Raw genomic sequence first — 56,253 nt, 5'->3', positions numbered from 1 at the left:
GGTGAGCCCGGCCCAGCTCTGCAGGTCCTTCACGGAGGCGGGGCCGAAGGCCGCGAGGTAGCGCAGCACCAGGGTGTCGGGGTCCGGCGCGGCCCGCTCGGAGCGGCCGAGCCAGTGCTCCAGCGTGGTGAGCGTGACCTGCCCGCTCCGCCCCCAGAGGCCCCGGGGCGTGGTCTGCGCCAGCGGGAGCGCGCAGCGGGCCGCCACGGTGAGGGCGAGCGGGTCGGCGTCCGGCCATTCGGCGAGGAGCGCGGTGCGCAACTCCTTGACCGTGCGGGGCCGTTCCTCGACGAGTGCCCGGCTGATCTCCTTGAGCCGGTCGAGGTCCACCCCGGTGAGCCGCTGCCGGAAGAGCCTCAGCTCGCGGTCGCGGGCCGGCTGGACGAGCGGCCGGACGGTGAGGGCGTCGTCGGCGGTGTGGGTGTGGATGGTCGAGCGCAGGGTGACGATCCGTACGACCTCACGCGACTCCATCAGCGCGGAGAGGCCGGCGGGGGCGAAGCCGGCGAGGCGCGAGAAGAGCTGGAAGTAGGGCGGCCGGGTGTTCTGCGCCTGGAGTCCGACGAGGTGGGCGACGGCGTCCTTCGGGAGCATCTCCGAGCGTTCGAGCAGGAGTTGACGGTGGAGCGTGGCCCGGTTCAGTGCCCGGGCGGAGAGCACGGCCGGGCGCACCGGCCCGGGGGTCGGGCGGGGTCCGGGAGGGTTCTTCTGGGCGGCCATGTCCGGCACGGTACGCGGACTCGCGGACGGTTCCGGTCCGCGAGGAGGGTCAACGGCCCGGTGTTCCGCCCGGCGGCCGGAGGAGGGGCGGCTTCGGACCGCCGACGCACTCGGACGGTTCTGGACCGCCGACACACTCGGGTGGCCCGTGTGACCGGGGCGGAAGCGCTCCCGCCCGCATGATGGACCGGTGATCAGCGTCCTGTTCGCCGTCCTGACCGCGCTCAGCAACGGCGCCGCCTCGGTTCTCCAGCGGCGGGCGGCCGTCAACGTGCCGGACTCCGCGGCGATGCGGCTCTCCCTGTTTCGCCATCTGCTGCGCCAGAAGGTGTGGCTCGGCGGGATCGCGCTGGTGATCGTCGCCGCCGTCTGCCAGGCCGTGGCGCTCGCGACCGGGCCGATCGCGGTGGTGCAGCCGATCTTCGTGATCGAGCTCCCCTCCACCCTGCTGCTGGCCGGGTTCGTGATGCGCGTCCAGGTCCCGCGCCAGGTCTGGTACGGCGTCGCGGCCGTGACGACCGGTCTGGCCCTCGGCATGGCGTCGGCGGCTCCGGGCGGGGGCCACGACACCGTCCGGGGCACCGCCTGGGTGGTGGCGCTCCTGGTCACCGGGATCTTCGAGGCGGCCCTGATCGTGGCGGCCCTGGTCTCCCGGCGCAACGTCCGTGCGGCGCTCCTCGGGCTCGCCGCCGCCTGCGGCTACGCGCTGACGGCGGCTCTGATGAAGGACGCCATGGGCCGCCTGGACGGCTCCGGCGGGGTGACCCGACTGCTCGCCGCGTGGCAGCTCTACGCCACGGCGGCGGCCGGGGTCGGAGCGCTGTACCTGCTCCAGAACGCCCTTCAGGCGGGCACGCTGGTGGCGGTCCAGCCGATGCTGACGCTCGGCGACGCGCTGATCAGCATCCTGTACGGGGTGACGCTCTTCGGCGAGACGCTGCGCACCGGATGGTGGCTGCTGCCGGAGCTGGTGGCGGTCGTCCTGATCGGCGCGGGCTGCCTGGAGCTCTCCCGGTCGCCGCTCGCCTCCGGGAACCCGCTGCCCCCGCCCCGCGTGAAGTAGCGGTTCCCGGGCGGGCGGCGGACACCCGCCGGTCGTGCCGCGCCCGCCGCGCCCCGTCCGTCACACCCGCCCGTCGTGCCGCGCCTGCCGTGCCCGTCCGTCACGCCCCTCCGGTCGCCCCCGCCCCCGTGCCCGTACGCCTGCCGTGACGGCGTCCGGCCACCACGTCGGCGATCGCGGCGAGGAGTCCGGCGCAGACGAAGGCGACCGAGACGATGAGGCCGTGGTCGTACGCCGTGGCCCATCCGTCGCCGGTGACCTGGGCGAAGAAGACGGACCCGACCGCGGCGATGCCGATCGCGGAGCCGACGCGCTGGCCGGTCTGCAGCGTCCCGCCCGCGCTGCCCGCGTGGGCCACCGGTACGTCGGAGAGGGTGAGCGTCTGGTTGGGGGCGATGACCAGCCCGCTGCCGATGCCGCCGAACAGCAGGGGAGCGGCCATCGCCCAGCCCGCGTTGTGCCCCGGCACCTGGTGCACGGCGAGGGCCGTTCCGGCGAGACCGATCGCCACCATGCCCAGTCCCACGACGACCAGCGGGCGCCCGAACCGGCCCACCAGCCGGCCGCCGATCATGGCCGAGAGGCCCGAGCCGACCGCGAACGGGGAGATGGACAGGCCCGCCTGGAGGGCGCTGTAGCCCAGCCCGGCCTGGAGGTAGAGCGTGGTGACGAAGAAGATCGAGGTGAACCCGGCGAAGTACAGCAGGATCAGCAGACAGCCCAGCCAGTACGAGCGCAGCCGGAAGAGCGACAGGTCCAGCACCGGCTGCGTACCTCCGCCCGCGCAACGCGCCTCCCAGGCGACGAAGGCGGCGAGCAGCGCCGCGGCGCCGAGGAGCAGCAGCCATTTCCCGTCGCCGTGCCACTGCTGGGCCTGGACGAAGGGCAGCAGCAGGCAGAGCACGCCCGCGCCGAGCAGCAGCACACCGAACGGGTCCAGGTCGCGGGCGCGCACCTTGCCGGCCGACGGGGTGTCCGGCAGGAGCTTGCGGGCCAGCAGCAGGCAGACCACGCCGAGCGGAAGGTTGACGTAGAAGACCCAGCGCCAGCCCTCCTCCGCTCCGGCCAACTGGATCAGCAGCCCGCCGAGCAGCGGTCCCACGGCGGTGGAGATGCCGACGACCGTGCCGAACATCCCGAAGGCCCGGCCGCGTTCGCGCCCGGAGAACATCTGCTGGATCAGGGCGGAGATCTGGGGCGAGAGCAGGCCGCCCGCGAGCCCCTGGACCAGCCGGGCGACCACCAGCCAGAGGCTGGACTGGGCGGCCCCGCAGGCGGCGGAGGAGAGCGTGAAGAGGGCGAGCCCGAGCATGAACACCGGGCGCCGCCCCCGCGCGTCGCCGAGCCGCCCGGCCGGGATCAGGAAGAGCCCGAAGGCGAGGGCGTAGCCGGAGAGCACCCACTGGAGGTCCGATTCGGGTGTGTGCAGCCCTTCCTTGATGGAGGGCAGCGCCACGTTGACGATCGACACGTCCAGCAGGGTCATGAACCCGGCCACCAGGCAGACCGCGAGGGCCCGCCACCGGTGGGGGTCGGGTTCCCCCTGCCCGGAGCCGCGGGAGCCGGAGGGGGAACCGGGAGGCGTACCGCGCCCCTGCGGACCGGGACGCGCCGCGCTCGGAGTCATGCTCCGGACCCTACGGGGTGTCCCGCCGTCCTCGGCGGATCAGCGCGCGGCGTCGGACGCGGTTGGTCACCCGGTCCCGGCCGTGCCGTCCGTGCCCGTCGGGTGTCCCCCGCCGTCCGCTCCTTCGCGCTCGCACACATCACCGACCGGTACCCGCCGCACCGGCAACTCACCCACACGATGCGGGGAATTAACCTCTGATGCCTTGTCATGCATGTTCTACGCGCATAGCTTTCTGCTCTCACTACACACTTTGGGGGCAGTACCCGTGCAGATATCCAGAGCCCGTTCGGCCGCGCTGGCCGGTGTCGTCGCCGTCGCGCTGTCGGTGACGGCCCTGCCCGCCGCCTTCGCCGCCCCGTCCGCGAGCGCCGTGATCTCGGAGGTCTACGGCGGCGGGGGCAACTCGGGCGCCACGCTCACCCGTGACTTCATCGAGCTGGGCAACGCGGGCGGCGCGGCGTTCGACCTCTCGGGTTACAGCGTCCAGTACCTGCCCGGGACCCCGTCCGCCGGCTCGCTCTGGCAGGTGTCCCCCCTCACCGGTTCTGTCGCTCCCGGCGGTCGCTACCTGGTGGCCGAGTCCGCCGGTACGGGCGGCACAGTCGCCCTGCCCACCCCGGACGCCACCGGCACCGTCGCGATGGCCGCGGGCAGCGGCACCGTCGCCCTGGTCTCCGGCACCACCCCGCTCACCTGCAAGACCGCGGCCGACTGCGCCATCGACACCCGGATCGTCGACCTCGTCGGGTACGGCTCCGCCGTCGTCCGCGAGACGGGCCCCGCCCCCGCCCCGTCCGCCACCTCCTCCGTGGCCCGCGCCGCCTCGCTCGCCGACACCGACGACAACTCCGCCGACTTCGCCGCGGGCACCCCGACCCCGGTCAACACGGCGGACCAGACCTCCGGCGGCGGCTCCACCGACCCCGGGGAGCCGAGCGAGCCCACCGAGCCGGGCACCGTCCGGGTCCACGACATCCAGGGCACCACCCGCCTCTCGCCGCTCGACGGCCGGACCGTCACGGCGGTGCCGGGCGTCGTCACCGCCGTCCGTACGAGCGGCTCGCGCGGCTACTGGCTCCAGGACACCGCCCCGGACGCGGACGCCCGCACCAGCGAGGCGGTCTTCGTCTACACCGGCTCCGCCGCTCCCGGTGTCGTCGCCGGTGACTCGGTCCTGGTCGGCGGCACGGTGGACGAGTACTACCCGGGCACCGGCACCCAGTCCGTCACCGAGATCACCGCCCCGAAGACCACGGTGCTCTCGCACGGCAACGCGCTGCCCGCACCGGTCGTGCTCGACGCCTCCGCGGTGCCCGCCGCGTACACGCCCACCGCGGGCGGCGGCTCGATCGAGGCGCTCCCCCTCCAGCCGGACACCTACGCCCTCGACCTGTACGAGTCCCTCGAAGGCGTCCGTGTGCGGATCGCCGACACCCGGGTCGTCGGCGCGACGAACTCGTACGGCGAGATGTGGGTCACGGTCAAGCCGGACGAGAACCCGAGCGCGCGCGGCGGCACGCTCTACACCTCGTACACCGGCCAGAACACCGGGCGCATCGAAGTGATGTCCCTGGACGCCTCCGCGCCGGTGCCCACCGCGAACGTGGGCGACGTGCTCTCCGGTACGACGACGGGCGTCCTCGACTACGTCTCCTTCGGCGGCTACGCCCTCCAGGCCACCGAGGTCGGCACGCGGACCGACAACGGGCTGAAGCGCGAGGTCACCCGCAAGCAGAAGAAGAAGGAACTCGCGGTCGCCACGTACAACGTGGAGAACCTCGACGCCCTGGACGACCAGGCGAAGTTCGACACCCTCGCCTCGGGCGTCGCCGTCAACCTCTCCTCGCCGGACGTGGTCTCCCTGGAGGAGATCCAGGACGACAACGGCGCCACCAGCGACGGCACGGTCGGCTCCGAGGCGACCCTGAAGCGGTTCACCGACGCGATCGTCGCCGCCGGGGGACCCCGCTACTCCTGGCGCTACATCGCCCCCGAGGACGGCGAGGACGGCGGCGAGCCGGGCGGGAACATCCGCAACGTCTTCCTCTTCAACCCGAAGCGGGTGTCCTTCGTGGACCGCCCGGGTGGCACCGCGGCGACCGCCGTCACCGCGGTGGACACCCGCAAGGGCGTCGAGCTCTCCGCCTCGCCCGGCCGGATCAACCCGACGAGCGCCGCGTGGGCGGACAGCCGCAAGCCGCTGGTGGGCGAGTTCCGCTTCGACGGCGAGACCGTGTTCGTCATCGGCAACCACTTCGCCTCCAAGGGCGGCGACCTTCCCCTGCACGGCAAGAACCAGGAGCCGGAGCGCAGTTCGGAGGTCAAGCGCGTCCAGCAGGCGGCCGAGGTCAACATCTTCGTCAAGTCACTGCTGGCGGCGGACAAGTCGGCCAAGGTCATCACGCTCGGCGACCTCAACGACTTCGCGTTCTCCCCGGCCGTGACCCGGCTGACCGACGGCAAGGTCCTCAAGCCGCTGATCACGACGCTGCCCGCGGACGAGCAGTACAGCTACGTCTACGAGGGCAACTCCCAGACGCTGGACCACATCCTGACGAGCCCCGGCGTCCGCCACCTCGACTACGACGTGGTGCACATCAACGCGGAGTTCGCCGACCAGGCGAGCGACCACGACCCGCAGATCGTCCGCGTGAAGATCGGCGGCGGCTCGGCCAAGGACGACAAGGACCACGGCAAGGGCAAGGGCAAGAACGACGGCAAGGGCCACGCGCAGGGGCACTGACCCCCGCCACCGCCCCGTACCGGTGATCCACGAGGGCCGTCCGTTCGCGGGCGGCCCTCCGCCGTGCGCGGCACGCGGGCCGTACTCCACCGTGCGCGCCACGCGACGGGTGGGTACGAATTCCCGCCCGGGTGCAACCGAACGGCTCTCCCCGCGCATTCAGTAGATGACGGGCGGCGATCGGCCGCTCCCGTCCACGAGTGCAACCACGGGGGAATCCATGATCGGCACGACGCGAGCAGGCAGACGCACCGCGGGGGTCGTACGGCGTTACACCCGGGGCGGGCCGGCGGTGCTCGGCATCGGCATCGCCCTGGTCCTGGCCACCGCGGGGTGCGAGAGTTCCGGGAGCGAATCCACGCCCGCGGCACCGTCGGCCACCGCACCGGCTCCCGCCGGGTCGACCCCGGCCGCCGCGACACCGACCGGGACGGCCGGCGCCTCGCCGTCCTCAGGGCAGTGCCCCGGAACGGCCGACGAGACCCTGCGTCTGTCCGGCCACCGGATCGAGCACGACATCATCTACCTCGCCACCGAGGAAGGCGGGTGGGACTGTTCTCAGGCCGCGACGCCGAGGTGGAAGGGGACCGGCGCGAAGCGCGACATCCGGATCGCGGAGACGGCCGAAATCACCGTCGGACGGCCCTTCACCTCCTCGGCCGCCCATCAGCCGATCGAGTTGTCCCGCTTCCTGGAGCAGATCGACACCCTGGCCCGGAACTCGGCCGATCCGCTGGTGTTCAGCTACTCCACCGACCCGGCGAGCGGCCTGCTGGTCCAGCTGACCCAGGAACAGGCACCCGGCCCGACGGGCTGACGGCCGGCAGCCCGCCGGCCCGACGGCACCTCAGGCGCCCCTCCCGCCCGGCGCGGCGTACTCCCGCCGGGTCTCCGGGCCGGACCTCCGGTCGGCGGGGAGCGGGCGGTCCGTGAAGAAGCGGGCCGCCAACTCGGCCACGTCGTCCGAGCGTTCCAGGACCACCCAGTGGTCGGCGTCGGCGAGCGTGAGGAACCTGCTGCCCTCGACGGTCGCGGCGAACTCCCGTTGCCGCTCGGGGGAGGTGACCGTGTCGTGCTCTCCGGCGAAGACCAGCGCCGGCACCCCGGTGAGCCCGCCGGAGAAGTCGGGCCGGTCCCCCAGAGCGCGCACCAGCGAGTCCGCGGCGTGCGGCGAGGTGCGCAGCGCGTGCAGGAAGGACCGCCGCACATAGCGCTGGGCCAGCGCACCGCGGTGGACGTACCGTTCGGGGTCCAAGCACATCAGGGCCTCGGCCGCGAGGGTGGCGAGGCCTTCCGGGTCGCCCGCGGTCATCCGCTCCACCGCCCGCTGCCAGTGGTCGCGCTGGGCCGGGGAGATGTGCGCGGGGACCCCGCCGAGGGCGATCCGGGCGACCCGGCCGGGGTGGTGGCGGGCCCAGTCGAAGGCGATCGCGGTGCCGTACGAGAAGCCGAAGAGGTTGACGCGCGGGGCGCCGAGGTCGTCGACGATCCGGGTGACCGCCTCACGGAGCAGTACGGCGCTCGGTCCGGGCGGCAGCGCACCGGCGCTTCCCATGCCGGGGAGGTCGGCGGTCACCACGTCGGCGAGCGGGCCGAGGTGGTCGTCCATCTGGGGCCACCCGTACATGCCCTGGAGCGCGCCGCCGAGCACCACCACGGGCTCGGTCACGGGGCCGGGGGGCGGCGTGACGGCGTCCGCGTCTCCCGGCACCCGAGCCGCGTCCGGTCCGGCGCCCGGTCCCGGAACCCGCGCGTCGTCCGGTCCGGCCCCCGGTCCCGCCGGTCCCGGAACCCGCACACCGTCCGGTCCGGCGCCCGGTCCGGGTACGGGCGCCCGCTCCGGCCCCTCGGGTCCGCGCTTCAGCTGGCGGTAGGCGAAGGGAACCCCCTCCACCGACAGCGACCGGATGATCTCCTTGCCCATGGTCCGTCCTCCTCCCGCCTCAGGCCCGGCTCAGGATCAGGGCGGCGTTGTGGCCGCCGAAGCCCAGCGAGGTCTTCGCCGCGTGGTCGAAGGTGTGCCGCCTGGCCTCCTTGCTCACCACCTCGACCGGGATCTCCGGGTCCGGCGCGTCGAGATTGACGGTGGGCGGGACCAGCTGGTGCTGGAGCGCGAGGACGGTGAGGGCCGTCTCGATGCCTCCGGCGGCCCCGAGGGTGTGACCGGTCATCGCCTTCGTCGAGGTGACGAGGGCCTGGTCGCCGAGGACCCGGTGGAGCATGGTCGCCTCGATCAGGTCGTTGGCGACGGTCGAGGTGCCGTGCGCGTTGACGTGGCCGATGTCCGCGCCGGTGAGTCCCGCGTCCGCGAGGGCGGTGCGCAGCGCGCGTTCGACGCCGAGACCGTCGGGCTCGGGCGCGACGGTGGAGAAGGCGTCGCTGGCGGCGCCGTAGCCGCTGACGTGGGCCCGCACGGTGGCGCCCCGGGCGCGGGCGTGGCCGGGGTGCTCCATGACCAGCAGTCCGGCGCCCTCGCCGACGACGAAGCCGTCCCGGTGGATGTCGAAGGGGCGGCAGGCGGACCGTGGGTCGTCCCGCCGGGTGGAGACCGCCTTCATCTGGCAGGCGCTGGCGATCAGGAGCCGGGAGCAGACCGACTCGGCGCCGCCCGCGATCACGATGTCGCAGGCGCCGGTGCGCAGGAGCTGGTGCGCCGTGCCGATGGCGACGGTGCCGGAGGAGCAGGCGGTGGAGACGGCGAGGCTGGGTCCGTGGACGGTGAGGTCCAGGGTGACGCTGCTGGCCGCGCCGTTGACGACGACGAGGGGGGCGAGCTTCGGCGAGACCCGGCGTGCGCCACGCTCGCCGAGGGCGGTGTGCTGCTCGTCGTAGAACGGAAGCCCGCCGTGCGCCGAGCCGATCACGACGCCGACCCGGGAGCTGTCCCAGACCGAGGGGTCGAGTCCCGCGTCGGACACCGCCTCGCGGGCCGCGATGACGGCGAGTTGGGAGAAGCGGTCCATCAACCGCTGTGCCGCGATACCGAGTTCGGCCCGGGTGTCGAGTCCGGTGACGGTGTAGAAGAAGTCGCAGGGCAGGCCTTCGAGTTCGCCTCGGTGCACCACCGAGGGTTCGTCGCCCTCGCCGCAGACCCCGCGCCACGAGGCGTCGGTGCCCACTCCGGCGGCGGTGATCAGTCCGACGCCGGTCACGGCGGCGTGGAACGGCTCCGGACGGGGGCGCGGCCAGGGCCCGGGAACCGGCCGGCCCGTCACGCGGTGACCTTGTCGTGCACGGCGGAGACGAGCCGGCCGACGGTGTCGCGCGAGGTGATCTCGACGTCCTCCAGATCGACGCAGAGCCGGTCCTCGATGAGCAGTCTCAGCTCTTCCAGGGCGAGGGAGTCCAGACGGAGTCGACGGAGCGGCACATCGTCCCCGATCACCTCGGGGTCGGTACCGAAGTTCGACACCAGCAGGTCGGTGATGTGTTCCGAGGTGCTCATGGGGCGCTCCTCCGCTCGGTGACGCGGTGACGCCTGCCGCGTGGGGATGAGGTGGGCCATCGGGGGACGCCGGCTGCTCCGAAGGGCCCTTTATACGCCCTCGCGGAGCATGATCGGCCCCGCGTTCCCCCGTGCGGAGGGGGTCTGCGCAGGTGTACGAATCCGTGGCCGCCGCCCGGGTGAACGCCGCCACCGCACCGCCTCGCACCCCGGGCCGGTCGGGCATGCCCAACACCCCTGCCGGGGTCGCGCCTTGGGCCCGTACACTCCGCGACCATGACAACGGAAACACTGAGCACGGACGCCTCCGCGGCCGAGGACCCCGCCCTCTTCGCCACCATGTCCACCATGCGCGCCATGCGCCGCCTCTCGCCGGATCCGGTGCCGTACGAGACGGTGGAGCGGCTGGTCCAGGCGGCGGTCTGGGGCCCGAGCGGCGGCAACATGCAGGCCTACGAATACGTCGTGGTGACCGACCGCCAGGTGATGGCGGAGCTCGCGCCGCTGTGGAAGCGGTGCGTGGACGCCTATCTGGCGACGACGGGGAAGTACGCGCCGAAAGGCATGGACGAGGCGGCGTACGGCCGGATGGTCGCGGCGATCGAGTACCAGCGCGACCACTTCGCCGACACGCCCGCGCTCGTCGTGCCGTGCTACCGGTTCCCCGAGCCCCGCCTGGACGAGGAGGGCCTGATCGCCTCCGCCGTGGCGCTGGGGCCCGCGGCGACCGAGCGCCTGATGACCACGCAGGACCGGTTCCAGGCCCTGGCGGAGGGCTCCTGCGTCTACCCGGGGGTACAGAACCTCCTTCTGGCGGCACGCGCGCTGGGTCTGGCCGCCAACGTCACCATCTGGCACCTGATGCTGGAGCAGGAGTGGAAGGAGGCGCTGGGCATCCCCGAGGAGATGCGGACCTTCGCCGCGATTCCGATCGGGTGGCCGATGGGGAACTTCGGCCCCGTCCGCCGCCGCCCGGTCTCCGAGGTCGTGCACCGCGACCGCTGGTAGCCCTCGCATCACCGTCCCGGGTCGGCTCCGCGGTGGAGCCCCCGGCTTCCGGGCCCGGCATGACCTCCCCCCGTGACCCGTGATCCGGGAGGACGTCGCCGGGCCCGGAGGCGCTGAGCGACCGCTGCTCGGGGCGCCTGTCGGGTCGTGACCGATGCGGGGGCTTCCCCCGGGCGGAATCCCCCGAGTGGTCAAACCCGCAGCTGTTGGGCCGCCCGGTGGTCGTGCGTCGGGACGATCGTGACGCGGTCCTTGACGGCGTGCAGGCGGTGCAGTGTCCGGAAGGTCTCGTGCCGGTCTTCGTCGGCGAGCTTGCCCGGGTAGCCGGCCTTCTGCCGGATCAGGTCGATCTGGTCGGTGTGCCAGGCAGCGTCTCCGGCGAGCAGCACCCAGCCCGCTGCCGTGTGCGCCAGAACTCCAACGCTGCCGGGGGTGTGTCCCGCGAGGTCGACGAGCACGACGGAGCCGTCGCCGAAGAGGTCGTGGCCGGCGGTGAAAGTGAGGACCGGCGGGCCGTCCAGTTCGTACCTGACGATGTCCCGGCCGCGCAGGGCCTCGCGGACGCCACCCACGGGCGCGATCGAGCCTCGCGCGACCCAGTCGTGTTCGCGTCGGTGCAGATGTACCGGCAGTTCGGGAAGATCGAGGAGTCCGCATACGTGGTCCCAATGCGCGTGCGTCGGCAGCGCGAAATCCAGACCGGCACGCGGCAGCTCACGCAGCGCGGTAACGGTGGCGACGGTGTCCGCCGGGGGACGCACCGCGACCCGCAGGAACGGCGGCAATGTCGCGACGGCGCGGCTGTCGACGTCCAGGCAGACACCCGGATCCACGACGAACGTCGCTTCCGGGTGGGTGATCACGAACGACAGCAGCGAATTCGCGACGCGCCGCGGTTGCCGCAGCCCCTCCACGATCAGTGCGGTGGGCACGGACCGTGGCACCTGTCTCAGTGCGGACACGGTGACCGACACCGAAGTGTCCGGTAGCCCCGCGTCGGTCAAGCCGCGCAGAAAACGCTGGTCGGGTCGTCGGGGACGCACAAACCCCGTGGCCAGGCTGGCGACCGCGCCACAGCATGCGGCCAGCGTCGGTGATCTCACAGCGTCGGACATGGCAGCCCTGTCCCTCTCGCGATCGGGTGGTGGGTTCGATGACGGGACGGTATAACTTCAGGTCGACCTGAAGTAAAGGAGCGTGATGTCCGCGGTGGAGTTGAAGATCGGCGGCGCGGCTGCCCTGCTCGGGGTGGCCACCCATGTCCTCCGGCACTGGGAGGACATGGGACTGCTCACCCCGCGCCGGCTGCCCTCCGGGCATCGCGCCTACGACGACCGGACCGTCGGCCGGGCCCGCCTCATCCAGATCGGCCGGCGGGCCGGACTGTCACTCGCCGAAATCGGCGAACTCGCCGCGGGGGAACGGGCCGACCGCATCGGCCTGGTCAACGCGAAGCGCGCCCGGATCGCCGAACACATCACGAACCTCGAACTGGCCGACCGGTTCCTGGCCCACCTGGTGCACTGCGTACACCCGGTCGTCTCCGATTGCCCGGAGTGTTCGGCCCTGGCCGAGCGGGGCGCGCGGTCGGCCATCACCCCGTGATCCAGCATCAGAAAGCGTGCAGCGCCGCCGCAGTGAGCCTTCGGCCGCGTGTCGGTGCCGGAGACCGCGAGCCCGTCCGGCAGCCGCCCTCCCGGCGGACACCCCGCGCTTCCTCGGGGAACACGTCGTCGGCCGTCCACCCGCCGTCCGCGCCCCGGAGGTAGAGGGGTAACCCCCTGCCCGGCCCCCCCGTTCGGGAGGCGGACTCCGACTTTTTCCGACGTACCGTCAGATGCGTTGCGCCGATGGGGTGTTGACTCGGCGCGCCGCGCCCGGACGTCATTGTCATGCATTCTTCAGATGGATAGCCTGTGCCCGCTCTGCAGCCCTCCGCCCACCCCACCGGACCGAGGGCTCCCTCTCCCCCACACACGCAGGAGCAGACATGCCCAGACGCCCCGCGGCCCCCGCGCGCCGTCGTACCTCCGCAGCCGCCCTGGCGGCCCTCACCGTCGCGGCCGTCGTGGCGGCGGGACAGCCGGCCCTGGCCTCGGCCGCGCCGGACCCGACCGCCCACTTGCTGAACCGGGCCTTCGCCCGCGCCGCCACCGAGTACGGCGTGCCCCGCGACCTGCTCGCGGCCGTCGGCTACGGCGAGTCGCACTTCGACGGGCACCAGGGACTCCCCAGCCAGGACAACGGCTACGGCGTCATGCACCTGGTGAGCAACCCGACCAACCGGTCCCTGGAGAAGGCCGCCGCCCTCACCGGAGCCTCCGCCGCCCAGCTGCGCGAGAACACCGCGACGAACGTCCTCGGCGGCGCGGCCGTGCTCCGCTCGTACGCCGACGCCCTCGGGCTCGACCAGGACGAGCGGCTCGACGTGGACTCCTGGTACCCGGCCGTCGCCCGGTACGGCGGCGCCGAAGGGCCCGCGGCGGCCCTCTACGCGGACACGGTCTTCTCCTTCCTGGCCGGCGGCCTGCGCGCCAAGACCCCGGAGGGCGAGGAGATCACCGTCACCTCGCGCCCGGTATCCCCGGAGAAGGGCGACCTCGCCCCGAGCGCCGTGAGCACCCGGTCGGCGGACTACCCCTCGGCGCTCTGGGTTCCCGCCAGCACCACCAATTACAAGTCGGGCCGGACGGCGGACATCGACAAGGTCGTCATCCACGTCACCCAGGGCTCGTACGCGGGCTCCATCAGCTGGTTCCAGGACCCCGCGGCCGTGGTCAGCGCGCACTACGTGATCCGCTCCTCGGACGGCCAGATCACCCAGATGGTGCGCGACAGCGACACCGCCTACCACGCGAAGAGCGCCAACGCCTCGTCCCTGGGCATCGAGCACGAGGGCTGGATCGACGATCCGAGCTGGTTCACCGACGCGATGTACCGCTCCTCGGCGGCGCTCACCCGCTACCTCTGCGACCGGCACGGCATCGTGAAGGACCGGGCGCACATCATCGGGCACAGCGAGGCGCCCGGCAACGACCACACGGACCCGGGCCCCTACTGGGACTGGACCTACTACATGCAGCTGGTCGACGGTTCCGCCGGCGGGACCACGGACGCGCTGAGCTTCCCCTCCTACACGACCCAGCAGTCGGGCTCCAGCGGCGCCCAGGTGAAGGCCGTGCAGCAGCTCCTCAACACCCAGGGCTACGAGGCGGGTTCGGTGGACGGGGTGTTCGGCTCCGCGACCACGTCGGCGGTGCAGGCCTTCCAGCGGGCCCGCGGGCTGAGCGCGGACGGCATCGTGGGCGCGAAGACCTGGACGGCGCTGCTGTCGGCCGGTACCACCCCCGAGCTGCGTCAGGGCAGCACCGGTGAGGACGTCAAACGCCTCCAGCGCTCGCTGACGGCGGCCCTCGGCACGACCGTCTCCGTCGACGGGGAGTTCGGATCGGGCACCGCCACCGCGGTGCGCACCTTCCAGACCGGCCACGGGCTGTCGGTGGACGGCATCGTCGGTGCGGCGACCTGGGCGGCCCTCCAGTCGGGCAGCTGACCCCACCCGCCCGGCCACGGCCCTTGGCAGCGCACGGAGAGGTGGCTCCGCACCCCCGCGAAGGGGTGCGGAGCCACCGGCGTTTCCCGGTTCCGGGGCCACCGGCGGTCTTCGGCGTCCGGAGCCACGCGCCGCTGAGGGTGATCAGCGGCGGGGGGTCACTTCAGGCCGAAGGCCCGGATGATCTCCTGGTCCACCGCGAGGCCGTCCGGGCCCTCGGCGTGCGCCCTGAGGGAGACCGAGGAGGCCCCCTTCTTCGGCGGGGTGAACGCCGCGGCCCACTGGCCGGACCCGGTCCTGCGCAGCTTGACGGTGCTCCACCGGGCGCCGTCGTCGTAACTGACCTGCAACGAGGCGGAGGTTGCCTTCACCGCGCCGTCCAGCCAGGCCTGCGTCCCGGCGCCGAGGCCGAGTCCGACCTCCTTGCCCGCCTTCACGTCACCGGCGAGGTCGGTGTCGACGTCGAAGTCCAGCTGGATCAGCGGGATGTCGCTCTGCGCGTAGCCGGTCTCGCCCGCGTCGAGCTGCCCCGAGAGGAACGACCACTCGCTGTGCGTGCGGGTGGAGGACTTCCAGGTGCCGGCGTCGCGGCGGGAGTCGAGGACCAGTCGGTACGGCAGTCTCTCGGGCGAGAGCTCCCACGCGTAACCGGCCCGGCCCGCACCCTCCTTGATCAGGGTGTCCCCCTGGTAGAAGGCGTAGCTCGTGGTGTCGTACTCGTCCGCGGGCATCGACCCCGAGTGGCCCTCGCCCGAGTCGGTCCAGGCGGTGATGTTGAACTGCATGTCGTTGTACGAGGTACGGAACGGGCCCCAGTAACCGGTGCCGAGGCGGGGGCTCGTCACGGGGGCGAACCACTCGTCCTTGTAGGTGCGGCCTGCCGTGTAGTCGAGTTCGGCGCTGCGCATCTCGGCTGCGGTGTCGGTGGCGTCGGCGTTGAGGACGGAGTGGTCCTCGTACCAGAAGGAGTCGCCCGGGAGCGGGGTGACCCACTCCTCGCGGACGCCCGGGTACTGCTCGTACTCCGCGAAGCCGACGCCCGGTCCGTACTCCGGGATGTCGTAGCGGTAGCCGGCGCCGAGCGTCTTCCTGGCGCCGTAGAAGGTGTTCTCCACCTTGGCCAGCTGGCGGACCGCCGGGGCGAACGCGAGGGAGCGGTCCGGGATGGTGCCGTCGTGCCGGTCGACGAGGTCGTAGACGTAGTCGGCGAACTTCTTCTGGTCGACGCCGATCTTCTTGCCGCGCTGGGCCGCCTTGATCAGGGCCTGGCCGGCGAGCGTCTGGGCGGAGACCACCGGGATGGTGCTCTCGGTGCCCCAGTCGGTGTAGGTCTCCAGGGCGACCCCCCGGCCGTCGTTGACGACGAAGAGTGCCGAGGCTCCCGCCGCGACCGCGTTGGCGAGCCGGTCGGCAGGGGCGACGGCGTCGCTGCGGTCGATGACCACGGCCTTGCCCTTGGCGCGAAGCCCCTTGTAGGCGGCGGCATTTCCGTCGCCCGCGTAGACGGCGTCCAGCTTCTGCTCGCGGTCCTCGGCGACGGCGGAGCCGCCCTGCACGGTCACCGGGACGTCGGTCCCGTCGGCGGTGACGTCGACCAGTTCCTCGCCCAGGCGCCAGCGGGTCAGGAAGCTGAAGGTGCCCTGGGTGACCTTCTTGGTGGGCGCTGCCCACAACTCGTCGTAGGTCAGGGGGATCTGGTAGAGATCGCGTTGGACCAGGCCGCTGGGGGCCGTCCTGGCCATGTCGTAGCGGAGTTGGCGGGTCTCGGACTCCTGCGGGGCCCGGGCGCTGATCCTGCGGGCCTTCGACGCGTCGAGGGTGATGGTCCGCGGGCCGTCCGTGAGGATGGTCTCGGGTGCGGCGAGGAAGGCGAGCGCCTTCGAGTCGGTGCGGTCGCCGTCGATGTCGAGGACGGTCCAGGCGGTGTAGTTGCCCGGCGGGAGCCGCAGGGTGGTGGAGCCCTGAACGTCGACGACGTTCAGGTTCGGGTCTTCGAGCGCGGCGAACACGACCCGGCCGTCGGCCGGTTCGCCCGCGCGGTCGCGGAGCTGGATGGTGAGGTCGTAGCGCTCCTCCTCCTTGCTGACGGCGAAGCCCGTGTGGGCGACGGTCGCGCCGGTCGCGTCGGTGGCGACGACCTGGCCCGAGAAGAGGGTGCCCGCGTCGACCTCGGACGGGTCGATCGAGAGCACGGCCTCGGCGGTGGACCCGGCCGGGACGGTCAGCTCCGGGGTGGAGAGGGTGTACGCCGCGGAGTCCGCGTCGGTGGCGAGGTGCAGGGTGACGTCCTGCTTGCCGGTGTTGGTGTACGTGAGGGTCCGCCGGGCCACCTCGTCGGAGGCGTCGTGCGGCCAGGCGTAGTCGGCGACCTCGACGGAGCCGGTGGCCACGATCGTGGTGTCGACCGCCGCCCCGACGTCGACGCGGCCGGTGCCCTGCTCGTACGGGGTGTACGCGGGGAGCTGCTTGGACGAGCTCATCAGCGCGTCCTTGAGCCGGCTGCCGGACCAGTCGGGGTGGCGCTGCTTGAGGATGGCGGCGGCTCCGGCGACGTGCGGGGTGGCCATCGACGTACCGTCCATCGACTGGTACATGCCCTCGATGCCGGGGACCGACTGGGAGGCCGCCGCGTTGATGCCGACGCCCGGGGCGGACAGGTCCGGCTTCAGTCCGTGGGTGTTGATCAGCGGGCCCATGGAGGAGAAGTCCGCGCGGTTGTCCTGCTTGTCGACGGCGGCGACGGTGAGCGCCGTGGCCGCCGAGCCGGGCGCGCTGATGGTTCCCGCGCCGTAGGAGTTGCCGGCCGCGATGACGAAGAGCGGTCCGCCGTCGGCGGAGAGCGCGTCGACCGCCTGGGCCATCGGGTCGGTGCCGTCGTCCGGCACCGGGGCGCCGAGGCTCATGGAGACGACGTCGGCCCCTTCCGCCTTCGCCCACTCCATCGCCTCGATGATGCCGGAGTCGGCACCCTCGCCGCTGTCCGCGAGCACCTTGCCGATCAGCAGGCCCGCGCCCGGGGCGACGCCCTTGTTCAGCCCGTCGGACGCCGCGCCGGAACCGGCCACGGTCGAAGCCACGTGTGTGCCGTGGCCGTTCTTGTCGTCCACGTCCTCGCCGGGGACGAAGCTCTTCGACTCCAGGATGCGGTCCTTGACGTCCGGGTGGTCGGCGTCGATGCCGGTGTCCAGGACCGCGACCTTGATGCCCGTTCCGTCGTATCCCTGGGCCCAGGCGGCGGGTGCGTCGATCTGCGGCACGGACTCCGAGAGCTGTGCCGTCGAACGGCCGTCGAGCCAGAGCTTGGAGATGCCCGCGTCCAGCGAACGGGCTTGCTGGGTACCGGAGATGTCGTTCCAGAAGGTGCGGGCGTCGGCCTTGTCGGCGGTGAGCGCCGCTCCGTGGATCGACTCCAGGGTGCGCACCTTCCTGGCGCCGTCCGGTGCGGCGGGCAGCGAACGCGCCACGGTCGGCGGGTAGGTGGCGATCAGCGGGATGCCGCCGGTGCGCTCGTCGTCGTATCCCATCCCGGTCAGTGCGGTGATGTCGAAGAGCCTGCGGTCGAGCCTCCCGGCAGCGAGGAGGGAGGTGGCCTCGTCGGGCAGGACGTAGAGGTGGTCGCCGGCCTGCTGCACGTGGACGCCGCCGGTCGCGCCGTCCGGGCGGTCGACGGTCACGGTGCCGTGGTCGCCGGCTCGGGCGCCCTCGACGTAGTGCACCACGTCACCGGTGACGAGGGTGATGTCGTGGCTCTGCGGTTCGGCCACCTGCCGGGTGTGGGCGGCCGGAGCCTGGGGGGTCGCCGCGTGGGGGGACGCGGAAGCGGAACCGGCGCCGGGGAGCATGACACCGCTCACGAGTGCGACGGACGTCGCTATGAGGAGGAGCGTGCGTCCCTGACGAGCGGGTCTCGCCCGGCGGGAAACGAGGGGGGCTGAAAATGTCATGGTGCTGATCTACCGGCAAAGGGCGCGCGTCCAAGCGCTTTCCCGGTGGCAGGAAGCCGCCGTGGCGGCTAACCGCCCGGCACCGAGAGGACGTTGATGGCGGTGATGTCCAGGGATGCGACGTCTGCGGGGGCGGTGCCCGCCAGGGCCGCGCCCGGCGACGGGGCCGGTCCGTGATGGATCGGGGTGGGGGCGCCGGTGAGACGTGCGCCGGTGCCGCCGTGCCGCTCGGCGACGATCTCCGCCATGATCGAGAGGGCGGTCTCCTCGGGCGTACGCGCTCCGAGGTCCAGCCCGATCGGCGAGTGCAGACGGCCGAGTTCGCGTGCGGTGACGCCTTCCTCCCGCAGCGCCGCCTCCCGGTCCCGGTGGGTACGCCGCGACCCCATGGCACCGACGTAGCCGACCGGCAGCCGCAGTGCGGTCTTCAGCAGGGGCACGTCGAACTTCGGGTCGTGGGTGAGGACGCAGAGGACGGTACGCGCGTCGACCTCGGCCGTGGCGAGGTACCGGTGCGGCCAGTCGACGACGATCTCGTCGGCCTCGGGGAAACGGGCGGCCGTCGCGAAGACCGGTCGGGCGTCGCAGACGGTGACCCGGTAGCCGAGGAACGCAGCCGCGCGGGTCAGGGCGGAGGCGAAGTCGACGGCCCCGAAGACGATCATGCGGGGCGGCGGCACGCTCGACTCCACGAACAGGGTGACGGGCCGGCCGCACCGCGAGCCGTCCGCGCCCACGACGACCGTGCCGGTACGCCCCGCGGCCAGCATCGCCCGCACCTCCGCGACAGCGGACCGCTCGAAGCCCTGAAACGACGTGACGTCAATTTCGTTGCCGAGCATGCCAGGTGAGGCATCCTCACCCACCATCACGGCCCGGCCGACGAACTCGTCCGGCCCGTGGACGACCCGGGCGAGAGCGGCCGGCCGGCCGGAGGCCGCCGCCGCGAGCGCCGCCGCCACGACCGGACGGACGGCGTCGTGGGCCCGGACCGGGGTGACCAGCACCTCGATGGTTCCACCGCAGGTGAGACCGGTCGCGAAGGCGTCCTCGTCGCTGTGGCCGAACCGCTCGCGGACGGTGGTCCCGTCGTCCAGGGCCTGGCGGCACAGCTCGTACACCGCCCCCTCGACGCAGCCGCCGGAGACCGATCCGACCGCCTCCCCGGCCCGGTCGACGGCGAGGGCGGCGCCCGGCTGCCGGGGTGCGCTTCCGGTGACCCGGACGACCGTGGCGACGGCGAAGTCCCTTCCCTCCAGGGCCCATCGGTTCAGCTCAGCGGCGATGTCCAGCACGGGTTGCTCCTCTCGGCGGTGCTGCTCCCGGCGGTAGCGGCTTTCGGGTGGCGTCGGCGCGCGTACGGCGGTTTCGCCGCGCCGCGCGCCGTGATCAGGTGCCGGTGAGGTGCTCCGGGCGCACCGGGGTCCGGTTGAGTTCCAGGCCCGTCGCCGCCCGGATGGCGGCGAGGACCGCGGGGGTCGACGAGAGGGTGGGCGCCTCGCCGACGCCCCGCAGCCCGTACGGGGCGTTCTGGTCGGCGAGTTCGAGCACGTCGAGGGGGATGGGCGGGGTGTCGAGGATGGTCGGGATCAGGTAGTCGGTGAACGACGGGTTGCGGACCCTGGCGGTCACCGGATCGACGAGGATCTCCTCCATCACGGCGATGCCCAGCCCCTGGGTGGAGCCGCCCTGGATCTGCCCGGCGACGGCGAGCGGGTTGAGTGCCTTGCCGACGTCCTGGGCGCAGGCGAGTTCGACCACCTTCACCAGCCCCAGTTCGGTGTCGACCTCCACGACGGCCCGGTGGGCGGCGAAGGAGTACTGCACGTGGCCGTTGCCCTGGCCGGTGCGGAGGTCGAAGGGCTGGGTGGGGCGGTGGTGCCACTCCAGCTCGACCTCGATCACTTCGTCCCCCAGGACCTCGGCCAGAGGGGCGAGGACCTCGCCTCCGTCGGTGACGACCTTGCCGTTCTCCAGAAGCAGTTCGGCGGTGGCCCAAGCGGGGTGGTACGTACCGAACTTGCGGCGTCCCAGTTCCAGCACCCGCTCCCGGACGGCCTCGCAGCTGTTCTTGATCGCGCCGCCGGTGACGTACGTCTGGCGGGAGGCGGAGGTGGATCCGGCCGAACCGACCCGGGTGTCGGCGGGCTGGATGGTGACCTGGCCCACGCCGAGTTCGGTACGCGCGATCTGGGCGTGCACGGTGACGCCGCCCTGTCCGACCTCGGCCATCGCCGTGTGCACGGTCGCGACCGCCTCGCCGTTGATGACCTCCATCCTGACCCGGGCGGTGGAGTAGTCGTCGAAGCCCTCGGAGAAGCCGACGTTCTTCAGCCCGACCGCGTACCCCACACCCCGTACGACGCCCTCGCCGTGCGTGGTGTTGGAGAGCCCGCCCGGCAGCGCGCGGACGTCGACCGACCCGGCGCCGCCCGCCGAGTCGGCTGCCAGCCACTGCCGTTCGGGGGGCAGCGGGCGGGACTTGACGCGGCGGAGGAGCTCGGCGACCGGCGCGGGCGAGTCGCAGGGCTGGCCGGTGGGCAGCAGGGTGCCCTGCTCCATCGCGTTCATCCGGCGGAACTCGACCGGGTGGAGGCCGAGTTCGGCGGCGAGTTTGTCCATCTGCGCCTCGTACGCGAAGCAGGCCTGGACGGCTCCGAAGCCGCGCATCGCCCCGCAGGGAGGGTTGTTGGTGTAGAGGGCGAGCGCCTCGATGTCGACGTCGTCCACGGCGTACGGTCCCACCGAGAGCGAGGCGGCGTTGCCGACGACGGCCGGGGAGGACGAGGCGTAGGCGCCGCCGTCCAGCACGATGCGGCACTTCACGTGGGTGAGCTTGCCGTCTCGGGTGGCGCCGTGCTCGTAGGTGAGCCGGGCGGGGTGGCGGTGGACGTGCCCGAAGAAGGACTCGAAGCGGTTGTACACCATCTTGACGGGCTTGCCGGTGCGCAGCGCGAGCAGGCAGGCGTGGATCTGCATGGACAGGTCCTCGCGTCCTCCGAAGGCGCCGCCGACGCCGGAGAGCGTCATCCGGATCTTCTCCTCGGGGAGGCCGAGGACGGGCGCCATCTGCGCCCGGTCGTTGTGCAGCCACTGGGTGGCGACGTAGAGGTCCACGCCGCCGTCCTCGGCGGGGACGGCGAGCCCGGACTCGGGGCCGAGGAAGGCCTGGTCCTGCATGCCGAAGACGTACTCGCCGCGCACGATCACGTCCGCGCGGGCCGCCGCGGCCACCGCGTCGCCGCGCACGATCGGCTGGCGGTGCACGATGTTGGGGTGCGGGACGTGGTGGCTGTGGTGGTCGTCGCGGCCCTCGTGGAGCAGGGGCGCGCCGGGTGCGGTGGCGGACGCCTCGTCGGTGACGACGGGGAGCGCGGCGTAGTCGACGCGGATCTTCGCGGCGGCGCGGCGGGCGGTCTCGGGGTGGTCGGCGGCGACCAGGGCGACCGGTTCGCCGTGGTGGCGGACCCGGCCGTGGGCGAGGGCGGGGGTGTCCTTGATCTCCAGGCCGTAGTTCTTCACGGCGGCCGGCAGGTCGTCGTGGGTGAGGACCGCGTACACGCCGGGGGTGGCGAGCGCCTCGGCGGTGTCGATGGACCGGATCTCGGCGTGGGCGGTGGTGGAGCGCAGGGTGTGGCCCCAGAGCATGTCCTCGTGCCACATGTCGGAGGAGTAGGCGAACTCCCCCGTGACCTTGAGGGTTCCGTCGGGGCGGAGAGTGGACTCGCCGATCCCGCCGCGGGTGGGTGAACCCTGGGTGAGGCCGACCGGGGTGCCGGTGGTCGCCATGGTCAGGCCTCCTGTCCGGAGCGGGCGGCGGCGAGGCGGACGGCGTCGAGGATCTTCTCGTAGCCGGTGCAGCGGCAGAGGTTGCCGGAGAGCGCCTCGCGGATGTCCTGGTCGGACGGGGAGGGGTGCTGTTCGAGGAGTTCGTCGGCGGCGACCAGCAGTCCGGGGGTGCAGAAACCGCACTGCACGGCTCCGGCGTCGACGAAGGCCTGCTGGACCGGGGAGAGCGGCGGGCCGTCCGGTCCGGGGGCGGCCTGCCAGGCACGGGCCTCGTCGAGGCTGGTGCCGCAGCTGCCGGCCGGGCAGCCGCTGCCGGGGTGGGCGTCGGCGCGGTGGCGTGCGTAGTCGGCGAGCCCTTCGACGGTGACGACCTCGCGGCCCTCGGCCTGTCCGGCGGCGACCAAGCACGCGCAGACGGGCACCCCGTCGAGGCGGACGGTGCAGGAGCCGCACTCGCCCTGCTCGCAGGCGTTCTTGGAGCCGGGCAGGCCCATGCGTTCCCGCAGGACGTAGAGGAGGGACTCGCCCTCCCAGACGTCGTCCGCCTGCTGCGGCCGGCCGTTGACGGTGAAGTGGACGCGCATGGTCAGCGGGCTCCTTCGAGGGTGCGGCCGGTGCGGTACTGCTCCCAGGTCCAGCCGAGGGTGCGGCGGGCCAGTACGCCGACCGCGTGCCGGCGGTAGCGGGCGGTGCCGCGGACGTCGTCGATCGGGTTGCAGGCGCCCGCGGCGAGGGTGGCGAACTCCCGGGCGAGGGAGGGGGTGAGGGTGGCGCCGCTCTCCCAGAAGCCGCCCTCGTCGAGCGCGGCGTTCAGGAACTCCTCGGCGGCGGTGGCGCGGACCGGGGTGGGCGCGGCGGAACCGATGCCGGTGCGCACCGTACGGGCTCCGGGGTGCAGGGCGACGGAGAAGGCGCAGACGGCGATGACCATGGCGTTGCGGGTGCCGACCTTGGAGAACTGCTGCGGGCCGTCCGCCCTGGCGATGTGCACGGCGCGGATGAGTTCGTCGGGGGCGAGCGCGTTCCGTTTGACGCCGGTGTAGAAGGCGTCGATCGGGATCATGCGGGTGCCGCGTACGGAGACCGCTTCCACCTCCGCGCCCGCGGCGAGCAGGGCCGGGTGCGCGTCCCCGGCCGGGGACGCGGTGCCGAGGTTGCCGCCGACCCCGCCCCGGTTGCGGATCTGCGGGGAGGCGACGGTGTGCGCGGCGAGGGCCAGTCCGGGGAGCTCGGCCCTGAGGTGCTCCATGATCGCGCTGTACGGCACCGAGGCGCCGAGGCGGACCGTCCGCTCGCCGACCTCCCAGTCGGAGAGTTCACCGATCCGGCTCAGGTCGAGGAGGTGGTCCGGGCGGCGGTGGTCGAAGTTGATCTCGACCATCACGTCCGTGCCGCCCGCGAGCGGGACGGCCGCCGGGTGCTCGGCCTTGGCGGCGAGCGCGTCCTCCCAGGCGGCGGGGCGAAGGAAGTCCATGGGTGGCTCTCTTCTCGATGGGCTGCGCAGGGTGGAGGGGACCTTTCGCGGAGCCGGGGCGGTCCGCGCGGGGCGGACGCGGTCCGCGTGGGCAAGGGTCCGGGTGGGCCGGGAGCGGTCGCCCTTCATCAGTTGTTGACGCAGGGTGGCCTCCAGTACACAAGCCGTGCTCCAACCGGTGCAGTCACCGAAACAATGAAGGAGTTGGCTGGTCTCCTCGCTCGTCTTGTAGATTCGAACGAATGGTGAGGGTCAGAAACCTCGCCGCAATTCACAGGACTCCTGGAACCTACGAAAAACAGATCGGCGGCAATGAGATGCGGCTGCGCGCACTGCTGGACACCGACGCGCTGGGGCTGCGGCTGCTCGGCGGCGAGGACGAGCTGGACCGTCCGGTCCGGGGCGTCATGACGACGGACCTGCGCGACCCGAGCCGCTACCTCTCCGGCGGCGAGCTCGTGCTCACCGGGCTGGCCTGGCGCCACGACGCGACGGATTCGGAGCCCTTCGTCCGGATTCTCGCCCAGGCCGGGGTCAGCGCGCTGGCCGCGGGCGAGGCCGAGCTCGGCCCGATACCCGACGACCTGGTCGAGGCGTGCCGGCACCACCGCATGCCGCTCTTCGCGGTGAACGAGACGGTTGCCTTCGCAACGATCACCGAGTACGTCGTACGTCAGGTGTCCGGCGAACGCGCCGGGGACCTGGCCGCCGTCGTGGACCGGCACCGCAGGCTGATGACCTCGGGTCCGGCGGGCGGCGGTCCGGAGGTGGTCCTGGACCTGCTCGCCGGGGACCTGTCCTTGTCGGCGTGGGTGCTCTCCCCCACCGGGCGCCGGATCGCCGACGCCGGGAAGCCGCTGCCCGGCCCGGTCGCGACGGCGCTCGCCGGCCACCATCTGGCGGCGGCCAGGACCGGCCGCCGGGGTCCGCACGCGGCCTCGGTGGACGGCACCACGTACGCGCTCTTCCCGATCCGGAACACCGGCCGGGGCGCCGTGCCCGCCCCGGGGGACACCCGTGGCTCCGCCCTCTCGGAGTGGCTCCTCGCGGTGGAGGCCGACCCGGGCGACTGGCCCGAGGCCCGGCTGGACCTGCTCCAGGGTGTCACCCAGCTGATCGCCGTCGAACGCGACCGGCGCGACGCCGCCCGTACGGTACGGCGCCGGCTCGCCCAGGAGGTGCTGGAGCTCGTGCAGACCGGAGCCGCCCCGGCCGAGATCGCGGCCCGGCTGCGCGTGGCCGCACCGGTGCTGCTGCCGGGGCTCGGTACGGCTCCGCACTGGCAGGTCGTGGTGGCGCGGGTGGAGTGGGAGGCGCCGGACGGCGGTCCCGCGGCCCGGACCGGCGCCGAGGACGCGGCGGACGGCCCGGTGGCGCAGGCGCTGCTGGAGGAGATCCTGGTCGACCCGGCGGTCACCGGGCCGGATTCGGCGGACCGGATAGCGGTGGCGTACACGGAGGACGAGGCGATCGCGCTCGTACCGCTGCCGGCGGTCGCCCCGGCCGCGCCGGTGCCCGGCGACGGAGCGGACGACGGCGCCTACGGGGCGGACCCGGCCCTGCGCGCGGGAGCCCTGCTGGACGCGGTCCGCGAACCGCTCTCGGCGGGACTCGCGGACGACGGGCGGCTCACCCTGGGCGTCAGCGCGGCGGTCCACTCGGCCGAGGGGCTGCGCGGGGCGCTGGAGGAGGCCCGGCACGCCCGCCGGGTCGCGGCGGCCCGGCCCGGCCGGGTCTGCGCGGCCGGCCACGACGAGCTGGCGTCGCACGTCCTGCTGCTGCCGTTCGTCCCCGACGACGTCCGGCGGGCCTTCACGGCACGGCTGCTGGACCCGCTGCGGAGCTACGACCAGCGGCACCGCGCCGAGCTGATCCCGACCCTGGAGGCGTTCCTGGAGTGCGACGGCTCCTGGACCCGTTGCGCGACCCGCCTCCACCTGCACGTCAACACCTTGCGCTACCGCGTCGGACGTATCGAGCAGTTGACGGGCCGCGACCTCTCGCGGCTGGAGGACAAGCTCGATTTCTTCCTCGCCCTGCGCATGAGCTGACGTTCCTCGTCCGGACGGGTACCGACCGGGCCCGGCAAGGCCGGCACCCGTTTGTGAAATCTTTCACCTGAACCTGGCCCGCCCTCTTGGCCGGGCTGCCGATCCGTGCTGAGATGCGCCCACACTCAACAGCTCAATGGCGCGCTCGGGGAGGCAATGTGGCGTACACCGCCATGTCTGGGTCCGGAACGACAGCCGATGACGAACCTCCTCTCCTGACCGCGGTGTGGCGGCTGCGCTCCCGCGCCTGCTGGACGGATGCCGCCGCACTGCTCGGACCGAGCGCCGCGACCGATCCGGCCGCGGCCCTCCAGCGCACCGTCCTGCTGACCGAGCGCTGCCTGTACACGACCAAGGGCTGGACCGAGGCCGAGGAGGCCCTGCGGGCGGCGGAGGCGCTGGCCAAGGACAACGCCGAGCGGGGCGCCGCCGCCTGCGAACGCGGCTACCTCGCGTACGCCTCCACCCTGCTCGGCGTCCGCGACCGGGCCGACGAGGCGTCCGTGGCGCTCAGCCGCGCGGCGGCCCTGCTCGCCCCGGACGCGCCCGGCCGGCCCCTGCTGGACTTCCGGCGCGGGCTGATCGCGCAGAACATCGCCCAGGCACCCGAATCCGCGCGGGCCGCCTTCCGGCGGGCGCACGCGGGCGCCACCGCCCGGGGGGACGCGTTACTGCTCTCCTTCACCTGGCGTCACCTCGCGTCCCTCGCCCTGGGCGCGGGTGAGCTCGCGGAGGCGCGCCACGGGTTCGCGGAGTCGCTGCGGATAAGGGAGGAGCTGGGCTACCTGGTCGGTACGGCCCCCGCGCTGATCTCGCTCGCCCAGACCGAGACCGAGCCGGTGGCCACCCGGCTGCGCGCCGAGGCGGGGCGCCTCTTCCGGCTGCTGGGCGGCGTACCGACCTGGCTCGCCCCGCTGCTCGACCAGCCGCCGGATCCGGAGGTCGCCGCGGCGAACTGAGGGCGCGGGCGGTGCGCCCGCGCGGACGCCTGTGCGGTGCTCACGCCCCGCTCAGTCGTCCGCCGGGCTCCGGTAGTGGTCCGCGACCAGGGCCCGTACGGCCGCCGTGTCGCGTTCGATCAGCGCGTCCAGCAGTGCGGTGTGCTGCGCCGCGTCGGCCCGCAGCCCGCCGGGCCGGCCCGGCGCCGCCCCGGGCAGCGGCCCCGGGCAGCGTCGGTGCAGGTCGTCGGCGAGGTCCACCAGCTGGGTGTTGCCCGCGAGGGCGAGCAGCGCACGGTGGAAGGCGCGGTCGCTCTCCGCGTAGGCCGCGTGGTCGCCGGTCTCCGCCGCGGCGACGGTGGCCTCCGCCAACGGCCGCAGGGCCCCCCAGCGGCAGGCGGACACGGTACGGGCGAGCCGCAGCACCACGGGGGCCTCGATCAGCGCGCGGACCTCGGCCAGTTCGGCCAGTTCGCGCGGGCCGCGCTCGACGACGCGGAAACCCCGGTTCGGTACGACCTCCACCGCGCCCTCCGCGGCCAGCCGCTGCATCGCCTCGCGCACCGGGGTGGCGGACACGCCGAAGCTCGCGCCGAGTGCGGGGGCGGAGTACACCTGCCCCGGGACGAGGTCCCCGGCCGCCAGGGCGTCGCGCAGGGCGTCCAGGATCTGCCCGCGCACGGAGTGCCTGCGGACGGACGGGGGTGCGGCGGCCTCCCCGTGGGGGTGCTCGCCACGCTCCGGGGCGCGGCCGGCCTGTTCGGGTACGCGAGGGACCGGACCGGTTCCGAACACTCCGGACGTTCCTGGTACCCGGGACGCTCCGGACGCTCCGGCTCCGGCACGCTCCGGGTACGCGGGGAACACGAGCGCGTCCTCCCGCGTTCTGCCCTGCTCCACCGGTCCTCCTCGTCCCCGCGTCCCCGCCCGCACCGTCGTGCACGGCCGCCGCCACCCGTGCACGATAGGCGCAGGACCCCCAGGTTCACACGTCGATCACTTCGGGTAAGGTAAGCCTTGCCTGCCAGTGCTCGTGATTCGGTGGTCCCGCATGACCGTTCCCACGGTGCCCGTCGGCACCGCCCCGGCCTCCCCGGTGGCGTCCGCGTACGCGCGTCTCGCCGAGGTCTTCCCGGGCCTGCGCACCGACGTGCTCGACGCGACGGCACCGCTGCCCTCCGGCTCCGGCTGGGTGCGCGCGGACGGACTGGCTTCGGGCGGCGCGGCGGTCGACACGTTCCTGGAGTGGGACGAGGCCCAGATCCTGCGCGACTACCAGCAACGGGCCCGTCCGGACGTGGTGGCCAGCTTCGGACTCCACCGGTACGCCTGGCCCGCCTGCCTGCTGGTGACCCTGCCGTGGTTCCTCCACCGGAGGGTGCCCCGGATCCCGGTCGAGGACGTGGCGTTCCAGCGGGCGCTGGGCCACTTCGCCGTCCGCGCGGGCGAGTTCTCCTGCCTGCCCGACGACCCGGCGGCCTCGCACCCCGACGCGCGCGTGGTTCCGGACGAGGCGGCCCTGCGGGCCGAGGTGCTGGCCTCCGTCGCCGCCCACATGGGCCCCGTCCTGGAGGGCTTCGGCCCCCGCATGCGGCGCGGGAAGCGGGCGTTGTGGGGCATGGCGACGGACGAGATCGTCGAGGGCCTCTGGTACGTCGCCCATCTGCTCGGCGAGGAGACCCGGGCGATGACCGAGCTGGAGCGCCTGCTCCCGGGTGCCACCAAGCCGTACGTGGGAGCGGCCGGCTTCCGCGAACTGACCGGCCCCAACGGCGAGTCGCTGCCGACCCGCGACCGTGCCAGCTGCTGCCTCTTCTACACGCTCCGCCCCGAGGACACCTGCGTCACCTGCCCGCGCACCTGCGACAGCGACCGCGTGAAGAAGCTGAGCGCCGCCCGGTAATCGACACCACCCGCGCGAGGGAGCCCGACTCGAATACAACTCTTCGTCCTCGCGCGGCAGTTCGACCCAAATGCGGTCACGTGTACGCTCAAAGCCCCCCGAAGGCGTGCTCTTGCCCCGAATCAGCTTGAGACGAGCGGAAGTTCCGTCACGATGGCGTCCGAAACGCCCTACGTGATCCGAGGAACCGCGCATGAGACTGTCCGACATGTCGCTCGACTGGCTGCTTCCGGGCGCCGTGCTGCTCGCGGGAGTCATGGCGGCGGTGACGGTGGTCGCACGCGGCAAGCGCGCCGCCGGCAAAGCCTCGGCCGACGACACCTGGGAACGCAGCGAGGAGCGGCGCAGGCGCAAGGAAGCGCTCTACGCCACCGCCTCCTACATCCTGCTGTTCTGCTGCGCGGCGGTCGCCGCCGCGCTCTCCTTCCACGGCCTCGTCGGCTTCGGCCAGCAGAACCTCGGCCTCGGCGGAGGCTGGGAGTACCTCGTCCCGTTCGGCCTCGACGGAGCGGCCATGTTCTGCTCCGTGCTGGCCGTGCGCGAGGCGAGCCACGGAGACGCGGCCCTCGGATCGCGGCTGCTGGTGTGGACGTTCGCCGGTGCGGCGGCCTGGTTCAACTGGGTCCACGCGCCGCGCGGCATCGACCACGCGGGCGCCCCGCAGTTCTTCGCCGGGATGTCGCTCTCGGCGGCGGTGCTCTTCGACCGCGCCCTGAAGCAGACCCGCCGGGCCGCCCTGCGCGAACAGGGCCTGGTTCCCAGGCCGTTGCCGCAGATCCGGATCGTCCGCTGGCTGCGGGCCCCCCGGGAGACCTTCGACGCCTGGTCGTTGATGCTCCTCGAAGGGGTGCGCACCCTGGACGAGGCGGTCGACGAGGTACGCGAGGACCGCCGCGAGCAGGAGCAGGACCGCATCCGCAGGCGGGACCAGGAGAAGCTGGACCGGGCGCGCATCAAGGCGCTCAACCGGCAGAACCGCGCCTGGAACAGGCGGGGAGGCCGCCAGGTGGACGCCCCCGCGCTGCCCCCCTCCCCGAACTCGGACCGGCCCGCCGTGGAATCCGCCGCGACGGAGCCCGGCCAGCTCCCGCTGCGCCCCCGGCCGCCGCTGCAGGCCGTCACCGGCTCCCCGCGGGGCACGGGCGAGCCCGGCCCGAAGAACGGCGCGCCGAACGTCGGCGGAGACCCCCTGACCGTCGACCTCACGGCCGAGGACGACACCCAGGCACTGCCGCGGCTCGATTCCCTGGAGCGCAAACTCAAGGATCTTGAGCAGCAGTTCGGCTGAGAAAGCGGGTAGCACCGCACTCCGGGAGTCCGTGGGCAGCGCCTGACGCGCCGGCCAGGGACTCTTCCCACGGTCGGGTTCCAATAGCCCTCAGCCCGCCACCTCGAACCAGACCACCTTGCCGAGCACCTGCGCTTCCACCCCCCAGGCGTCCGCGAGGCTCCGTACCAGGATCAGGCCCCGGCCGTGCGTACCGTCGTCGGCGTTCGGTACGTACGACCGGGGCATGCCGGACGCGAAGTCCCGCACCTCCACCCGGACCCGCGCGCCCTCGACCGTGGCCGTGACGGTCGCGCCGTTGCGGGTGTGGATCAGCGCGTTGGTCAGCAGTTCGCTCATCAGCAGTTCCGTCGTCTCCACGGACTCCGTGCCGATCCGGGACCGGAGGAAGTCCCGCAGGTCGCGCCGGACCTTTCCGACCGCAGAGCTGTCCGTGTGACCGAGCCGGCGGTACAGGCACTCCCCCTGCCCCCCTCCGCCGCCGGGGGACCTGCCCCCGCCTCCGCGGTGACCGGCCCTGTTGTGACGTTCCATCATGTCCCCCGCCCGCACGCCGATTCAGCCTCCCTCTGCCTCGATCCCTCGAACGTCCTCACGGAATGCATGCCCCGCCACCGCACGATCACGCGTGGTCGCGCACGGTGGTGCCCACCGGTGACGCCGTTGGTTAACTTCCAGAAAATTCCGGGGAGTTGCCGTTGACGCGGAGGGATCTACGCGCGTCATCATAGAGCCCATGCGAATCCCCCCACGGGTCATCACGCTCGGCGGCACCGCCGCCCTCCTGTCCGCGCTCCTCGTCGGCGCCCCGGTCTCGGCCGCCGTCGCGGAGCCTTCCCCCACCTCCGCGGCGGCGTACGCCTCCTCCCCGGCGTACGCCGCCTCCTCCCCCTACGCGCTGCTCTCCGTCGCGTCGGTCGGCAGCATCTGCTACTCCGACCTGCCGTCCCAGGCGCACGACACGCTCGACCTCATCGACGCCGGGGGCCCGTTCCCCTACGCGCAGGACGGTGTGGTGTTCCAGAACCGCGAGGGCGTCCTGCCCAGCAAGGCCACCGGTTACTACCACGAGTACACGGTCGTCACACCGGGCTCCACCACCCGGGGAGCCCGGCGGATCGTCACCGGTTCGGCGGTGCAGGACTACTACACCGCCGACCACTACGTGACCTTCGACCTCGTCGACCACGGCTGCTGACCCTTCGCCCCCACCCGCGACACCCGGTTCCGGGTACGCGCCGCCGTCCCCCACCGGCGGCGCGTACCCCTCACGGCCTCCCGGGCGCGGGCCGGTTCAGGGCCTCGGCACGTTGCGCAGGTTGGACCGGGCCATCTGGAGCATCCGGCCCACCCCTCCGTCCAGCACGATCTTCCCGGCGGAGAGCGCAAAACCGGTCACCATGTCGGCGCTGATCTTCGGCGGGATGGACAGGGCGTTCGGGTCGGTGACGACGTCGACGAGCGCCGGGCCCTTGTGCTTGAAGGCGTCGCGCAGGGCGCTCTCCAGCTGCTTCGGCTTCTCCACCCGGACACCGTAGGCGCCGCACGCGCGGGCCACCGCGGCGAAGTCCGGGTTCGTGTTGGTCGTGCCGAACGAGGGAAGTCCGCCCACCAGCATCTCCAACTCCACCATGCCGAGCGAGGAGTTGTTGAAGAGCACGACCTTGACCGGCAGGTTGTACTGGACGAGGGTGAGGAAGTCGCCCATCAGCATGGAGAATCCGCCGTCGCCGGACATCGAGACGACCTGGCGGTTGCGGTCGGTGAACTGGGCGCCGATCGCCTGCGGCAGGGCGTTGGCCATCGAGCCGTGGCTGAACGAACCGATCACCCGACGCTTGCCGTTGGGCGTCAGATAGCGCGCCGCCCACACGTTGCACATGCCGGTGTCGACCGTGAACACCGCGTCCTCGTCTGCGATCTCGTCCAGGACCGAGGCCACGTACTCCGGGTGGATCGGCCTGTGCTTCTCGACCTTGCGGGTGTACGCCTTGACCACGCCCTCCAGCGCGTCGGCATGCTTCTTCAGCATCCGGTCGAGGAACTTCCGGTCGCTCTTCGGCTTCACCCTCGGCGTGAGGCAGCGCAGCGTCTCGCGCACGTCGCCCCAGACCGCGAGATCGAGCTTGGAGCGCCGCCCCAGCCGTTCCGGGCGGACGTCGACCTGGACGATCTTCACATCGGTCGGCAGGAAGGCGTTGTACGGGAAGTCGGTGCCGAGCAGGATCAGTAGATCGCACTCGTTGGTCGCCTCGTACGCGGCACCGTAGCCGAGCAGCCCGCTCATCCCGACATCGAACGGATTGTCGTACTGAATCCATTCCTTGCCGCGCAACGCGTGACCGACCGGGGCCTTCACCTTCTCGGCGAACTCCATCACCTCGGCGTGCGCGCCGGCCGTACCGCTGCCGCAGAACAGAGTCACCCGCTTGGCCTTGTCGACCATCGCGCAGAGCTGGTCGATCTCCTCGTCGCCCGGGCGGACCGTGGGCCGCGAGGTGACCAGGGCGTGCTCGACCGACTTCTCGGGCGCGGGCAGGGAGGCGACGTCACCGGGCATCGAGACGACGCTGACGCCACCCCGCCCGATCGCGTGCTGGATCGCCGTCTGGAGGAGACGGGGCATCTGCTGCGGGTTGGAGATCATCTCGTTGTAGTGGCTGCACTCCTGGAAGAGCAGCTCCGGATGGGTCTCCTGGAAGAAGCCGAGTCCGATCTCGCCGGAGGGGATGTGCGAGGCGAGCGCGAGCACCGGGGCCATGGAGCGGTGGGCGTCGTACAACCCGTTGATCAGGTGGAGGTTGCCCGGGCCGCAGGAGCCGGCGCAGGCCGCGAGGTCACCGGTGATCTGCGCCTCGGCACCGGCCGCGAAGGCGGCGGTCTCCTCGTGCCGGACCTGGATCCACTCGATCCCCGGGTGGCGCCGGACGGCGTCGACGACCGGGTTCAGGCTGTCGCCGACGACGCCGTACAGCCGCTTCACTCCCGCCCGTCCGAGAATGTCGACGAACTGCTCCGACACGTTCTGCTTGGCCATGGGAATGCGCCTCTCTGCCCGTGCTCCGTGCACGATCGGCTGTCCGGACTCCGGAATCCGAAACTCCCGAACCTCCGGGAATCACAGCCGGACGGTCTCCGCAGTCCATCAACCCATGGCGGGCGCGGTTACGCCTCCCAGACCGCGGCGGCGGTGCGGTCCTCCGCGTACCCGTCGATCCGGATGTGGAGGTCCGCCAGGAAGCCGGCGAGGCCGGGCGGGCCCTCGGGGGCCCAGCGCGCGGCGAGTTCTCCGGCGAGAGCCGGTTCGGCGCGCATCGGGTCGGCGAGTCCGGGTGAACAGAGCAGCAGCGTGTCGCCCGAACGGGCCACGGACGCCCGGAACCTGAACGGTTCCGCGGGCGGGGGCAGCGGGTCCTCGACGAAGGGCCCCGGGGGCGTCGGGATCCGCAGGTCGAGCGTCAGCGGGTCCTCGGCGGTGCCGGGCCGGCCTGCGGCGTGGGGCTCGCGCGGCGGGGAACCGAAGCCGACGACCGCTTCGCCGGTGGCCGCCCCGCCCTCGGGCAGGGTGGGTTCCAGGTCCTGCCAGACGCCTTCGCGCAGCCGGAAGAGACCTCCGCCGCCGACGCCGAAGAACACCCGGGTGCGGCAGCGCGGGTCGGCGGAGAGCAGCAGGCAGCGCAGTCCGACCGTGTGCTCCCGCGGGTCCAGTCCCAGTTCGGCGGCGCGGGAGCGGAGCTTGCCGTAGGTGCGGTCGGTGAGCCGGTGCAGCCCGGACTTCAGCTCGCCCCGGCGCCCGGCCCGGATGTCCTCGGAGAGGCGCGCGTGGCTGCGGCCGACCGCACCGCCGATCCACCGGCAGGCGTCCGCCGCCGCGAGGTGCGCCCCTTCGGCGCCCCGGGTGCCCCGGGCGACGGCGACGAGGACGAGGCCTCCCTCGCCGCTGCCGAACCGCGCGGTGAGCAGCGCGTCGCTCCGGGGTTCACCGCGGAACCGGGCCGCGTCGCCGCGTACGGAGACGGTGCGGAGCGTGTACGTGCCGTACCGGGCGCCGTCGAGGACGGTGTCGGGGACGAGTCCGTCGAGGTTGAGCGGGGTGGTCGCGGGCAGGGTGGCGGGCTCCGGCTCGTAGGCCGGCGGGCGCTCCCCCAGGTGGCCGGAGACGGCAGGCCTGCGCCCGGTGACCGGGAGCGGCGCTTCCGCTTCCTGCGGGGCGGGGCCCTTGGCGTGCCTGCCACCGGCCGTTTCGTTCCGGCTCCCCGCCGGAGGCGGGGGCGGGGGTACGGGCACGGCGAAGGTGCGGGGCACGGCCGGCCCGGCGGGGGTCTCCCACGGTGCCGCGTACCGGACGACGCCGGGCGGCGGCGCGGGGTGCGGGGCGGGCGGGCGCTGCGGCGGTGCCGGGCGCTGCGGCGACGGTCCGAGCACCGGCGAGCGGGGGTCGGGCGGACGCCGCTCGGACGCGGGCGGGTTGGGCACGGGCGGGGGCGGCGCGGCCGGGGCGGCCGGCCGGGGTGACACCGCGCCGCGCCAGGCGTCCGTGAAGACCGTGTCCTCGTGGTCCTGGTCCGCGAGGAGGGCGTCCTCGTCGAGGTCGGCGTGGGCGTACGGATCGGCCGGGCCAGCAGGGTCGTACGGGCCGGTGTCCACGGCCCGGTCGTACGGACCGGTGTCCACCGCCTGGTCGTGGGGACCGACGTCCACGGCCTGGTCGTACGGGCCGGCATCCACCGCCTGGTCGTACGGGCCGGCATCCACCGCCTGGTCGTAGGGACCGGCATCCACCGCCTGGTCGTACGGGCCGGCATCCACCGCCTGGTCGTACGGACCGACATCCACCGCCTGGTCGTACGGACCGGTGTCGGCCTCGGAGTCGTACGGATCGGCCGGGTCGTCGCCGTACGCCCGCGCGTCCGCCGTCGCCCCGGCCGTCACGCCCTCGTCCGTCGGGCCGTCGGCGGGCTCCCGCGCGTCGTCGGCCCGGTCCGTCGGCGAACTCACCGCGTCCGCGGCGGAGTCGAAGCGGTCGTCCAGGGTGTCCCGCGCGGCGGCGGGTCCGGTGTCCGGCGCGGCCCCGTCGTAGAGCTTGCGCCACCAATCGTCCTCGTGGTCGGTGGAGTTCTCCCCCTGCTGGCTCATGCCCTCATTGTCACCGCGAACGGCGGCCCGAACCGGGACGTCGGGAAAAAGACACGGCCTCGGTCCGTGGACCCGCCGGGCTGCCCCACCCCCCACGGGAAGGGCGCCCGACGGGCCGGTCCGGGGCGGCCCGCGCGACTGTTCGGCGCGTGTCCAGGGAAAACACGGAACAGCCCTCGGGTGATGCCACCTTGGCAGGGGGGCCATCGGTACGGGGATGATGGGCGCGGCGGGTTTGTGCCGTGGCCGTTTTCCGCCACGGCGGGCCCGCCGGTGCGGGGGGGTGCGTGATTCGCGACGTCCGGGGAGGGTCCGACGGGAATGCTGAGTGCCATAGGTCTCGACGAACGACAGGAAGCGGCCTACCGTGCGCTGGTCGCCCTGGGGGCGGCCGAACTCCCTCATCTCGCCCACCGTCTGGGGCTGCCCGAGGCGGAGACCGAGCGGACCCTGCGCCGGCTGGAGCAGCAAGGACTGGCCGCGCAGTCGTCGGCACGCTCCGACCGGTGGGTGGCGGCGCCGCCCGGCGTCGCGCTGGGCGCCCTGCTGATCCAGCAGCGGCACGAGCTCGACCAGGCGGAGCTGGCGTCGGCGCTGCTGGCCGCCGAGTACCGCGCCGAGGCGAGCGAACCGACCGTGCACGACCTGGTGGAGGTGGTGACCGGGGCGAACGCCGTGGCCCAGCGCTTCCACCAGTTGCAGCTGGGAGCGGCGTTCGAGGTCTGCGCGCTGGTGACCGGGAACCCCATCGCGGTGAGCGGCATGGACAACGAGTCGGAGGAGCGGGCGGCGGCGCGCGGGGTCTCGTTCCGCGTGGTCGTCGAACGCGAGGTGCTGTCGCTGCCGCAGGGCATCGTGGAGCTGTCGGCCGCGCTGGGCCGGGACGAGCAGTGCCGGGTCGTCGAGCGGGTGCCGACGAAACTGGTGGTCGCGGACCGGGCCCTGGCCATGGTGCCGTTGACCGGCCGGAACGCCGAGCCCGCGGCGCTGGTCGTCCACGCGAGCGGACTGCTGGAGTCGCTGATGGGGCTGTTCGAGGCCGTCTGGCGCGAGGCGATGCCGCTCCGGCTGGGCGAGCAGGGGTGTCTGAAGGAGGGCGAGAACGGCCCCGACCCCACCGACCTGGAGATCCTGTCGTTGCTGCTCGCGGGCCTGACGGACGCGAGTGTCGCCAAGCAGCTGGAGCTGGGGCTGCGGACCGTGCAGCGCAGGGTGAAGGGGCTCATGGAGCTGACCGGTGTGTCGACCAGGCTCCAGCTCGGCTGGCACGCCTACGAGCGCGGCTGGGTGGCCCGAAGCCACCCCCGGCGCTGACTCCCGGCCCGGCCCCGGGCCGCTGCGGCGGAGTCCGGGCCGCCACCCCCGCTCCGGAACCGGACACGCCCCGTCCGACCCGTCCGACCTGCGCTGACGCGCGGGAACCCGGGGTCTCCGGCAGGCTGGTCAGATGAGTGTGTGGCAGCTCGTCGCCGTGGCCCTGGTGATGCTGCTCGGGCTGGTCGGGGTTCTGGTACCCGGCGTACCGGGCCAGGCGATCGTCTGGGCCGCCGTGCTCTGGTGGGCGCTGACCGACGTGTCGCCGCTCGCCTGGGGGGTGCTGATCGGGTCGACGGCGGTCCTGCTGCTGAACCAGGCGCTGAAGCCCCTTCTGCCGCCGCGCCGGCCGAGGGAGTCGGGGGCGCCGCGCCGGACCCTGCTCGTCGGCGGGCTGGCCGCCATCGGGGGGTTCTTCGTGCTGCCGGTGGTGGGCGGGGCCCTCGGGTACGTCGGCGGTGTCTACGGTGTCGAGCGGCTGCGGCTGGGGACCCGGAGCGCCGGATGGGCCTCGGTCAGGTCGGTGATGCGGGCGACGGGGTACGCGGTGCTGGTGGAGCTGTACGCGTGCCTGCTGGTGGCCGGCGCGTGGCTGGGCGCGGTGGTCCTGGGCTGAGCGCCGGTTGCGCCCGACCGCCCCAAAACGCCCGCGCCCGTCCGCGCGGCGGTTCAGTCGCGGCGCCAGCCCTCCGCCTCCACCGTGTCGGTGTCCCCGTCGGCGAGCCTGCCGAAGAGCCGGAGCACGTCCTCGGTGGTGGCCTTCTCGATCACGCCGGGGACGAGCGCGTCGTCCTCCACGTTCTCCCAGAGCAGCAGTCCGCCCGCGTAGGCGGTCAGAGACCAGCCGGACTCGTGGGTGAGCGAGATGTCCGGGTTCTCGCGCTCCGACTCGCCGAGGGAGGCCACGGCCGCCCGTACGGCGTCGGCGTCGGGCTCCTCGACCGGAGTGCCCGTGATGTCATACATGAAATAGGTCATGCCACTCATTAAAGGCTGTCGTCGCACGTCCGCCGGACCGGGGCGCCGGTCCGGCGGACGTGCGACGTGGCGGCTACCGGATACGCCCCCGCTTGGCCTCCATGGAGGCCCGTCCCTCCGCGCCCTTGCGCTTCCACTCGCGCAGGATCTCGGTACGGACGCGGGCGTCGGTCTTGGCGACGATCCGCTGGTTCTCGCGCAGCAGCTTGCGGTAGCTGTCGAGCCGCCGCTCGGAGAGGGAACCGTCCTCGATGGCGGCGGTCACCGCGCAGCCGGGCTCGGAGAGGTGGGCGCAGTCGTGGAAGCGGCAGCGTCCGGCCAGTTCCTCGATCTCCGAGAAGACCTGGCCGACGCCCTCCTCGGCGTCCCAGAGTCCGACCCCGCGCAGTCCGGGAGTGTCGATGAGCACCCCGCCGTGCGGCAGGACCAGCAGATTGCGGGTCGTGGTGGTGTGGCGGCCCTTCCCGTCGACGTCGCGGGTGGCCATCACCTCCATCACGTCCGCGCCGAGCAGGGTGTTGGCGAGGGTCGACTTGCCCGCGCCGGAGATGCCGAGGAGCACGCTCGTACCGCTGGAGACGAGGGCGGTGAACACGTCGACGCCCTCACCCGTGTGCGAACTGACCGTCAGCACCTGCGCGCCGGGCGCCACGGCCGCGACGTCCTCGGTGAGGTGCGCGAGCGTCGCCGTGTCCGGCACCAGGTCCGCCTTGGTCAGGACGACCACGATCTCGGGCTGTCCGCCGGCGTCCGCGTCGCCGCCCAGCAGGGCGTCGCCGCTGGAGCTGGAGTGGGCGAGCGCGAGGAACCGTTCGAGCCGGCCGAGGTCGAGTTCGAGGGCGAGGGACACGCAGATGACGATGTGGTCGATGTTGGTGGCGAGGACCTGCCCCTCGGAACGCTGTGAGGAGGTCGACCGTACGAAAGCCGTGCGCCGCGGCAGCAGCGTACGGACGAACAGCGGGTCGCCGTCGGGGTCGACGGCCACCCAGTCCCCGGTGCAGACGATCCGCATCGGGTCGCGGGGTACGACGAAGGCGGTGTCCGCCCGCAGGGTGCCGGAGGGAGTGATCACGTCGCACTGGCCCCGGTCCACCCGCACCACACGACCGGGCAGGAGTCCCTGCGCGGCGTACGGGGCGAAGGCGGCGGCCCAGTCGTCGTCCCAGCCGTAGGGCGTGAGGGGGTGCGACGGGGCCGAGTGGCCGAAGAGAGCGGTCAGGGAGGAGAGAGACAAGGGGAAACCCTTCACAGGGTGGCCCCGGCGGCGCGCGCTTCGGCGCGGAGTGAGGTGAAGGTCAGCCGGTGGCCACAGGGGGGAGAACAGAGCTCGTCCGAATGCGGGCAGCGCCCGTCGCCGTGACAGTCATCAATGTCCTCACCTCCTGGTTCCTCGCCGGTGGCCGTTCGCCGACTCGGCGTCCCGTGCGGTGTCGCAGGGGAACGTCGTCCACCTTAGCGAGACGCCCCCGGCGCCCGTCAACGCAATTACCGGGAGCCCCCTGCCCGGGCGGCCACCACCGTGCGCGCTTCCGCGACCCCGCGCCGGAGTTACGGGTAAATCTCCCTCGTTCAGGTGATAAGCGTGCACAACACCCGGTCCGCCACGGTTAGGGTGCCGAGCATGACCTCATCCCAGACGCCCACCTACCCCTACTCCCCTGCCCAGTTGGGCACCCAGATCGTGATCGGATGGAGCGGCCGGAACCCTGAGAGCGGGCACGACGTCGCCTTCCTTCTGACCTACTCCCTCGGGGACGGACGGGACGGTCCGGTGGTCGGCGAGGCCTCCATGCGGACGGCGCTCGAACGCGCCGGTCTCCAGGTCGGCGGCGGCGTCGCGAACGCGGCCGAGAAGCCCGGACTCCAGGTCAAGCTCCTCGTCCAGTCCGGGCAGGCCGTCCTGACCCTCCCCCACTTCACCGCGCAGTACCCGGCGCCCGACGAGTGGCTGGCCGCCGCCAGGGACCAGGGCCAGGTGTACGGCATGTTCGCGACCCGCCCCTGGCCCGAGGCGGTGCCCGGGCGGCCGGTGTCCGAGGACCAGTTGCGCGCGTACGCCGCGAACCCCGAGATCGTCGCCACGTCCGCCCACTGCCTGATGCCGGTGCGCGCGCTCGGCTGATCGTCCCGCGGCGTCGGCCGCGGCTTCTTCGGACACGACGATGCCCACCACCCCCCGTGGGGTGGTGGGCATCGTCACGAGCGGTGCCTCACCTGCGGGCACGGGCGGCGGCGAGGAGATCCCCGCCGGCCGCCCGGCCGCGCGCGGGTCAGTTGTTGCCGGCGCCGTTGCCCGAGAGGACCGGGATGTCGTCCAGGACGTGCGACAGCGGCTCGTCGCCCTTGGCCTGCGTGGAGTTGTCCGCGCACTGCTGGTTCTGCGGGTTGGACAGGACGTTGACGTCCTGGACCGTGATCGGGATGAGCCCGATCAGCGAGCCCACGTTGGCCTTGACCGGCACACCGAGGCACAGGTCGTTCAGCGTGCCCTGGATGAGCTGGTTCTGGGGGCTGAAGGCGCCGTTGGTCTCGCTGTTGCCGACCTCCGACTCGGCGCCGTTCCCGTTGACCGTCGTGGTGCCGCCGTCGTTGCCGATCGCCAGGGCCATCGGGGCCGCGGCGACGGACAGACCGATCAGGGACACAGCCATTGCCGCGCCGGTCATCATCTTCTTCATCACGCTTCACCTTTCGGAGCGTTCCGTTGTGGAACGTATTGATCAACCCCGCGCCGCAGATTCGGTTGCGCAGTACCACTCAAATGGGTTTGATCTGGCGTGAAATAGACGCCTTTGGTCTACCGTTCGGGCGATTTGCGATGATTTCGCGCCGCCGGAACCCGGGGAGTCGCGGGTACGGGCTCGGAGCGCCGGTTCGCCGCCTGCCACTCGGCGAACAGCCGGTCGTAGATGGGGGTGTCGCTCTCCGCGGGCCACGGCCCATGCGGCGGATTCTGACTGTCGTACTGGTCCATGGGAGAGCCCTACCCGCACCCGGCCGTCGCGGCGGCCGAACTGCGGCATCCGGCCCAACGCCCCACCGGGGCGGGTCAGGAGCCGCACCCTCCGCCCCCGTCCCGCGCGTGCGGCGGGGCGGGGGCGGAACGGGACGGGACGGGCAAGGCAGCGGCACGAGCGCGGACACGACGAAGGGCCTGCCACGCCGCACGCCCGAAGAGATCGGTCGTACGGGCAGCAGGCCCCGCGCGGTCGGGTGCTGACGCACCGACGGGTGCGGGGAGGCGCCGTCGCGGCACCGCCCCGCACCCGTGCGCGTCAGCTGTTGCCGACGCCGTTGCCCGAGAGGATCGGGAGACCGTCCAGGATGTGCGACAGCGCCTCGTCGCCCTTCGCCTGGGTGGAGTTCTCGGTGCACTGCTGGTTCTGCGGCGAGGACAGCACGTTGATGTCCTGGACCGTGATCGGGACCAGGCCGATGAGCGAACCGAGGTTGGCCTTGGCCGGCAGCGCGATGCAGGGCTTGTTCAGCGAGCCCTGGATGAGCGCGAACTGCGGGCTCCAGTCGCCGTGGGTGGCGGAGTTGCCGTAGGACTGCACGGCGCCGTTGCCGTTGACGGAGGTGGTGCCGCCGTCGTTGCCGATCGCCATGGCGGACGGCGCGAACGCGGCGGAGACGCCGACGACGGACGCCGCGACGGCGGCGGTGCTCATAATCTTCTTGAACATGGAAATGCCCTTCTCGAAATGTCTGCGTGCCCGCCTGTCCGGAGCGATCTGATCAACTCCCGGATGCGGGATTGGTTGCGCCGGTTCACTCAAACGGTGTTTCGTCACCGGGAGTCGGGCTTCGGACCCGAGGCCTCCGGCGCGGACGGGTCCGGCGCGCCGTGCCTTTTCCGCTCGGACGGGCCGCGGAAAAAGGCGGATGCCGGTGATGGGGCGTCAGCCGCCGAACGAAAGTCCGCCCAGGAGGGGCGTCGCGCCCTTGGCGGCGCTCTTCGCCTCGCCGGCGAGCTTGCCGACCGTGCCGTCCTTCTTCATCGTCTCGGTCGCGCCGTCCACGGTGCCGCCGAGCGCGTCGACGACCTGCGGAGCGTTGTCCATGACCTGGTTCAGGCCGGTGTCGAGGCTGAAGACGGGGGCGGTGGGGGCTTCCGCGACGGCGAACGCGGGGGCGGCCGTTCCGAGGGCGACCACCGAACCGGCAAGGAACGCGGCGCTCTTCGCGTACTTCACTTTCAGCTTCCCTTCTGGAGCGGCAGCCGTATCGGCCGCTCAGGGCGACCGCACACAAGCCTTCTTTGGTTGTGACTCCTGCCGCTCGCACCAGGACAACGAGCCCGGATGGCCCCGGAAACTGTGCGGGACGGTAATTTTCCGGACGTTCTCCGGGGCGCGTTCCCCCGACTCCCGGACGTTCTCCGGAGCTTGCTCCCCCGACTCCCGGGCGTTTTCCGGAGCTTCCTCCCCCGGCTCCCGGAGCCGTTCTCCGCCACGAAAGGCGAAGGCCCCGGGTCGCCGAGGCGATCCGGGGCCGACCATGGATGAGCTCGGCTCACCCGGTCTTTTCTCAGGCGTTGACGCAGGTGTTGCCGAAGGCCGGGTTCAGCAGGCCGATCACGTTGATCGTGTTGCCGCAGAGGTTGATCGGAATGTGGACCGGAACCTGGATGACGTTCCCGGAGATAACGCCCGGGGAACCGGCGGCGACGCCCTCGGCACCGGCGTCGGCCATGGCGGGGGCAGCGGCACCCAGCGCCATCAGGGTTCCGGCGGCGACGGCGGCAACCTTGGTGTACTTCATTTTCATCCCTTTCTCGCGGCGGAGTCCGAGGCGGGCACGCATTTCGTGCCGCACGAGCGTTCTGTCGACCGCTCGTCACTCCGACGCTTTCTTTCATAACGAGGAGCGGGCGAAATTGAAACTCTCACAGGAGAGATTTTCTGGAAATCCACCCGCATGGTGTGATGATCCGATGGCCACCCGGCGCCGCGACAGGCACGCGAGCACGGACGGGCCACCGCGCACTGCCGTGGGAGCGGCAGCGGACGGGCCCGGGCCGGACGGGGAGGAAGGCCGTCGGCCCGGGCCCTGCGGTGCGCGTGGATCAGTTGTTGCCGGCGCCGTTGCCGGACAGGATCGGGATGTCGTCCAGGATGTGCGACAGCGCCTCGTCGCCCTTCGCCTGGGTCGAGTTCTCGGTGCACTGCTGGTTCTGCGGCGAGGACAGCACGTTGACGTCCTGGACCGAGATCGGGATGGCACCGATGAGCGAACCGAGGTTGGCCTTGAGCGGCAGCCCGACGCAGGGCTTGTTCAGCGAGCCCTGGACCAGACCGAACTGCGGGCTCCAGTCACCATTGGTCTCGGCGTTGCCGTAGGACTGCCTGGCACCGTTGCCGTTGACCGAAGTCGTGCCGCCGTCGTTGCCGATGGCCATGGCCTGCGTGGCCCCGAGACCGAGGATGGATGCGGCGACGGCACCCGTCGCCAGAACCTTCTTGATCACGATTAACCCTTCTCGTACTCGTTGCCCCGTGGAGGAGCGGCCTGATCAACTCGCTGCCCGGGCTTTGGTTCTCCGCATTCACCCGATTGCCGGGCAGCCACCTCGTCCACCTGCGGAAATCCGGGAATCACTGCCCGTCCGAGTGGGCGCCCGACCGCACGTGCGAGCCCGCGCGGCGCCCGCGCCGCCCCGGCGGTCGCGGTTCACCCGGACCGCCGCCACGCTCGACAGCGCTTCCGGGAATTCCGTTGTATTCCTCAACGAACATCGCACCGCGACACATCCGCCCCGGCCATGGCGGCCGGAGGGGCCCCGAGGGGCGCCCCTCCACCGGCGGGGCGTGATGCAACCTTTCTTCGGACAGCGCGTCATTCATTGCATTCACGAGTAACCCGTTCGGGTGAGAAAAACTTTCCCGCAAAACTCCGAGTTTCCATCGCGGGCGCGTTTCGTTAGGGCTGTTATCCAGCGCGCACGTGGGACGTCTACCCCGCCAAGGTCTCCGGCCCCGGTCGCACAGTGAAGCCCGTCCGGAATTCCTCGGGCGAGTCCACTCATACGGAAATTTCCAAGGAAGAGCAGGAAATGCGACAGGTTCTGAAGAAAAACACGCTGCTCATCGCCGCCGCCACGGGGCTCCTCTCCGTCGCCGGGGGCCAGGCGTACGCCGACGCCGGCGCGTCCGGCGCGGCGGTCGACTCCCCCGGGGTCGGCTCAGGAAACGTGGTCCAGGTCCCCGTCCACGTCCCGGTCAACCTGTGCGGCAACACGGTGAACGTCATCGCGCTGCTGAACCCGGCCTTCGGCAACACCTGCGCCAACGCCGACACGCCCGCGCTGCCTCCGGTCGACCTGCCGCCCGTCGACCAGCCCCCGGTCGACCTGCCCCCGGTGGACCTGCCGCCCGTCGACCAGCCCCCGGTGGACCAGCCCCCGGTGGACCAGCCGCCCGTCGACCAGCCGCCCGTCGACCAGCCTCCGGTCGACCAGCCTCCGGTGGACCAGCCGCCCACCGACCAGCCCCCGGTGGACCAGCCCCCCACCGCTCAGCCGCCCACCGACCAGCCGCCGTCGGAGGAGCCCCCGGCCGAGGAGCCCCCGGCCGACGAGCCGCCGTCGGGTACGCCCGTCGCACCGGCTCCGCCGGAGCTGGCCGAGACCGGTGCGGCAGGCACCGGCCTGGCCGCCGGTACGAGTGCCGCGATGCTGCTCGGCGGGGTGCTGCTGATGCGCCGCGCCCGGGACGCGCGCAACTGACGTAACACCGCGCGTAGGGCCCGGCCGGGGAGTGTCCGCTCCCCGGCCGGGCCCTACGCCGTACCGGACACCACCCAGTCGTCGCACCCCGTCCGGCGCCTGGGGTGCGGCCGGTCAGCCGGTGACCCGCTCGAAGACCGCGGCGAGGCCCTGGCCGCCACCGATGCACATGGTCTCCAGTCCGTAGCGGGCCCCGGACCGGTGCATCTCGCGGCTGAGGGTGGCCAGGATGCGGGCGCCGGTGGCGCCGACGGGGTGGCCGAGGGAGATGCCCGAACCGTTGACGTTGATCCGCTGTTCGTGGTCCTTCTCACCGAGGCCCAGCTCACGGGTGCAGGCCAGGACCTGGGCCGCGAACGCCTCGTTGATCTCGATGAGGTCGAGGTCGGCGAGGGTGAGTCCGGCACGCTCCAGCGCCGTCCGGGTGGCGGGCACCGGGCCGGTGCCCATGGTCGAGGCGGGAACACCGGCGCGGGCGAAGGAGACCAGCCGCACCAGCGGGGTCAGGCCCAGGCGTTCGGCGGTGGCGGCGCTGGTGACCAGGCAGGCCGCAGCGGCGTCGTTCTGGCCACTGGCGTTGCCTGCGGTGACCGTGGCCCCGGGGTCGGACTTCCCCATCACCGGTCTCAGCGCGGCCAGTTGCCCGGCGGTGGTGTCGGGGCGGGGGTGCTCGTCGGCCGTCACGGTCAGCTCGCCCTTACGGGTCCGGACGGTGACGGGGACGATCTCCGCGTCGTACCGGCCCTCGGCGGCGGCGCGGGCGGCGCGCCGCTGGGAGCGCAGGGCGAGCGCGTCCTGGTCCTCGCGGCTGATCCCGTAGGTCCGGCGCAGGTTCTCGGCCGTCTCGATCATGCCGCCGGGGACGGGGTGGTGGAGGCCTCCGGCGGTGGCCCGGCCGCGCGCGAGGGAGTCGTGGAGCTGGAGGCCGGGACCCTTGATGCCCCAGCGTCCGTCGTGGGTGTAGTAGGGGGCGGCGCTCATCACGTCGACCCCGCCCGCGATCACGACCTCGCTGAAGCCCGCACGGATCTGCATCGCCGCGTCCAGGACGGCCTGGAGGCCCGAGCCGCAACGCCGGTCGATCTGCGTACCCGTGACGGTGACGGGGAGTCCCGCGTCGAGCGCGGCGACCCGGCCGATGGCGGGTGCGTCGGAGGTCGGGTAGGAGTGGCCGAGGATGACCTCGTCGATCCGCTCCGGGTCGACGCCGGTACGCGCGACGACCTCGGAGACGAGGCGCGCGGCGAGGGCGGCGGGGGTCGACTGCGCGAAGGAGCCGCCGAAACGGCCGATCGGCGTGCGCAGGGGTTCACAGACGACGACGTCGAGCGGGTCGGTCACGAGGGGACCTCTCTCTGCGGGTACGGCTCGAGCGTGTCGCGAAAGGAGCGCCGTCCGCCCGGCGGGCGGGGCGGACGGGACCTCACGGCACGGCCCGACGGCCGGGACGGGGTACGCGGTCAACTGCGAGGTGGCGCGGTGTCCTTCGTGCCCGAGGGTATGCGGGTGGCGCGCGCCGCTCCATGACACCGGTCACGGTGAGGTACGCCACCGCGCCGGATTCGTTCCCGTCCCGGCCCGGACCGGCGGCTCTGTCTACGCTGGGCCAGCCCGGACACGTCGTCGGAAGGATTCTCTGTCATGCGGATCAGGATCGTCGGCGCCGGAGCGATGGGCCGGGGTATCGCGCAGTGGGCCGCCGCGGGCGGGCACACCGTGGAGTTGGCGGACGCGCGGCCGGAAGCGGTGGCCGACGCCATCGGCCACGTACGGTCCATGCTGGAACGGTCGGTGGCCAAGGGAAGGCTGAGCGCGGCGGACGCTGCTGCGGCGGCGGACCGGCTCGTGCCGCTGGACGAGCCGTTCGCGGCCGGGCCCGGGGTGGACCTGGTCGTCGAGGCGGTGCGCGAGGACCTGGAGACCAAGGCCGAGGTGTTCGGCGAGCTGGAGCGGGTGCTGCCCGCCTCCACCGTGTTCACGACCAACACCTCCTCGCTGTCGGTGACCCGCATCGCGGCGGCACTCACCGACCCCTCGCGCCTGGCGGGGCTGCACTTCTTCAACCCGGTGCCGCTGATGAGGATCGTGGAGGTGGTGCCGGGCGCGGCCACCCGGCCGGACATCCCGGCGGCGCTCACCGCGCTGGTGGAGGGGTGCGGGCACCGTGCGGTGACCGTCTCCGACACCCCGGGGTTCCTCGTCAACCACGCGGGGCGGGGGCTGGTGACGGAGGCGTTGGCGCTGCTGGAGGAGTCGGTGGCGGGTCCGGCGGACATCGACCGGATCGCCCGGGACGTCCTGGGGCTGCGGATGGGCCCGTTCGAACTGATGGACCTCACCGGGCTGGACGTGACGGCCGCCGTCATCGACTCGATCTGGACCGGTTTCCGCCACGACGACCGGCTCCGCCCCTCCTACCTCACCCCGAACCGGGTGGCCGCCGGACTGCACGGCCGCAAGACGGACCGGGGCTGGTTCGGTTACGGGGCCCCGGGGACGGGCGGTCCCGCCCCGGAACGGCCGGTGACGGGCGACGCGGGCCGACCGGTCTTCCTCGCGGCCGGGGGCCTGCCCGCGGGCGACGCGTACCCCGCCGCGTTGCTCGGTTCGCTGGACGCGGCGGGGGCGCTGGTCGAACGTGGCACGGCGCCGTCCGCGCGCGCCGTGGTGCTGGTACCGGTCTGGGGCACCACCGTGGCCGCGGCGGTCGCCGGGCAGGGGCTGCCGCCGGAGCGGACCTTCGGAGTCGACCCGCTGCCGCCGACGGCGCGGCGCCGGGTGCTGGCGGTGACACCGGCGAGCGACCCGGAGGCGGCCGGGGACGCCCGCGCGGTGCTGGCCCGGGCCGCCGACGGCACCGAGCCGCACGCCGTGTCGGTGGTGCGGGACACGGCGGGTTCCGTCGCCCAGCGGCTGCTGGCCTCGGTGGTCTCGGTCGCGGCCTCCATCGCGGAGCGGTCGCTCGCCACTCCAGCCGACATCGATCTCGCCGTCACCGCCGGACTCGGCTATCCGCAGGGCCCCTTGGCGTGGGGCGACCGGGTCGGGGCCGAGCGGATGCGGGAGTTGAGCCGCGCTCTGTACGCCACGACCGGCGACCCGCGCCACCGCCCGACCCGCTGGGTCACGGAGCGGGCGCAGCTGGGGATGTCGTTGACCGATCGCGGGACGGCCCCGGAGGACTGCTGAGAGGCGCCGTGCGCCCAAACGGCGGACGGCGCGGCGGCCGGCCGGCGCGGGAGGCGCAAGGCGCGGGAGGCGCTGGAGGCGCAAGGCGGCGGACGGCGCCCGTGGTGAGCTCCGGCCGCCTCCGGCGGGTCACGGTCGCCGTCCCGGCCCGTCCGCGGACTCCGGCAGGCGCTACTTCGACGGCCCCGGGCGCCAGGTGGAGCCGCCGACCGGGCCGTCGGCGGAGTCCGTCGGCTCCCGGTTCTCCTTGCCGTCCCCGTGCGCCCCGCCGTCCCAGTGCGCCAGGTCGTCCCGGTGGGCCTTCTCGTCCCGGTGGGTCTTGTCCTCCCGGTGCGCCCTGTGCTCCTTCGACTCCTTGTCCCAGGCCGCGTGGAGGCGGGACCTCAGGTCGTCCGGGGGCAGGAAGCGGGACCAGCGTTCGGGGAACTCGGAGGGCATGTCGCCGCCCTCGTCGGCGCCGTCCTCGTCGTCCGCGTACATCGCCCAGGCCGAGGGCCGGGTCCGGGCCACGAACTCGGCGGCCTGGGCGGCGCGGGCGAGGTCGTTGGCCTCGCGGGCGGCGGCCGTGGCCAGGGACGGCCACACCCGGTCGATGGCGGCGTTCACCGCGGCCCCGACGAGCACCGCGAAGGCGGAGACGCCGATCCACAGGAGTACGGCGATGGGGGCGGCCAGCGAACCGTAGATCGTCGGGCCCTCCACGGTGCTGGTCAGGTAGAACCGCAGGACGTAGCTGCCGATCACCCACATCCCGAGGGCGACCAGCGCCCCCGGGACGTCCTCGATCCAGGGCGACCGGACGGGGACGGACACGTGGTAGAGCGTGGTCAGGAAGGCGATGGTCAGCACGATGCCCAGCGGCCAGTACAGGACGGCGAGGACCTCGGTGCCCCAGGGGACGAATTCGATCACCCGGTCCGGGCCCGCCACCAGCAGCGGCAGCACCACCGCCCCCAGCAGCAGGGCGACGACGTACAGCAGGAAGGCGAGCAGGCGGGTCTTGACGATGCCGCGCTGGCCGTCGAGTCCGTACATCACGGTGATGGTCTCGACGAAGACGTTCACCGCGCGGGAGCCCGACCACAGGGCGATGGCGAAGCCGATGGAGATGACGTCGGGGCGGGCCCCGTGCGTGATGTCGTCCAGGAGCGGCTTGGCGAAGTCGTTGACACCGCGCTCGGAGAGGACGGTCTGCGCGGCGTCGAGGATGTTGCGCTCGATGGAGGCGACCGTGGTGGTGGACGTCCAGTCGTCGACGTACCCGAGGAGGCCGATCAGCCCGAGCAGCAGGGGTGGCAGGGACAGCAGGGTGAAGAACGCCGCCTCGGCCGCGAGCCCCAGGATGCGGTACTCCATGCACGAGTTGACGGTGTCCTTGAGCAGATGCCACGCCATCTGCCGCTTGGAGACGTTGCGGTAGAGAACTCGGGCACGGTGGAGCCGGCTCGATCTCCGCTCGGGTGTTTCATTTGCTGCCTGCACGTCCTTACCGTATCGGCATGGCAGCCACCACCCACACAGTGACCAATCAGGTACCGCCGCTGGTCGGCTACGACGTCTTCGGCGGGGACCGTGCCCTGTCCGAAGCGGTGGACCGACATCTCTCCCCCGGGATCCTGCCCGAGGCCCGGCAGGAGCTGACCACGCTCGGCCGGGCGGCCGGATCGGCCCAGGTGCAGGAGTGGGGGGCGCAGGCGAACGAGAATCCGCCGGAACTGCGCACCCACGACCGATACGGACACCGGATCGACGAGGTCGCATTCCATCCGGCGTGGCACCGTCTGCTGGGTCACGCCGTGACGGCCGGGCTCACGGACGCCTGGGGCAGGGAGGGCGGCCATGTGCGGCGCGCGGCGGGCTTCCTGGTCTGGACGCAGGCGGAGGCGGGGCACGGCTGCCCGCTGTCGATGACGCACGCCGCGGTGCCCGCGCTCCGTACCGATCCGGCGCTCGCCGCCGTGTGGGAGCCGCTGCTGACCTCGCACGTGTACGAGGAGGGGCTGCGGCCCGCCGCGGAGAAGTCGGGGGTCCTCTTCGGGATGGGGATGACCGAGAAGCAGGGCGGCACGGACGTCCGCTCCAACACCACCCGGGCCGAGCCGCTCGCCGCCGAGGGCGAGTACCTGCTCACCGGGCACAAGTGGTTCTGCTCCGCGCCCATGTCGGACGGTTTCCTGGTGCTGGCGCAGGCCCCGGGCGGCCTCACCTGCTTCCTGGTGCCCCGGGTGCTGCCGGACGCGACCCGGAACGTCTTCGCGATCCAGCGGCTCAAGGACAAGCTGGGCAACCGGTCCAACGCGTCGAGCGAGGTCGAGTTCGACGGGACGTGGGCCCGCCGGGTCGGTGAGGAGGGCCGGGGGGTGCGCACCATCATCGAGATGGTCGCGGCGACCCGGCTGGACTGCGTCGTCGGTTCCGCCGCGCTGATGCGGCAGGCGGTGGCGCAGGCGATCCACCACAGCGGCCACCGGAGCGCGTTCGGCGGGCTGCTGATCGAGAAGCCGCTGATGCGCAACGTGTTGGCCGACCTGGCCCTGGAGTCGGAGGCGGCGACGGTGCTGGGGATGCGGCTGGCCGCCGCGTACGACGCCGACACCGAGGAGGAGCGGGCGTTCCTGCGGCTCGCCGTGCCGGCCGCGAAGTACTGGGTGACCAAGCGGTGCACCGCGGTGGTGGGCGAGGCGCTGGAGTGCCTGGGCGGCAACGGGTACGTGGAGGAGTCGGGGATGCCCCGGCTGCTGCGCGAGGCTCCGCTCAACTCCATCTGGGAGGGCTCGGGCAATGTGCAGGCCCTGGACGTGCTGCGCGCGCTCCAGCGGGAGCCGAGGGCGCTGGACGCGCTGCTGCGGGAGGTCGGGAAGGCGCGGGGAGCCGATCACCGGCTGGACGGGGCGATCAAGGACCTGCTGACCGAGCTGGCCGATCTGGACGGGGTCGAGGCGCGGGCCCGCCGGATCGTCGAGCGGATCGCGCTGGTGCTCCAGGGGTCGCTGCTGGTGCGCTGGGCACCGCCGGAGGTCGCCGACGCGTTCTGCGCCTCGCGGCTGGGCCGCGACTGGGGTTCGGCGTTCGGGACGCTGCCGCACACGCTCGACCTGGCGTCCGTCGTCGCCCGGGCCCGGCCGGTCGTGGACCCGCGCTGAGCTCCACCGGGTCGGCACGCGGGCGGGCGACCGGGGGTCAGGGGGCGGCCGGGTACAGCGAAGGAGGGTGGTGCTGCGCCGACACGGCACCACCCTCCCCGCCGGTGCTGCACCGGGCGGCGCCGGCGCGAAGCCGCGCCGAACGGTGTGGACACATTCTCACCGTTCGCCCGAGGCTTGGCCAGAGTTGCAAAGGGTTGCAAGCGGGGCGGGCACGTGCGACGCACGGGCCCCCGCCGTCGGCAGGATGAGTACCTTGGGACCTCGACCGGGGCCCGAGGCACCTTGTGTGGGGGAGAACTCGTGAAACCAGTGACGGAGACAGGCCCTGCCCGAACGCCCCCGCCGACGGCCGCCGACGCGGTACGCGCGCTCCGCAGGGCCCGCGACGCGCGGCTCTCGGGCCGTCGCACCGGCGCGGCGCCCCGGGCGGAGATCGACGCCTCCTGGTCCCGGGCGCTGCGCAGCGGGGTCGATCCGGAGCGGGCGCCGGACGGGCCGCTGATGGAGGCCGAGGAGATCGAGCACGAGCGACGGTCCACGGCGCTCGGCACGGTGATGCCGTTGCTCCGCGAGGGGCTGGCCTCCTTCGTGGACGGCACCCGGCAGATCATGGTGGTCACCGACGCGCAGGGGCGCGTGCTGTGGCGGCAGGGCGACCGTACCGTGCTGCGGCGGGCGGGGGGCATCTGGCTGGAGGAGGGCGCCACGTGGACGGAGCCGGTGCGGGGGACCAACGCGATCGGCACGTCACTGGCCGCGCGTACCCCCGTTCGGGTGCATTCCGCGGAACATTTCGTGGACGTCCTGCAAAGCTGGACGTGCGCCGCCTCCCCCGTACGCGACCCGCGTGACGGGCGGTTGATCGGCATCGTCGACGTCAGCGGTCCGGAGTCCACCTTCCACCCGGCGACCCTGGCCCTGGTGGACTCGGTGGCCAAGCTCGCCGAGAGCGAGATACGCAACCGCCACCTGGCGACGATCGAGCGGCTGCGGTCCGTGGCCGCGCCGATCCTCTGCCGGGTCGGCGGCCGTGCCCTCGCCGTCGACACCCACGGATGGCTGGCGGCGGTGGTTGGAATGCCGCCGGTGGACCGGCTGCCGCTGCCCAAGTCGCTCGCCCCCGGGCGGGTGTGGTTCCCGTCGCTGGGGATGTGCCGGGTGGAACCGCTGCCCGGGGGCTGGCTGGTCCAGGTGGTGGACGGGACGTCCCAGAACGCCTCGGACGGGCCGCCGCGCCGGGTGGTGCTGGACCTGGGGCGGGCCGGGCAGCCGGTGGTGCACGTGGCGGGGCCGGTGGGGACCTGGACGCAGCGGCTCTCGCCCCGGCACGCGGAGATGCTGTACGCGCTGGCGCTGCGCAAGGAGGGGTGTACGGCCTCCGAGCTGGCGCGGGACATCTTCGGCGACGGCACCCGCACGGTGACGGTGCGCGCCGAGATCTCACGGATGCGCCGCCACCTCGCGGAGGTGCTGGCCCACCGGCCGTACCGCTTCCGGGAGGGGGTCGACGTGGAGGTCGTGCATCCGGAGGAACCGGCCGATCTGCTGCCGCACTCGACCGCGCCGGTGGTGGTACGGGCCAGGACCTCGGCGCGGAACCCCTGAGGACGAGAGGTCCGTGGCGCCCGGGTACGGGGAGGACGGCCCGAGGGTCCCGGGCGGTCCGGACCTCGTCCCGCGGCTCCCGGCAAGCGGCCCGTTCCGGCGCGTCCGGAGCCCCCGCCTCGCCGCCCCGGCGGCTCTCGTGGTTCCCTGACGCCCATGAACAGCCCCGATCGCCCCGCAGCCCCCACCACCGACGTGACGACGTGGTCCCTGGAGCAGACCTCTCCCGCCGACCTCGAACCGGCGAAGGCGCCGGACGGCGACGTGACGGTCGTCCGTGCCGGGGTGCCGTCGCCGGAGTTCAGCCGCTTCCTCTACACGGCGGTCGGCGGGGACGTCCGGTGGACGGACCGGCTCGGCCTGACGTACGCGCAGTGGCAGGGGATCGTCGACCGGCCGGGGGCCGAGACATGGGTGGCGTACGTCGACGGGACGCCGGCCGGGTACATCGAGCTGGACCCGCAGGACGACGGTGTCGTGGAGATCATGTACTTCGGGCTCCTTCCCGCCTTCCGGGGGCGCCGGATCGGCGGCCATCTGCTCGGGGTGGGAGCGGCGCGCGCCTGGGACCTCGCCGAGCGGTGGCCCGGACGGCAGCCGACCCGCAGGGTGTGGGTGCACACCTGCTCGCTGGACGGTCCGCACGCCCTGGCCAACTACGAGCGCCGGGGGTTCCGGCTCTTCGACACGAAGGTCGCGCCGGAGCCCGAGGTGGCGGCCCCCGGGCCGTGGCCGGGGGCGTTCCCGGTCTGAGCGGACGGGGCGCGTACCGGGCAGGTCCCCGACGCGCACCCGGTCCCGGCGCGCGTTCGGCATGTCCCCGGCGCGCGCCCGGACGCCCGTCCACGGCGCACCCGCCGGTACGTCACCGGTGCACCACCGGAGTGTTCCCCGGCGCATCCACCCCGCTGAGCTGGGCGTCCACCAGCTGAACACCCGTCCGCCGGAGGCCTGTGGGCATCTTTGGGACATAGCGGGACCGATGGTGACCCAACGGAGGCGCGCACGGGTGACGCAAGCCACATCGTCTCATCGAGCGAGACGATCTCGTCCGCATGATGGATAGGTGTGGACTGGCCGGAGATGCGCGTGACACGCTTCCGTCATGCCTGGAACTGGAATTGCCTTGGTGAGTCGACGTCACGTCGACCTCTGCCGCATGTCCAGCGCCATCTGTCCGGCGAGCTGAGAGTCCCAGCACCGCCGCGCTCCCTTTCCTCTGCAAGCCCCGTCGCACCACCGCGTCCACGCGAGTGCGCAGCTCAGAGCCGCCCTCCCGCAGTCCCGAAGGACGTATTGTCATGGCCGCTACCCCTGAACAGCCTGCGACCACCACGCCTCGCCGCAAGGCCGGACGCCACCGCGGCGAGGGCCAGTGGGCGATGGGGCATTACACCCCCCTCAACGGGAACGAGCAGTTCAAGAAGGACGACGACGCTCTCAATGTGCGCGCCCGCATCGAGAACATCTACTCCAAGCGCGGTTTCGACTCGATCGACCCGAACGACCTTCGTGGACGCATGCGCTGGTGGGGTCTGTACACCCAGCGCAAGCCCGGTATCGACGGCGGCAAGACCGCCGTGCTGGAGCCGGAGGAGCTGGACGACCGCTTCTTCATGCTCCGGGTACGCATCGACGGCGGCCGGCTGACCTCCGCCCAGCTGCGCGTGATCGGTGAGATCTCCCAGCAGTACGCCCGTGGCACCGCGGACATCACGGACCGTCAGAACATCCAGCTGCACTGGATCGCCATCGAGGACGTCCCGGCGATCTGGGAGAAGCTGGAGGCCGTCGGGCTCTCCACCACCGAGGCCTGCGGCGACTGCCCCCGCGTGATCATCGGTTCGCCGGTGGCGGGCATCGCGGCCGACGAGATCATCGACGGCACGCCCGCGGTGGACGAGATCCACGAGCGGTACATCGGCAGCAAGGAATTCTCCAACCTGCCGCGGAAGTTCAAGACCGCGATCTCCGGCTCGCCGGTCCAGGACGTGGTCCACGAGATCAACGACATCGCCTTCGTCGGTGTCGAACACCCCGAGCACGGGGCCGGGTTCGACGTCTGGGTCGGCGGCGGTCTCTCCACCAATCCGCGGTTCGCCGAACGCCTCGGCGCCTTCGTGCCGCTGGACGAGGTGCCGGACGTGTGGGCCGGCGTCGTCGGGATCTTCCGCGACTACGGCTACCGCCGGCTGCGCACCCGCGCCCGGCTGAAGTTCCTGATGGCCGACTGGGGTCCCGCCAAGTTCCGCCAGGTACTGGAGGACGAGTACCTCAAGCGCCCGCTGCTGGACGGCCCCGCCCCCGCGCAGCCCACCTCCCGGTGGCGGGACCACATCGGCGTGCACGAGCAGAACGACGGGAACTTCTACGTCGGCTTCGCCCCGCGCGTCGGCCGGGTGGACGGCGCCACGCTCACCAAGATCGCGGACCTCGCCGCCGCACACGGTTCGGACCGGCTGCGCACCACCGTCGAGCAGAAGATGATCGTCCTCGACGTGGCGCCGGACCAGGTCGAATCGCTGGTCGAAGGGCTGGAGGCGCTGGACTTCCAGGTCCGTCCCTCGTCCTTCCGGCGCGGCACGATGGCCTGCACCGGCATCGAGTTCTGCAAGCTGGCGATCGTCGAGACGAAGGCGCGTGGCGCCTCGCTCATCGACGAACTGGAGCGCCGCCTGCCGGAGTTCGACGAGCCGCTCACCATCAACATCAACGGGTGCCCCAACGCCTGTGCCCGTATCCAGACCGCGGACATCGGTCTCAAGGGCCAGTTGATGCTGGACGGCGACGGCAACCAGGTGGAGGGCTACCAGGTGCACCTGGGCGGCGCCCTCGGCCTGGAGGCCGGTTTCGGCCGCAAGGTCCGTGGCCTGAAGGTCACTTCGGCCGAGCTTCCGGACTACGTCGAGCGGGTGCTGGGCCGCTACCAGGAAGAGCGCGAGGAGGGCGAACGCTTCGCCACCTGGGCGGCTCGGGCCACCGCGGAGTCGCTGTCATGAGCGAGCGAGCCGCGCCGTTCTACTGCCCGTACTGCGGCGACGAGGACCTGCGCCCGCACGAGACCGGGCACGGCGCCTGGGAATGTGCGTCCTGCAACCGCGCGTTCCAGCTGAAGTTCCTGGGCCTGCTGACCCAGGGACTGGTGCGTGACGGAGCGGAAGGGGAACACGCATGACGGACTCTCTGCACACCGGTGGGCTCACCGACACCGAGCTGGAAGAACTCGCCGAACGGGCGGGCCGGGAGCTGGAGGACGCCTCGGCGCTCGACATCCTGACCTGGGCGGCCGACACCTTCGGCGAGCGGTTCTGCGTCACCTCGTCGATGGAGGACGCGGTGGTGGCCCACCTCGCCTCCCGGGCCCGGCCCGGCGTGGACGTGGTCTTCCTCGACACCGGCTACCACTTCCCCGAGACCATCGGGACGCGGGACGCGGTGGAGGCGGTGATGGACGTGAAGGTCATCACCCTGACGCCCCGTCAGTCGGTGGCCGAGCAGGACGCCGAGTACGGCCCGAAGCTGCACGACCGCGACCCCGACCTCTGCTGCGCGCTGCGCAAGGTGAAGCCGCTCGAAGAGGGTCTGACCGGCTACACCGCCTGGGCGACCGGGCTGCGCCGCGACGAGTCCCCGACCCGGGCAAGCACCCCGGTGGTCGGCTGGGACGCGAAGCGCCGCAAGGTGAAGGTCTCGCCGATCGCCCGCTGGACACAGGACGACGTGGACGCCTACGTGCTGGAGCACGGGGTGCTCACCAACCCGCTGCTGATGGACGGTTACGCCTCCGTCGGCTGCGCGCCCTGCACCCGCCGGGTGCTGGAGGGCGAGGACGCACGCGCCGGCCGCTGGGCGGGGCGGGGCAAGACCGAGTGCGGGCTGCACGGCTGATGACGACTGATCAGGAGATATCGATGAGCGTGACGGAGACGGGAGCCACCGTCTGGCTGACCGGTCTGCCGAGCGCGGGCAAGACCACCATCGCGTACGAGCTCGCGGGCCGGCTGAAGAGCGGCGGCCACCGGGTGGAGGTCCTCGACGGTGACGAGATCCGGGAGTTCCTCTCCGCGGGCCTCGGCTTCTCCCGCGAGGACCGCCACACGAACGTGCAGCGGATCGGCTTCGTCGCCGAACTGCTCGCGGCGAACGGCGTGAAGGTGCTGGTTCCGGTGATCGCTCCGTACGCGGACAGTCGTGACGCCGTCCGCAAGCGGCACCACTCCGAGGGCACCCCCTACCTGGAGGTGCACGTGGCCACGCCCGTCGAGGTGTGCTCCGTGCGCGACGTGAAGGGGCTGTACGCCAAGCAGGCCGCGGGCGAGATCAGCGGCCTCACCGGGGTCGACGACCCCTACGAGGCACCCGAATCACCCGACCTGCGCATCGAGTCGCACCAGCAGACCGTGCAGGAGTCCGCAAGCGCGCTCCACGCGCTGCTCACCGAGAGGGGCCTGGCGTGACGTCCGTCGCCACCGTGCCGGAAGGCACCGTCCACCCGTACGCGCTCAGCCACTTGGACTCGCTGGAGTCGGAGGCGGTGCACATCTTCCGCGAGGTGGCGGGGGAGTTCGAGCGGCCGGTGATCCTCTTCTCCGGCGGCAAGGACTCC

Annotated in this window: 48 protein-coding genes and 1 pseudogene (1 of these 49 only partly in view); 25 read left to right on the top strand and 24 right to left on the bottom strand. The window is 72.6% G+C overall.

Translation table 11 applies throughout. The features are described from left to right. Positions 1-720, bottom strand: partial view of a winged helix DNA-binding domain-containing protein gene (locus ACFWEE_RS24720; RefSeq protein ID WP_386892211.1) — the 5' portion only. It extends 447 nt beyond the left edge of the window; 720 of the gene's 1,167 nt are visible here — the first part of the coding sequence; its start codon is at positions 718-720; its stop codon lies beyond the left edge, outside the window. A 190-nt stretch (positions 721-910) separates the two neighbouring features. Between ACFWEE_RS24720 and ACFWEE_RS24715 the strand changes: the two genes are divergently transcribed. Continuing rightward, on the top strand, positions 911-1,783 hold the full coding sequence (locus tag ACFWEE_RS24715; RefSeq protein WP_386892210.1) for a DMT family transporter: 873 nt from the start codon (positions 911-913) through the stop codon (positions 1,781-1,783). 100 nt (positions 1,784-1,883) lie between these two features. Here ACFWEE_RS24715 and ACFWEE_RS24710 read toward each other — a convergent pair whose 3' ends face one another. After that, positions 1,884-3,410: an MFS transporter gene (locus tag ACFWEE_RS24710; RefSeq protein ID WP_386892208.1), complete on the bottom strand. Its 1,527-nt coding sequence runs from the start codon at positions 3,408-3,410 to the stop codon at positions 1,884-1,886. 268 nt (positions 3,411-3,678) lie between these two features. On the opposite strand from ACFWEE_RS24710, the gene ACFWEE_RS24705 reads away from it, so the two are divergent. Further along, a complete protein-coding gene (locus ACFWEE_RS24705; RefSeq protein ID WP_386892207.1) occupies positions 3,679-6,156 on the top strand; it encodes an endonuclease/exonuclease/phosphatase family protein in 2,478 nt (825 codons plus the stop codon). Positions 6,157-6,376: 220 nt separating this feature from the next. Next, complete coding sequence (locus tag ACFWEE_RS24700; protein ID WP_386892206.1) at positions 6,377-6,973, top strand: hypothetical protein; 597 nt, start codon at positions 6,377-6,379, stop codon at positions 6,971-6,973. Between the two features lie 30 nt (positions 6,974-7,003). Here ACFWEE_RS24700 and ACFWEE_RS24695 read toward each other — a convergent pair whose 3' ends face one another. From ACFWEE_RS24695 to ACFWEE_RS24685, 3 genes are read right to left on the bottom strand one after another with little or no spacing between them, the layout of a single operon-like run. Next, positions 7,004-8,080 carry an alpha/beta fold hydrolase gene (locus tag ACFWEE_RS24695; RefSeq protein ID WP_386892204.1) on the bottom strand — a complete coding sequence of 359 codons (1,077 nt, stop codon included), beginning with the start codon at positions 8,078-8,080 and terminating at the stop codon, positions 7,004-7,006. A 19-nt stretch (positions 8,081-8,099) separates the two neighbouring features. After that, on the bottom strand, positions 8,100-9,371 hold the full coding sequence (locus tag ACFWEE_RS24690) for a beta-ketoacyl-[acyl-carrier-protein] synthase family protein (RefSeq protein WP_386892203.1): 1,272 nt from the start codon (positions 9,369-9,371) through the stop codon (positions 8,100-8,102). After that, positions 9,368-9,601, bottom strand: coding sequence for an acyl carrier protein (locus ACFWEE_RS24685; protein ID WP_386892202.1), 234 nt, complete (start codon positions 9,599-9,601; stop codon positions 9,368-9,370). The genes ACFWEE_RS24690 and ACFWEE_RS24685 overlap by 4 nt, the downstream gene beginning before the upstream one ends. A 276-nt stretch (positions 9,602-9,877) precedes the next feature. Here ACFWEE_RS24685 and ACFWEE_RS24680 point away from each other — a divergent pair, with 276 nt between their 5' ends. Continuing rightward, positions 9,878-10,609: a nitroreductase family protein gene (locus ACFWEE_RS24680; RefSeq protein WP_386892200.1), complete on the top strand. Its 732-nt coding sequence runs from the start codon at positions 9,878-9,880 to the stop codon at positions 10,607-10,609. A gap of 191 nt (positions 10,610-10,800) precedes the next feature. Here the strand turns inward: ACFWEE_RS24680 and ACFWEE_RS24675 are convergent, their stop codons facing one another. Continuing rightward, positions 10,801-11,724, bottom strand: coding sequence for an MBL fold metallo-hydrolase (locus ACFWEE_RS24675; protein ID WP_386892198.1), 924 nt, complete (start codon positions 11,722-11,724; stop codon positions 10,801-10,803). Positions 11,725-11,809: 85 nt separating this feature from the next. Here ACFWEE_RS24675 and ACFWEE_RS24670 point away from each other — a divergent pair, with 85 nt between their 5' ends. Both ACFWEE_RS24670 and ACFWEE_RS24665 read left to right on the top strand, forming a co-directional pair. Next, entirely contained in the window at positions 11,810-12,214 is a 405-nt protein-coding gene (locus tag ACFWEE_RS24670) for a MerR family transcriptional regulator (protein WP_386892196.1), read from the top strand. Between the two features lie 385 nt (positions 12,215-12,599). After that, positions 12,600-14,162 carry a peptidoglycan-binding protein gene (locus ACFWEE_RS24665; RefSeq protein ID WP_386892194.1) on the top strand — a complete coding sequence of 521 codons (1,563 nt, stop codon included), beginning with the start codon at positions 12,600-12,602 and terminating at the stop codon, positions 14,160-14,162. Positions 14,163-14,320: 158 nt separating this feature from the next. On the opposite strand, the gene ACFWEE_RS24660 is transcribed toward ACFWEE_RS24665, so the two are convergent. The 5 genes from ACFWEE_RS24660 to ACFWEE_RS24640 form a co-directional block, all read right to left on the bottom strand. Then, a complete protein-coding gene (locus ACFWEE_RS24660) occupies positions 14,321-18,004 on the bottom strand; it encodes a S8 family serine peptidase (RefSeq protein WP_386892252.1) in 3,684 nt (1,227 codons plus the stop codon). A 170-nt stretch (positions 18,005-18,174) separates the two neighbouring features. Then, the gene (locus tag ACFWEE_RS24655; RefSeq protein WP_386892192.1) at positions 18,175-19,401 is read right to left on the bottom strand and encodes an XdhC family protein; all 1,227 of its coding nucleotides are present in this window, start codon (positions 19,399-19,401) and stop codon (positions 18,175-18,177) included. A gap of 94 nt (positions 19,402-19,495) precedes the next feature. Continuing rightward, the gene (pucD, locus tag ACFWEE_RS24650; RefSeq protein ID WP_386892191.1) at positions 19,496-21,895 is read right to left on the bottom strand and encodes a xanthine dehydrogenase subunit D; all 2,400 of its coding nucleotides are present in this window, start codon (positions 21,893-21,895) and stop codon (positions 19,496-19,498) included. 2 nt (positions 21,896-21,897) lie between these two features. After that, on the bottom strand, positions 21,898-22,479 hold the full coding sequence (locus ACFWEE_RS24645) for a (2Fe-2S)-binding protein (protein ID WP_386892190.1): 582 nt from the start codon (positions 22,477-22,479) through the stop codon (positions 21,898-21,900). A 2-nt stretch (positions 22,480-22,481) separates the two neighbouring features. Continuing rightward, positions 22,482-23,369 carry an FAD binding domain-containing protein gene (locus ACFWEE_RS24640; RefSeq protein WP_386892188.1) on the bottom strand — a complete coding sequence of 296 codons (888 nt, stop codon included), beginning with the start codon at positions 23,367-23,369 and terminating at the stop codon, positions 22,482-22,484. 317 nt (positions 23,370-23,686) lie between these two features. Between ACFWEE_RS24640 and ACFWEE_RS24635 the strand changes: the two genes are divergently transcribed. Beyond that, positions 23,687-25,420 carry a PucR family transcriptional regulator gene (locus tag ACFWEE_RS24635; RefSeq protein WP_386892250.1) on the top strand — a complete coding sequence of 578 codons (1,734 nt, stop codon included), beginning with the start codon at positions 23,687-23,689 and terminating at the stop codon, positions 25,418-25,420. A gap of 173 nt (positions 25,421-25,593) precedes the next feature. Further along, positions 25,594-26,379 (top strand): hypothetical protein, encoded by a 786-nt coding sequence (locus ACFWEE_RS24630; RefSeq protein ID WP_386892187.1) that lies wholly within the window; start codon positions 25,594-25,596, stop codon positions 26,377-26,379. A gap of 51 nt (positions 26,380-26,430) precedes the next feature. Here the strand turns inward: ACFWEE_RS24630 and ACFWEE_RS24625 are convergent, their stop codons facing one another. Then, complete coding sequence (locus ACFWEE_RS24625; protein ID WP_386892186.1) at positions 26,431-27,258, bottom strand: GntR family transcriptional regulator; 828 nt, start codon at positions 27,256-27,258, stop codon at positions 26,431-26,433. Positions 27,259-27,409: 151 nt separating this feature from the next. On the opposite strand from ACFWEE_RS24625, the gene ACFWEE_RS24620 reads away from it, so the two are divergent. Beyond that, on the top strand, positions 27,410-28,261 hold the full coding sequence (locus ACFWEE_RS24620) for a (2Fe-2S)-binding protein (RefSeq protein WP_386892185.1): 852 nt from the start codon (positions 27,410-27,412) through the stop codon (positions 28,259-28,261). 193 nt (positions 28,262-28,454) lie between these two features. Further along, positions 28,455-29,549, top strand: a complete 1,095-nt coding sequence (locus tag ACFWEE_RS24615) for a DUF2637 domain-containing protein (RefSeq protein WP_386892184.1) — start codon at positions 28,455-28,457, stop codon at positions 29,547-29,549. 90 nt (positions 29,550-29,639) lie between these two features. Here ACFWEE_RS24615 and ACFWEE_RS24610 read toward each other — a convergent pair whose 3' ends face one another. Further along, positions 29,640-30,005: an ATP-binding protein gene (locus ACFWEE_RS24610; protein WP_386892249.1), complete on the bottom strand. Its 366-nt coding sequence runs from the start codon at positions 30,003-30,005 to the stop codon at positions 29,640-29,642. A 280-nt stretch (positions 30,006-30,285) separates the two neighbouring features. On the opposite strand from ACFWEE_RS24610, the gene ACFWEE_RS24605 reads away from it, so the two are divergent. After that, positions 30,286-30,747 (top strand): ribonuclease domain-containing protein, encoded by a 462-nt coding sequence (locus ACFWEE_RS24605; protein ID WP_386892182.1) that lies wholly within the window; start codon positions 30,286-30,288, stop codon positions 30,745-30,747. A gap of 96 nt (positions 30,748-30,843) precedes the next feature. Here the strand turns inward: ACFWEE_RS24605 and ACFWEE_RS24600 are convergent, their stop codons facing one another. Both ACFWEE_RS24600 and ACFWEE_RS24595 read right to left on the bottom strand, forming a co-directional pair. Then, positions 30,844-32,586 (bottom strand): pyruvate dehydrogenase, encoded by a 1,743-nt coding sequence (locus ACFWEE_RS24600; RefSeq protein WP_386892180.1) that lies wholly within the window; start codon positions 32,584-32,586, stop codon positions 30,844-30,846. Between the two features lie 128 nt (positions 32,587-32,714). Then, positions 32,715-34,685 carry a protein phosphatase 2C domain-containing protein gene (locus tag ACFWEE_RS24595; protein WP_386892179.1) on the bottom strand — a complete coding sequence of 657 codons (1,971 nt, stop codon included), beginning with the start codon at positions 34,683-34,685 and terminating at the stop codon, positions 32,715-32,717. Between the two features lie 321 nt (positions 34,686-35,006). Here ACFWEE_RS24595 and ACFWEE_RS24590 point away from each other — a divergent pair, with 321 nt between their 5' ends. Next, on the top strand, positions 35,007-35,999 hold the full coding sequence (locus tag ACFWEE_RS24590; protein WP_386892177.1) for a helix-turn-helix domain-containing protein: 993 nt from the start codon (positions 35,007-35,009) through the stop codon (positions 35,997-35,999). Positions 36,000-36,132: 133 nt separating this feature from the next. After that, positions 36,133-36,615 carry a DUF456 domain-containing protein gene (locus tag ACFWEE_RS24585; RefSeq protein ID WP_386892175.1) on the top strand — a complete coding sequence of 161 codons (483 nt, stop codon included), beginning with the start codon at positions 36,133-36,135 and terminating at the stop codon, positions 36,613-36,615. A gap of 53 nt (positions 36,616-36,668) precedes the next feature. Here ACFWEE_RS24585 and ACFWEE_RS24580 read toward each other — a convergent pair whose 3' ends face one another. Continuing rightward, on the bottom strand, positions 36,669-36,977 hold the full coding sequence (locus tag ACFWEE_RS24580) for a hypothetical protein (protein ID WP_386892173.1): 309 nt from the start codon (positions 36,975-36,977) through the stop codon (positions 36,669-36,671). 73 nt (positions 36,978-37,050) lie between these two features. After that, positions 37,051-38,214 (bottom strand): ribosome small subunit-dependent GTPase A, encoded by a 1,164-nt coding sequence (gene rsgA / locus ACFWEE_RS24575; protein WP_386892171.1) that lies wholly within the window; start codon positions 38,212-38,214, stop codon positions 37,051-37,053. Between the two features lie 387 nt (positions 38,215-38,601). Between rsgA and ACFWEE_RS24570 the strand changes: the two genes are divergently transcribed. Continuing rightward, on the top strand, positions 38,602-39,102 hold the full coding sequence (locus ACFWEE_RS24570; RefSeq protein ID WP_386892170.1) for a DUF5949 family protein: 501 nt from the start codon (positions 38,602-38,604) through the stop codon (positions 39,100-39,102). 148 nt (positions 39,103-39,250) lie between these two features. Here the strand turns inward: ACFWEE_RS24570 and ACFWEE_RS24565 are convergent, their stop codons facing one another. The 5 genes from ACFWEE_RS24565 to ACFWEE_RS24545 form a co-directional block, all read right to left on the bottom strand. After that, the gene (locus tag ACFWEE_RS24565) at positions 39,251-39,658 is read right to left on the bottom strand and encodes a rodlin (protein ID WP_386892168.1); all 408 of its coding nucleotides are present in this window, start codon (positions 39,656-39,658) and stop codon (positions 39,251-39,253) included. A 597-nt stretch (positions 39,659-40,255) separates the two neighbouring features. Further along, positions 40,256-40,666 (bottom strand): rodlin, encoded by a 411-nt coding sequence (locus ACFWEE_RS24560; protein ID WP_386892166.1) that lies wholly within the window; start codon positions 40,664-40,666, stop codon positions 40,256-40,258. A 216-nt stretch (positions 40,667-40,882) separates the two neighbouring features. After that, positions 40,883-41,176, bottom strand: a complete 294-nt coding sequence (locus tag ACFWEE_RS24555) for a hypothetical protein (protein ID WP_386892164.1) — start codon at positions 41,174-41,176, stop codon at positions 40,883-40,885. Positions 41,177-41,510: 334 nt separating this feature from the next. Further along, positions 41,511-41,744, bottom strand: a complete 234-nt coding sequence (locus ACFWEE_RS24550; protein ID WP_328718657.1) for a chaplin — start codon at positions 41,742-41,744, stop codon at positions 41,511-41,513. 304 nt (positions 41,745-42,048) lie between these two features. Continuing rightward, a complete protein-coding gene (locus ACFWEE_RS24545; protein WP_266710269.1) occupies positions 42,049-42,450 on the bottom strand; it encodes a rodlin in 402 nt (133 codons plus the stop codon). A 585-nt stretch (positions 42,451-43,035) separates the two neighbouring features. On the opposite strand from ACFWEE_RS24545, the gene ACFWEE_RS24540 reads away from it, so the two are divergent. After that, positions 43,036-43,707, top strand: coding sequence for a chaplin family protein (locus tag ACFWEE_RS24540; RefSeq protein WP_386892162.1), 672 nt, complete (start codon positions 43,036-43,038; stop codon positions 43,705-43,707). A gap of 114 nt (positions 43,708-43,821) precedes the next feature. Here ACFWEE_RS24540 and ACFWEE_RS24535 read toward each other — a convergent pair whose 3' ends face one another. Continuing rightward, the gene (locus ACFWEE_RS24535; protein ID WP_386892161.1) at positions 43,822-45,048 is read right to left on the bottom strand and encodes an acetyl-CoA C-acetyltransferase; all 1,227 of its coding nucleotides are present in this window, start codon (positions 45,046-45,048) and stop codon (positions 43,822-43,824) included. Positions 45,049-45,348: 300 nt separating this feature from the next. Here ACFWEE_RS24535 and ACFWEE_RS24530 point away from each other — a divergent pair, with 300 nt between their 5' ends. Then, entirely contained in the window at positions 45,349-46,896 is a 1,548-nt protein-coding gene (locus ACFWEE_RS24530) for a 3-hydroxyacyl-CoA dehydrogenase (RefSeq protein ID WP_386892159.1), read from the top strand. 171 nt (positions 46,897-47,067) lie between these two features. On the opposite strand, the gene ACFWEE_RS24525 is transcribed toward ACFWEE_RS24530, so the two are convergent. Then, the gene (locus tag ACFWEE_RS24525) at positions 47,068-48,378 is read right to left on the bottom strand and encodes a YihY/virulence factor BrkB family protein (protein WP_386892157.1); all 1,311 of its coding nucleotides are present in this window, start codon (positions 48,376-48,378) and stop codon (positions 47,068-47,070) included. Positions 48,379-48,395: 17 nt separating this feature from the next. On the opposite strand from ACFWEE_RS24525, the gene ACFWEE_RS24520 reads away from it, so the two are divergent. The 9 genes and pseudogenes from ACFWEE_RS24520 to ACFWEE_RS24480 all read left to right on the top strand — a co-directional run. Beyond that, on the top strand, positions 48,396-50,039 hold the full coding sequence (locus ACFWEE_RS24520) for an acyl-CoA dehydrogenase family protein (RefSeq protein ID WP_386892155.1): 1,644 nt from the start codon (positions 48,396-48,398) through the stop codon (positions 50,037-50,039). Positions 50,040-50,351: 312 nt separating this feature from the next. Next, the gene (locus ACFWEE_RS24515) at positions 50,352-51,647 is read left to right on the top strand and encodes a GAF domain-containing protein (protein ID WP_386892248.1); all 1,296 of its coding nucleotides are present in this window, start codon (positions 50,352-50,354) and stop codon (positions 51,645-51,647) included. Between the two features lie 156 nt (positions 51,648-51,803). Then, positions 51,804-52,400: a GNAT family N-acetyltransferase gene (locus ACFWEE_RS24510; protein WP_386892153.1), complete on the top strand. Its 597-nt coding sequence runs from the start codon at positions 51,804-51,806 to the stop codon at positions 52,398-52,400. A gap of 352 nt (positions 52,401-52,752) precedes the next feature. Beyond that, positions 52,753-52,836, top strand: a complete 84-nt coding sequence (locus ACFWEE_RS24505) for a putative leader peptide (RefSeq protein ID WP_310738857.1) — start codon at positions 52,753-52,755, stop codon at positions 52,834-52,836. Between the two features lie 112 nt (positions 52,837-52,948). Further along, on the top strand, positions 52,949-54,646 hold the full coding sequence (locus ACFWEE_RS24500) for a nitrite/sulfite reductase (RefSeq protein WP_386892151.1): 1,698 nt from the start codon (positions 52,949-52,951) through the stop codon (positions 54,644-54,646). Further along, the gene (locus tag ACFWEE_RS24495) at positions 54,643-54,822 is read left to right on the top strand and encodes a hypothetical protein (RefSeq protein WP_386892149.1); all 180 of its coding nucleotides are present in this window, start codon (positions 54,643-54,645) and stop codon (positions 54,820-54,822) included. Before ACFWEE_RS24500 ends, ACFWEE_RS24495 begins: the two co-directional genes overlap by 4 nt. Further along, the gene (locus tag ACFWEE_RS24490; RefSeq protein WP_386892147.1) at positions 54,819-55,535 is read left to right on the top strand and encodes a phosphoadenylyl-sulfate reductase; all 717 of its coding nucleotides are present in this window, start codon (positions 54,819-54,821) and stop codon (positions 55,533-55,535) included. Before ACFWEE_RS24495 ends, ACFWEE_RS24490 begins: the two co-directional genes overlap by 4 nt. A 23-nt stretch (positions 55,536-55,558) precedes the next feature. Then, on the top strand, positions 55,559-56,104 hold the full coding sequence (gene cysC / locus ACFWEE_RS24485; protein ID WP_386892146.1) for an adenylyl-sulfate kinase: 546 nt from the start codon (positions 55,559-55,561) through the stop codon (positions 56,102-56,104). Next, positions 56,101-56,253 (top strand): annotated as a pseudogene (locus tag ACFWEE_RS24480) (sulfate adenylyltransferase small subunit); the annotation flags it as partial. The gene cysC and the pseudogene ACFWEE_RS24480, both read left to right, overlap by 4 nt.

This window comes from Streptomyces sp. NPDC060184, assembly GCF_042728795.1.
In the GTDB taxonomy this organism is placed as follows: domain Bacteria; phylum Actinomycetota; class Actinomycetes; order Streptomycetales; family Streptomycetaceae; genus Streptomyces.
This window is presented reverse-complemented; position numbering and strand designations above follow the sequence as displayed.

Excerpts from the sequence above, each read along its gene's own strand:
- ACFWEE_RS24565 (WP_386892168.1), bottom strand. The coding sequence starts at position 39,658 with ATGAAGAAGATGATGACCGGCGCGGCAATGGCTGTGTCCCTGATCGGT.
- ACFWEE_RS24630 (WP_386892187.1), top strand. The coding sequence starts at position 25,594 with ATGTCTGGGTCCGGAACGACAGCCGATGACGAACCTCCTCTCCTGACC.
- ACFWEE_RS24670 (WP_386892196.1), top strand. The coding sequence starts at position 11,810 with ATGTCCGCGGTGGAGTTGAAGATCGGCGGCGCGGCTGCCCTGCTCGGG.
- ACFWEE_RS24615 (WP_386892184.1), top strand. The coding sequence starts at position 28,455 with ATGAGACTGTCCGACATGTCGCTCGACTGGCTGCTTCCGGGCGCCGTG.
- ACFWEE_RS24685 (WP_386892202.1), bottom strand. The coding sequence starts at position 9,601 with ATGAGCACCTCGGAACACATCACCGACCTGCTGGTGTCGAACTTCGGT.
- ACFWEE_RS24645 (WP_386892190.1), bottom strand. The coding sequence starts at position 22,479 with ATGCGCGTCCACTTCACCGTCAACGGCCGGCCGCAGCAGGCGGACGAC.
- ACFWEE_RS24490 (WP_386892147.1), top strand. The coding sequence starts at position 54,819 with ATGACGGACTCTCTGCACACCGGTGGGCTCACCGACACCGAGCTGGAA.
- ACFWEE_RS24550 (WP_328718657.1), bottom strand. The coding sequence starts at position 41,744 with ATGAAGTACACCAAGGTTGCCGCCGTCGCCGCCGGAACCCTGATGGCG.
- ACFWEE_RS24600 (WP_386892180.1), bottom strand. The coding sequence starts at position 32,586 with ATGGCCAAGCAGAACGTGTCGGAGCAGTTCGTCGACATTCTCGGACGG.
- ACFWEE_RS24505 (WP_310738857.1), top strand. The coding sequence starts at position 52,753 with ATGCCTGGAACTGGAATTGCCTTGGTGAGTCGACGTCACGTCGACCTC.
- ACFWEE_RS24540 (WP_386892162.1), top strand. The coding sequence starts at position 43,036 with ATGCGACAGGTTCTGAAGAAAAACACGCTGCTCATCGCCGCCGCCACG.
- ACFWEE_RS24560 (WP_386892166.1), bottom strand. The coding sequence starts at position 40,666 with ATGTTCAAGAAGATTATGAGCACCGCCGCCGTCGCGGCGTCCGTCGTC.
- ACFWEE_RS24675 (WP_386892198.1), bottom strand. The coding sequence starts at position 11,724 with ATGTCCGACGCTGTGAGATCACCGACGCTGGCCGCATGCTGTGGCGCG.
- ACFWEE_RS24680 (WP_386892200.1), top strand. The coding sequence starts at position 9,878 with ATGACAACGGAAACACTGAGCACGGACGCCTCCGCGGCCGAGGACCCC.
- ACFWEE_RS24585 (WP_386892175.1), top strand. The coding sequence starts at position 36,133 with ATGAGTGTGTGGCAGCTCGTCGCCGTGGCCCTGGTGATGCTGCTCGGG.
- ACFWEE_RS24530 (WP_386892159.1), top strand. The coding sequence starts at position 45,349 with ATGCGGATCAGGATCGTCGGCGCCGGAGCGATGGGCCGGGGTATCGCG.
- ACFWEE_RS24520 (WP_386892155.1), top strand. The coding sequence starts at position 48,396 with ATGGCAGCCACCACCCACACAGTGACCAATCAGGTACCGCCGCTGGTC.
- ACFWEE_RS24620 (WP_386892185.1), top strand. The coding sequence starts at position 27,410 with ATGACCGTTCCCACGGTGCCCGTCGGCACCGCCCCGGCCTCCCCGGTG.
- cysC (WP_386892146.1), top strand. The coding sequence starts at position 55,559 with ATGAGCGTGACGGAGACGGGAGCCACCGTCTGGCTGACCGGTCTGCCG.
- ACFWEE_RS24700 (WP_386892206.1), top strand. The coding sequence starts at position 6,377 with ATGATCGGCACGACGCGAGCAGGCAGACGCACCGCGGGGGTCGTACGG.
- ACFWEE_RS24640 (WP_386892188.1), bottom strand. The coding sequence starts at position 23,369 with ATGGACTTCCTTCGCCCCGCCGCCTGGGAGGACGCGCTCGCCGCCAAG.
- pucD (WP_386892191.1), bottom strand. The coding sequence starts at position 21,895 with ATGGCGACCACCGGCACCCCGGTCGGCCTCACCCAGGGTTCACCCACC.
- ACFWEE_RS24590 (WP_386892177.1), top strand. The coding sequence starts at position 35,007 with ATGCTGAGTGCCATAGGTCTCGACGAACGACAGGAAGCGGCCTACCGT.
- ACFWEE_RS24510 (WP_386892153.1), top strand. The coding sequence starts at position 51,804 with ATGAACAGCCCCGATCGCCCCGCAGCCCCCACCACCGACGTGACGACG.
- ACFWEE_RS24500 (WP_386892151.1), top strand. The coding sequence starts at position 52,949 with ATGGCCGCTACCCCTGAACAGCCTGCGACCACCACGCCTCGCCGCAAG.
- ACFWEE_RS24605 (WP_386892182.1), top strand. The coding sequence starts at position 30,286 with ATGCGAATCCCCCCACGGGTCATCACGCTCGGCGGCACCGCCGCCCTC.
- ACFWEE_RS24570 (WP_386892170.1), top strand. The coding sequence starts at position 38,602 with ATGACCTCATCCCAGACGCCCACCTACCCCTACTCCCCTGCCCAGTTG.
- ACFWEE_RS24580 (WP_386892173.1), bottom strand. The coding sequence starts at position 36,977 with ATGACCTATTTCATGTATGACATCACGGGCACTCCGGTCGAGGAGCCC.
- ACFWEE_RS24695 (WP_386892204.1), bottom strand. The coding sequence starts at position 8,080 with ATGGGCAAGGAGATCATCCGGTCGCTGTCGGTGGAGGGGGTTCCCTTC.
- ACFWEE_RS24595 (WP_386892179.1), bottom strand. The coding sequence starts at position 34,685 with ATGAGCCAGCAGGGGGAGAACTCCACCGACCACGAGGACGATTGGTGG.
- ACFWEE_RS24660 (WP_386892252.1), bottom strand. The coding sequence starts at position 18,004 with ATGCTCCCCGGCGCCGGTTCCGCTTCCGCGTCCCCCCACGCGGCGACC.
- ACFWEE_RS24635 (WP_386892250.1), top strand. The coding sequence starts at position 23,687 with ATGCGGCTGCGCGCACTGCTGGACACCGACGCGCTGGGGCTGCGGCTG.
- ACFWEE_RS24495 (WP_386892149.1), top strand. The coding sequence starts at position 54,643 with ATGAGCGAGCGAGCCGCGCCGTTCTACTGCCCGTACTGCGGCGACGAG.
- ACFWEE_RS24665 (WP_386892194.1), top strand. The coding sequence starts at position 12,600 with ATGCCCAGACGCCCCGCGGCCCCCGCGCGCCGTCGTACCTCCGCAGCC.
- ACFWEE_RS24710 (WP_386892208.1), bottom strand. The coding sequence starts at position 3,410 with ATGACTCCGAGCGCGGCGCGTCCCGGTCCGCAGGGGCGCGGTACGCCT.